Source organism: Pseudomonas sp. RP-B7 (assembly GCF_059803535.1).
The window spans coordinates 1-57,671 of the sequence record NZ_JAPFHC010000031.1 but is presented as its reverse complement, the minus strand read 5'-3'; the positions used below and the strand labels follow the sequence as shown (position 1 = coordinate 57,671).

The 57,671-nt window shown below is 63.2% G+C and carries 37 protein-coding genes (1 of these 37 running past the window's edge); 13 read left to right on the top strand and 24 right to left on the bottom strand.

All coding sequences use genetic code 11. The features are described 5' to 3' along the window. On the top strand, positions 1-76 hold the end of the coding sequence (locus OPU96_RS23235; RefSeq protein ID WP_498559769.1) for a cation diffusion facilitator family transporter. Its footprint begins 830 nt before the window's first position; only the last 76 of its 906 coding nucleotides appear in the window; the start codon falls outside the window, past its left edge; it ends in the stop codon at positions 74-76. Positions 77-196: 120 nt separating this feature from the next. Here the strand turns inward: OPU96_RS23235 and OPU96_RS23230 are convergent, their stop codons facing one another. The 5 genes from OPU96_RS23230 to ureE all read right to left on the bottom strand — a co-directional run bounded on the left by OPU96_RS23230 (position 197) and on the right by ureE (position 3,880). Next, the gene (locus OPU96_RS23230; protein ID WP_226455626.1) at positions 197-1,306 is read right to left on the bottom strand and encodes an AGE family epimerase/isomerase; all 1,110 of its coding nucleotides are present in this window, start codon (positions 1,304-1,306) and stop codon (positions 197-199) included. 181 nt (positions 1,307-1,487) lie between these two features. Continuing rightward, complete coding sequence (locus tag OPU96_RS23225; protein ID WP_498559768.1) at positions 1,488-2,060, bottom strand: HupE/UreJ family protein; 573 nt, start codon at positions 2,058-2,060, stop codon at positions 1,488-1,490. A 21-nt stretch (positions 2,061-2,081) separates the two neighbouring features. Further along, the gene (ureG, locus tag OPU96_RS23220) at positions 2,082-2,696 is read right to left on the bottom strand and encodes an urease accessory protein UreG (protein ID WP_017737493.1); all 615 of its coding nucleotides are present in this window, start codon (positions 2,694-2,696) and stop codon (positions 2,082-2,084) included. Between the two features lie 12 nt (positions 2,697-2,708). Next, a complete protein-coding gene (locus OPU96_RS23215) occupies positions 2,709-3,383 on the bottom strand; it encodes an urease accessory protein UreF (protein ID WP_498559767.1) in 675 nt (224 codons plus the stop codon). Further along, positions 3,380-3,880 carry an urease accessory protein UreE gene (gene ureE / locus OPU96_RS23210; protein WP_192300236.1) on the bottom strand — a complete coding sequence of 167 codons (501 nt, stop codon included), beginning with the start codon at positions 3,878-3,880 and terminating at the stop codon, positions 3,380-3,382. The genes OPU96_RS23215 and ureE overlap by 4 nt, the downstream gene beginning before the upstream one ends. Before the next feature lie 277 nt (positions 3,881-4,157). Here ureE and OPU96_RS23205 point away from each other — a divergent pair, with 277 nt between their 5' ends. Continuing rightward, positions 4,158-4,643 carry a C40 family peptidase gene (locus tag OPU96_RS23205; protein WP_226455629.1) on the top strand — a complete coding sequence of 162 codons (486 nt, stop codon included), beginning with the start codon at positions 4,158-4,160 and terminating at the stop codon, positions 4,641-4,643. 5 nt (positions 4,644-4,648) lie between these two features. On the opposite strand, the gene OPU96_RS23200 is transcribed toward OPU96_RS23205, so the two are convergent. Both OPU96_RS23200 and OPU96_RS23195 read right to left on the bottom strand, forming a co-directional pair. After that, entirely contained in the window at positions 4,649-5,281 is a 633-nt protein-coding gene (locus OPU96_RS23200; protein WP_192300234.1) for a TetR family transcriptional regulator, read from the bottom strand. Positions 5,282-5,430: 149 nt separating this feature from the next. Beyond that, entirely contained in the window at positions 5,431-5,811 is a 381-nt protein-coding gene (locus tag OPU96_RS23195; RefSeq protein ID WP_192300233.1) for a hypothetical protein, read from the bottom strand. A gap of 360 nt (positions 5,812-6,171) precedes the next feature. Here OPU96_RS23195 and OPU96_RS23190 point away from each other — a divergent pair, with 360 nt between their 5' ends. Then, positions 6,172-8,241 (top strand): AsmA family protein, encoded by a 2,070-nt coding sequence (locus tag OPU96_RS23190; protein WP_498559766.1) that lies wholly within the window; start codon positions 6,172-6,174, stop codon positions 8,239-8,241. 128 nt (positions 8,242-8,369) lie between these two features. On the opposite strand, the gene OPU96_RS23185 is transcribed toward OPU96_RS23190, so the two are convergent. Beyond that, positions 8,370-8,900 carry a ferritin-like domain-containing protein gene (locus OPU96_RS23185; protein WP_192300231.1) on the bottom strand — a complete coding sequence of 177 codons (531 nt, stop codon included), beginning with the start codon at positions 8,898-8,900 and terminating at the stop codon, positions 8,370-8,372. Between the two features lie 176 nt (positions 8,901-9,076). Between OPU96_RS23185 and OPU96_RS23180 the strand changes: the two genes are divergently transcribed. After that, complete coding sequence (locus OPU96_RS23180) at positions 9,077-9,967, top strand: esterase/lipase family protein (RefSeq protein WP_498559765.1); 891 nt, start codon at positions 9,077-9,079, stop codon at positions 9,965-9,967. 130 nt (positions 9,968-10,097) lie between these two features. Here the strand turns inward: OPU96_RS23180 and OPU96_RS23175 are convergent, their stop codons facing one another. Then, a complete protein-coding gene (locus tag OPU96_RS23175; RefSeq protein WP_498559764.1) occupies positions 10,098-10,973 on the bottom strand; it encodes a DMT family transporter in 876 nt (291 codons plus the stop codon). Positions 10,974-11,070: 97 nt separating this feature from the next. Here OPU96_RS23175 and OPU96_RS23170 point away from each other — a divergent pair, with 97 nt between their 5' ends. From OPU96_RS23170 to OPU96_RS23160, 3 genes are all read left to right on the top strand, one after another. Further along, the gene (locus OPU96_RS23170) at positions 11,071-11,859 is read left to right on the top strand and encodes an AraC family transcriptional regulator (protein ID WP_226455709.1); all 789 of its coding nucleotides are present in this window, start codon (positions 11,071-11,073) and stop codon (positions 11,857-11,859) included. Between the two features lie 71 nt (positions 11,860-11,930). Beyond that, positions 11,931-12,233, top strand: a complete 303-nt coding sequence (locus tag OPU96_RS23165) for a PsiF family protein (protein WP_226455633.1) — start codon at positions 11,931-11,933, stop codon at positions 12,231-12,233. Between the two features lie 195 nt (positions 12,234-12,428). Continuing rightward, complete coding sequence (locus OPU96_RS23160) at positions 12,429-13,442, top strand: AI-2E family transporter (protein WP_192300227.1); 1,014 nt, start codon at positions 12,429-12,431, stop codon at positions 13,440-13,442. 141 nt (positions 13,443-13,583) lie between these two features. Here OPU96_RS23160 and OPU96_RS23155 read toward each other — a convergent pair whose 3' ends face one another. After that, positions 13,584-14,852 (bottom strand): Hsp70 family protein, encoded by a 1,269-nt coding sequence (locus OPU96_RS23155; protein ID WP_226455634.1) that lies wholly within the window; start codon positions 14,850-14,852, stop codon positions 13,584-13,586. A 237-nt stretch (positions 14,853-15,089) separates the two neighbouring features. Between OPU96_RS23155 and OPU96_RS23150 the strand changes: the two genes are divergently transcribed. From OPU96_RS23150 to OPU96_RS23135, 4 genes are all read left to right on the top strand, one after another. Further along, complete coding sequence (locus OPU96_RS23150) at positions 15,090-16,028, top strand: DnaJ C-terminal domain-containing protein (RefSeq protein ID WP_498559763.1); 939 nt, start codon at positions 15,090-15,092, stop codon at positions 16,026-16,028. Between the two features lie 85 nt (positions 16,029-16,113). Beyond that, entirely contained in the window at positions 16,114-24,195 is an 8,082-nt protein-coding gene (locus tag OPU96_RS23145) for an NEL-type E3 ubiquitin ligase domain-containing protein (protein ID WP_498559762.1), read from the top strand. 85 nt (positions 24,196-24,280) lie between these two features. Then, positions 24,281-30,226 carry an NEL-type E3 ubiquitin ligase domain-containing protein gene (locus OPU96_RS23140; protein WP_498559761.1) on the top strand — a complete coding sequence of 1,982 codons (5,946 nt, stop codon included), beginning with the start codon at positions 24,281-24,283 and terminating at the stop codon, positions 30,224-30,226. A gap of 85 nt (positions 30,227-30,311) precedes the next feature. After that, entirely contained in the window at positions 30,312-35,309 is a 4,998-nt protein-coding gene (locus tag OPU96_RS23135; RefSeq protein ID WP_498559760.1) for a dermonecrotic toxin domain-containing protein, read from the top strand. Here the strand turns inward: OPU96_RS23135 and ureC are convergent. The 11 genes from ureC to urtA form a co-directional block, all read right to left on the bottom strand. Next, positions 35,294-36,994, bottom strand: coding sequence for an urease subunit alpha (gene ureC / locus OPU96_RS23130; protein WP_498559759.1), 1,701 nt, complete (start codon positions 36,992-36,994; stop codon positions 35,294-35,296). The two genes, OPU96_RS23135 and ureC, sit on opposite strands and share 16 nt — an antisense overlap. 129 nt (positions 36,995-37,123) lie before the next feature. After that, positions 37,124-37,429, bottom strand: coding sequence for an urease subunit beta (locus OPU96_RS23125; RefSeq protein WP_017737512.1), 306 nt, complete (start codon positions 37,427-37,429; stop codon positions 37,124-37,126). After that, entirely contained in the window at positions 37,426-37,959 is a 534-nt protein-coding gene (locus tag OPU96_RS23120) for a GNAT family N-acetyltransferase (protein WP_305391976.1), read from the bottom strand. Before OPU96_RS23120 ends, OPU96_RS23125 begins: the two co-directional genes overlap by 4 nt. Positions 37,960-37,964: 5 nt before the next feature. Further along, positions 37,965-38,477: a GNAT family N-acetyltransferase gene (locus OPU96_RS23115; protein ID WP_498559758.1), complete on the bottom strand. Its 513-nt coding sequence runs from the start codon at positions 38,475-38,477 to the stop codon at positions 37,965-37,967. A gap of 9 nt (positions 38,478-38,486) precedes the next feature. After that, complete coding sequence (locus OPU96_RS23110) at positions 38,487-38,789, bottom strand: urease subunit gamma (protein ID WP_010213535.1); 303 nt, start codon at positions 38,787-38,789, stop codon at positions 38,487-38,489. 177 nt (positions 38,790-38,966) lie between these two features. Continuing rightward, positions 38,967-39,800: an urease accessory protein UreD gene (locus OPU96_RS23105; RefSeq protein WP_305391978.1), complete on the bottom strand. Its 834-nt coding sequence runs from the start codon at positions 39,798-39,800 to the stop codon at positions 38,967-38,969. Between the two features lie 31 nt (positions 39,801-39,831). Next, entirely contained in the window at positions 39,832-40,530 is a 699-nt protein-coding gene (gene urtE / locus OPU96_RS23100; protein WP_226455643.1) for an urea ABC transporter ATP-binding subunit UrtE, read from the bottom strand. 133 nt (positions 40,531-40,663) lie between these two features. After that, positions 40,664-41,497 (bottom strand): urea ABC transporter ATP-binding protein UrtD, encoded by an 834-nt coding sequence (gene urtD, locus OPU96_RS23095; protein WP_226455644.1) that lies wholly within the window; start codon positions 41,495-41,497, stop codon positions 40,664-40,666. Further along, the gene (urtC, locus tag OPU96_RS23090) at positions 41,494-42,561 is read right to left on the bottom strand and encodes an urea ABC transporter permease subunit UrtC (RefSeq protein WP_226455645.1); all 1,068 of its coding nucleotides are present in this window, start codon (positions 42,559-42,561) and stop codon (positions 41,494-41,496) included. The genes urtD and urtC overlap by 4 nt, the downstream gene beginning before the upstream one ends. After that, positions 42,561-44,063 carry an urea ABC transporter permease subunit UrtB gene (gene urtB / locus OPU96_RS23085; RefSeq protein ID WP_498559757.1) on the bottom strand — a complete coding sequence of 501 codons (1,503 nt, stop codon included), beginning with the start codon at positions 44,061-44,063 and terminating at the stop codon, positions 42,561-42,563. The genes urtC and urtB overlap by 1 nt, the downstream gene beginning before the upstream one ends. A 158-nt stretch (positions 44,064-44,221) precedes the next feature. Beyond that, a complete protein-coding gene (gene urtA / locus OPU96_RS23080; RefSeq protein WP_305391980.1) occupies positions 44,222-45,487 on the bottom strand; it encodes an urea ABC transporter substrate-binding protein in 1,266 nt (421 codons plus the stop codon). A 266-nt stretch (positions 45,488-45,753) separates the two neighbouring features. On the opposite strand from urtA, the gene OPU96_RS23075 reads away from it, so the two are divergent. Then, the gene (locus OPU96_RS23075) at positions 45,754-50,211 is read left to right on the top strand and encodes a DUF4329 domain-containing protein (RefSeq protein ID WP_498559756.1); all 4,458 of its coding nucleotides are present in this window, start codon (positions 45,754-45,756) and stop codon (positions 50,209-50,211) included. 63 nt (positions 50,212-50,274) lie between these two features. Then, complete coding sequence (locus OPU96_RS23070; protein WP_498559755.1) at positions 50,275-54,828, top strand: hypothetical protein; 4,554 nt, start codon at positions 50,275-50,277, stop codon at positions 54,826-54,828. A gap of 11 nt (positions 54,829-54,839) precedes the next feature. Here the strand turns inward: OPU96_RS23070 and OPU96_RS23065 are convergent, their stop codons facing one another. From OPU96_RS23065 to OPU96_RS23055, 3 genes are read right to left on the bottom strand one after another with little or no spacing between them, the layout of a single operon-like run. Further along, the gene (locus OPU96_RS23065) at positions 54,840-55,850 is read right to left on the bottom strand and encodes a FecCD family ABC transporter permease (protein WP_498559754.1); all 1,011 of its coding nucleotides are present in this window, start codon (positions 55,848-55,850) and stop codon (positions 54,840-54,842) included. Further along, positions 55,847-56,794, bottom strand: coding sequence for an ABC transporter substrate-binding protein (locus OPU96_RS23060; RefSeq protein WP_498559753.1), 948 nt, complete (start codon positions 56,792-56,794; stop codon positions 55,847-55,849). Before OPU96_RS23060 ends, OPU96_RS23065 begins: the two co-directional genes overlap by 4 nt. Beyond that, entirely contained in the window at positions 56,791-57,573 is a 783-nt protein-coding gene (locus OPU96_RS23055) for an ABC transporter ATP-binding protein (RefSeq protein ID WP_305391985.1), read from the bottom strand. Before OPU96_RS23055 ends, OPU96_RS23060 begins: the two co-directional genes overlap by 4 nt. Between the last annotated feature and the right edge of the window lie 98 nt (positions 57,574-57,671).

Below are 57,671 nucleotides of genomic sequence, written 5' to 3'. Positions count from 1 at the left end.
CACAGGGCTCGGCAAACCGGATGCGGCGCGCTGGTTGACCATCAGTTTTACCGGGGATCGCAAGTGGATTGCGTGAGGGGCAGATAGACCGGGGTGAAGCTTTCGCGAGCAAGCCCGCTCTCACATTCGACTGCATTTCAACGCTAGAGCGCAGTTAAATGTGGGCGCGGGCTTGCTCGCGAAGAGGCCCTGAAGATCAGCCCAGATGCTGGATCAGGCCCTGATAGCAAGTCGCCAAGTGATACGGCGTAGTTGACGGCATATCCCACCGACTCACCACTCCCTGGGCATCCAGGCATTCATTCCAGCCTTTGCTATGTAAAAAGTGTTGTTGCAGCGCCAGCAGTTGCCGCTGCAACACTGCCTCGCTACCCGGCCGCAATGTCAGTGCCCGCAGGTATTCCGCCTGGGCCCAGATGCGCTGGGTCCCGTCACGTACGCTGCCATCGAGGGCCAGCATGCCGCTGACAGCACCACTCAAGTTATCCACACCCTTGAGCTCGGCGTAGGCAAATGCCCGCGTCAACGAGGCATGCAACGGCGTACCGCGCAGGATGTCCGACGATTCCAGCAAGAAGAACCACTCGAACTGGTGGCCCGGTTCAAACCAGTTATCCACAGCACCCAGCGGTTTCTCCAGCATCACGCCATGCTGGCGGTCGATGAAGCGCTGCTGCATGGCCGTCGCCAACCCCAGCAATGCGGCTTGCACGTCGGCGTCTTCACGCACCGCGAGGGTGGCGAGGAAACCTTCGGCCAGGTGCATCAATGGGTTTTGCAGCGGGCCGGATTTGAGGGATGACCAGTTGCGCTCCAGTACCGCTTCGTAGAGGCCGTCGCCGCTGGAAAAGCGCTGGGCGACCACTGCCAGGGCGGCGTTGAGCACCGATTCCACCAACGGCTCGCGCACCTTGGCCCAGTAGTGGGCGCAGGCAAAAATAATGAAGGCGTGGGTGTAGAGGTCTTTGCGCTTGTCCAGTGGCTGCCCGGCCGGGTCGATGCTGTAGAACCAGCCGCCATGCTCGGCGTCGTGAAAATGCCGTTGCAGAGAGCGGAACAACGCCGCCGCGCGCTCTTCGGCAAACGCTGCGCCGGGTTCGCCGATCAGGTTGGCAAACAGGTACAACTGCCGGGCGCACGCCATGGCACGGTAGCGCTGCGGGGGCAGCGGTTGGTGATCGGCGTCCAGCGCTTCATAGGGCAGCGCGAGGTCGGCATTCCAGCCTGGGCCTTGCCAGAGCGGCACGATCAAGGTGTGGAAGTGATTGAGCACGGCATTCAGGGCGGAGCTTGGAGCGGTGGGCATTGGCTGGCGTCGTCACGGCAGGGGTGTAGGCGCGCATGGTAGCAGGCTTGGGTTATCTGTTGTTTGTGCCGCTGCCTTCGCGAGCAAGCCCGCTCCCACATTCGAGCGTATTTCAAAGGTAGAACGCAGTTAAATGTGGGAGCGGGCTTGCTCGCGAAGAGGCCCGAATCAACGCCGCGAATCAGCCCACCAACAACCAGGCCCCCGTCGCCGCCGAAGCCGCCCCGGCAATCCGCACCAACGGCGCAGCCGCCGCCGGCAGGAAGCGCACCACGCAATACCCGGCCGCATGCAACACCGCTGTCGCCCCCACGAAACCTGCGGCATACGCCCACGGGCTGGACATGTCCGGCAGCTCCAAACCGTGCGCTACGCCATGAAACAAGGCGAACAAGGCTGTTGCACCGACGGCCATGAACAACGGCGGCCGCACCGCCAACGCTACCGCCAGGCCCAGGGCCAGCACCGAAGCGGCAATCCCGCTTTCCATCGCTGGCAATTGCATGCCTTCAAAGCCCAGCACGCCACCGAGCAACATGGTGCCGACAAAGGTGCATGGCAGTGCCCAGCGGGCCGCGCCTTGCTGTTGCGCGGCCCACAGACCGACCGCCAGCATCGCCAGCAAATGATCGAGGCCGCCCAGCGGGTGGCTGATCCCGGCGATCAAACCGTTGTCGCCATGCCCCGGATGGGCGAAGGCGAGGGCGGGGGCCAGCAGCAATGCGGCGGCGGTGAAGAGTTTTTTGAGGCTCATAAACAGGCTCCTTGTGGTTTATCAGGCAGCGGTCAGCAAGCCTTGGCGTTCGATGAAGGCGACGATTTCTTCCAGGCCCACACCGGTTTTCTGGTTGCTGAACACAAAGGGTTTGCCGTTGCGCATACGCGTGGTGTCGCTGTTCATCAACTCCAGCGACGCGCCGACCAGCGGCGCCAGGTCGATCTTGTTGATCACCAGCAGGTCGGACTTGCAAATACCCGGCCCACCCTTGCGCGGCAGCTTGTCGCCGGCGGACACATCGATCACGTAGATGGTCAGGTCCGACAGCTCCGGGCTGAAGGTGGCCGACAGGTTGTCGCCGCCGGACTCCACCAGGATCAGGTCCAGGCCGGGAAAGCGGCGGTTGAGTTGGTCCACCGCTTCGAGGTTGATCGATGCATCTTCGCGGATTGCGGTGTGCGGGCAGCCGCCGGTTTCCACGCCAATGATGCGCTCGGGCGCGAGGGCCTGGTTGCGCACCAGGAAATCGGCGTCTTCGCGGGTATAGATGTCGTTGGTGACCACGGCCAGGTTATAGCGATCGCGCAGCGCCAGGCACAGGGCGAGGGTCAGGGCGGTCTTGCCGGAACCTACCGGGCCGCCGATGCCGACGCGCAGAGGTTGTGTGTTCATGTAGTGCTTCTCCTAGGAACGGAACAGGCGGCTGTACTGGCGCTCGTGGGCCATGCACGCCAGGGACAGGCCGAACGCGGCGCTGCCGACATAGTTGGGGTCGATGTGGGTGGCGTCCTGCTGGGCTTGTTGCAGCAACGGCAGCAGTTCGCTGGTCAGGCGTTGGGCGGCTTGTTGACCCAGGGGGAGGGTCTTCATCAGCACGGCCAACTGGTTTTCCAGCCAGCTCCATAGCCAGGCGGCGAGGGCGTCGGCGGGGCTGATGGCCCAGGCGCGGGCGGCGAGGGCCCAGCCCAGGGCGAGATGGGGTTCGGCACGTTGTTCAAGGAAGGCGCGCGCGCTGTCGTCCAGTTCGGGCAAGCCGTTGAGCAGTTGTTGCAGCGAATAACCCATCTGCCGGCTTTCTTGATGCAACTCGCGGGTCTCACGGCTGGCGCGGTGCTCTTCACACAGGGTTGCCAGCACTGGCCAATTCTCCTGTGCCGCGGCGTGGCAATGGGCGAGCAGCAGCGGTGCTTCGAAGCGTGCCAGGTTGAGCAGCAACTGGTCACTGATCCAGCGCCTGGCGCTGCCCGCGTCATGCACCCGGCCGTTGTCCACGGCCATCTCCAGGCCCTGGGAGTAGCTGTAGCCACCAATCGGCAATTGCGGGCTGGCCAGACGCAGCAGCGCCCAGGCTGGGTTCATAGCCGCACGCCGAACTGGTGCAGCTTGGGCGGGTAGTTGAAATCTTCGTCGCCATGCCGTGAGTGGTGATGGCCGCCGCCATAGGCGCCATGTTCCGGTTGGAACGGCGCTTCGATGGTCGCGGTGCTGGCCCCCAGTTGTTCGAGCATGGCCTTGAGCACGTAGTCATCAAGCAAGCGCAACCAGCCATCGCCGACTTGCAGCGCCACATGGCGGTTGCCCAGGTGATAGGCGGCGCGGGTCAGTTCAAAGGCACTGCTGCAGGTGACATGCAGCAGTTGTTCAGGACGGGCGCAGACGCGTACGACGCGTCCGTCTTCAGCCTGTAGGAATTCGCCGTCGTGCAGCGGTGGCTGACCGCGCTCCAGAAAAAGGCCGACGTCTTCACCGTCGGCACTGAAACAGCGCAGGCGGCTTTTGCTGCGGGCTTCGAAATTCAGCAGCAACTCGGCGGCCCAGAGGGCTTGGGGGGCGATTCGGCGGTGGATCACCAGCATCAGAAGGCTTCCAGCAATGAGCGATGACAGTGCTAGAGCAAGGGGCTTGCCAACCCCGGGAGCGAGTAGGAATTGCCTGTAGGCAGGCACGATGGCGCCACGAAACAGGGCGTGGTGGGAATTTTGGTGTGCGCCGATGTGGTGCATTGATTGCTATAGCGCACTTGTTGCGGGCGTTTTGAGATTTTTCCTACATGGCTTGGGGATTCGCCGTTCAGGGTGTTGCAGGGTGATTGATTAGGCTTCGCGCCGTGTTTAATCCACTGCGACGTTCATCATGATCAAGTCATTTTTGTGTCTGGTTTTTATCAGCCTGTCTTTTTCCGTCTCTACCGCGTCAGCCAATTTCCAGCCCCGCCCTATGTTCAGCAAGGCGGACATCAACAATGTGGTCGACCGCGCCCACGCGCTGTTGGGAACGCCCTATAAATATGGCGGAAACTCAGTGACGCAGGGCTTCGACTGCAGCAGTTTCCTGGTCTACCTGTTCAAGACCGAAGCGAATATCCAGCTGCCGCGCACCACGGCGGCGATGCACCGTTCGACGGCCGCGACCATCCCGCGCAATGCCTTGAAACCCGGCGATGCGGTGTTCTTCAGCGGCAACGGGCGTGGCCAGGTCAGCCATGTGGGCCTGTATATCGGTGAGGGCAAGTTCATCCATTCGCCGCGCACCGGCAAGACCGTGCGCATCGACTCGCTGAGCAACAACTACTGGAACAGGAACTACACGACTGCCAAGCGTTTCCACTCGGCGGGGTGACCGCGTTACTCGGTGCTGCCCAGCCCTTGCCAATGCTTGAGGCCGATAAAGATAAAGCGCAGCTGTTGGGTGATTTTTGCCTGGGGCGTGAGGTGCGCAGGCAGGGCCTGGGCGGGCGGGTCGATGATGTCGGGGAGGGTGGCGAACACACTTTTGACGATCAGGTCGGCCATCACGTGCAAGCCTTCGCCGTCCAGGTGTTGCAGCTTGGGCATCAATGTCAGGTCGGCGGCCAGGTCGCGGGTGATGTCTTCACGCAAGGCGCCAATGGCCTGGCGCACGGCCAGGCAGCCGCCGTATTGCTCGCGGGCGAGAAACAAAAATTGCGAACGGTTGGCGGCGACCACATCCAGGAAGATGCGCACCGAAGCATCGATAATGCCGCCCATCACGAATTCGTTGTGGCGCACCAGGCGGATGGTGGCGCGAAAGGTCTGGCCGACTTCACTGACCAACACGAGTCCAAGCTGGTCCATGTCGGCAAAGTGGCGATAGAAACCTGTGGGGACGATGCCGGCGGTCTTGGCCACTTCACGCAGGCTCAGGCTGCCGAACCCACGGCCACACTCCATCAGATGGCGAGCAGCGTCCATCAGGGCGAGGCGGGTCTGTTGCTTCTGTTCGGCGCGGGGCAGCATGGCGGGCGGGCTTAGTCGGCAAGTACAGCGACGCACTCTAGCAAACCAGCTCTGTTGGCGTCGAACTTGGCGGGGTACTGCGTGATGCGGTCTACAGGAAAGCAAAAGCCCGATCGACAGATCGGGCTTTTTTCTCGGCCACCACGGGCTTAGCTCTGGGCTTCGTGCAGTTCTTTCAGGCGATCAGCACCACCTTCGGCAAGACCTTGGGCGTAAGCGCGATCGTTGGCTTGTTCAGCACCACCTTCAGCGACGCCTTGGGTGTAGGCACGGTCGTTGGCTTGTTCAGCACCACCTTCGGCAACACCTTGGGTGTAAGCACGGTCGTTGGCTTGTTCAGCGCCGCCTTCAGCAATGCCTTTGGCGTAGTCACGGTTTTCTTCTTCTTGCGAGCCGCTGCGAGCCAGGGTCTGGCTGGACTGGACGGCTTGTGCTTTGTTCTGTGGGATGGCCTGTTCGGCAGCTGGCAGGGCGAAAGCGCTGGAAGCCAGGACGGACAACAGGACGGTAGCGAGTACTTGGCGTTTCATGATGGGTTGCTCCTTGGGAGGGCGATAAAGTGGGTACAGGGCTAATGCTACTCTTGATAACTCGATATAAAAGTTCATAAACACAATGGTAATAATCAACAGAATTGATTGTTCCAAGAGATGGCTCTAGACCGCACCTCTCAAGCCCGCGGTTTTGCACCGGGGTGGGTATTTTCGACACGTGCACGGGTAACAATGGTGCGCCGACATAGGGGTAAATCTGTCGAGATGGTCAGAAAAACGCCTTTTTCCTGGCAAATGGCCGATCCGGTTAAACCCCCGCGCGGTTTGCCAGTCGTAGTCCTATAAGCTGTCTTAAACGGCTGTCACCCAGCCGGTCGTATTCAGGAGTCCTGTGCAATGACGCGCACGCGCAAAATCGTCGCTTGGAGCTGTACCAGCTTCGCTCTATTAATCGCCGTGGCGGTGTTGGTGCTGGTGTTCTTCGACTGGAACCGGCTCAAGCCGCAGATCAACGCCAAGGTCTCCGAAGAACTGCACCGCCCGTTCGCCATCAACGGCAACCTGGCAGTGGTGTGGGCGCGTGAACCCGATGAAGGCGGCTGGCGCGCCTGGGTGCCTTGGCCGCACGTGATCGCCGAAGACCTGAGCCTTGGCAACCCCGACTGGTCAAAAAAACCGCAGATGGTCAGCCTCAAAAAGGTCGAGCTGCGCATCTCGCCCCTGGCCTTGCTGGTGCAGCGCGTGGTGATCCCGCGTATCGATCTCACCGAGCCGAGCGCCGAGTTGCAGCGCCTGGCCGACGGCCGCGCCAACTGGACTTTCAAGTTCGACCCTAAAGACCCCAACGCCGAGCCCTCCAACTGGGTTGTAGACATCGGCGCCATCGGCTTCGACAAGGGCCATGTGACCCTCGACGACCAAACCCTCAAGACCCAACTCGACGTGATCATCGATCCCCTGGGCAAACCCATCCCCTTCGGCGAAATCGTCGGCGACGCCGATGCGAAGAAGGCCCTGGAAAAAGGCTCGGCGCCCCAGGACTATGCGTTCGCGCTCAAGGTCAAAGGCCAGTACCACGGCCAGAAACTCGACGGCACCGGCAAGATCGGCGGCCTGCTCGCCTTGCAGGACGCGGCCAAGCCGTTTCCGCTGCAAGCCCAAGTCAGGATTGCCGACACCAGCATCGCCCTGGCCGGCACCCTGACCGACCCTCTCAACCTCGGCGCCCTCGACCTGCGCCTGAAACTCGCCGGCGCCAGCCTCGGCAATCTGTACCCGCTGACCGGCGTGACCCTGCCGGACTCGCCAGCCTACTCCACCGACGGCCGCCTGATCGCCAGGCTGCACGAGGCCAGCGGCGCATCATTCAGCTACGACAACTTCAACGGCAAGATCGGCAACAGCGACATCCACGGCAACCTCGCCTATGTCGCCAGCCAGCCACGCCCCAAGCTGAGCGGCGCGCTGGTGTCCAACCAACTGCTGATGACCGACCTCGCACCGCTGATCGGCGCCGACTCCAACGCCAAGCAAAAGGCCCGTGGCGGCGAAAGCAAACAGCCCGCGACCAAAGTGCTGCCGGTGGAAGAGTTCCGCACCGAACGCTGGCGTGACATGGATGCTGACGTGGAATTCACCGGCAAACGCATCGTGCACAGCGCCGAATTGCCCTTCACCGACCTCTACACCCACGTGTTACTCAACGATGGCCAACTCAGCCTCGAACCCCTGCGCTTCGGCGTGGCTGGCGGCAAGCTCGACGCGCAGATCCGCCTGAACGGGCGCATCACGCCCATGGAAGGCCGCGCCAAACTCACGGCGCGCAACTTCAAGCTCAAGCAACTGTTCCCGACCTTCGAACCGATGAAAACCAGCTTCGGCGAACTCAACGGCGACGCCGATATCGCCGGGCGCGGCAACTCCGTAGCGGCGCTGCTGGGCAGTTCCAACGGTGACCTGAAGATGCTGATCAACGACGGCGCGATCAGCCGTGGCCTGATGGAAATCGCCGGGCTCAACGTCGGTAACTACGTGGTCGGCCGCCTGTTCGGCGACAAGGAAGTGAAGATCAACTGCGCCGCGGCGGACTTCGGCGTCAAGAACGGCCTGGCGACCACGCGCTTGTTTGTGTTCGATACCGAGAACGCGATCATCTACATCGATGGCACCGCCAACATGGCCACCGAGCAACTGGATCTGATCATCACCCCGGAATCCAAGGGCTTTCGCCTGTTCTCCCTGCGGTCACCGTTGTACGTCAACGGGCCGTTCATCAAGCCCAACGCTGGCGTGAAGGCGGTCCCACTGATGTTGCGCGGCGCGGGCATGGTGGCTTTGGGCGTGATCGTTGCCCCGGCGGCCGGCTTGCTGGCGCTGGTGGCACCCAGCGGCGATGTGCCGAACCAGTGCGCGCCGTTGTTGCAGCAGATGAAAGAGGGCAAGGCGCCGAAAACGGTGAAGGGCTAACGGCACAAACCGAAGCCAAAAATGTGGGAGCGGGCTTGCCCGCGAATGCGGTGTGTCAGCCACATGTAAGTTGACTGATACTCCGGATTCGCGCGCAAGCCCGCTCCCACACTGTTAGGTGTTGCCTGTTAGAGACCTTGCAGAATATCCGCCATGTCATCGGCGTGTTCTTCTTCCTGGGCCAGGATGTCTTCGAAGATCCGGCGTGTGGTCGGGTCTTTATCACCGATGTACTGGATGATCTCGCGGTAGCTGTCCACCGCAATCCGTTCTGCTACCAGATCTTCGTAGACCATTTCCTTCAGGTCCTTGCCGGCCACGTACTGCGCGTGGGAGTTCTTCGACAGCAGGTCCGGGTTGAACTCCGGCTCACCGCCCAACTGCACGATGCGCTCGGCGAGTTTGTCGGCGTGTTCGGCTTCCTGGGTGGCGTGTTCGAGGAACTCATCGGCGGCGACGGAGGCCTTGAGGCCGCTGGCCATGAAGTAATGACGCTTGTAGCGCAGCACGCAGACCAGCTCCGTGGCCAGTGACGCGTTGAGCAGGCGGATGATTTCTTCGCGGTCGGCGTCATACCCTTCGGTCACGGCGCCATTTTCGACGTTTTGGCGCGCGCGGCTGCGCAGGGTTGCAACGTCTGTCAGGTGTGCTTCAGTCATCTCAATCTCCTGGTGCTAATCCGGTTTTGCGCCACGCTCTGTCGGCGTGATCGCTCGAAGTTGTGAGTCCCGGACCAAGCAAAAAGTTTTATCGGATTTACCCCGGGCGTCATCAGCGCGACTTGAGGCTGGGTTAGGCTGGCGCTCAAGTGATCAGGTTCGAGGACGTTCGCACCATGCCGCAGTCGTTAGCCACGCGTTACCCCCTGGTCCTGGTGCCCGGCATGCTTGGGTTTGTGCGTTTGGGGTGGTTCCCGTACTGGTACGGTATCGTCCCGGCATTGCGCGCGGGTGGCGCGCAGGTGTTTGCGGTGCAAGTGGCGCCGCTGGACTCCAGCGAGGTGCGCGGCGAGCAGTTGCTGGTGCAGATCGAGCGTATTCGCCGGGAGACCGGCGCCGACAAGGTCAACCTGATCGGTCATAGCCAGGGCTCGTTGACCGCCCGTTATGCCGCGGCCCAGCGTCCGGAATGGGTGGCCTCGGTGACCTCGGTGGCCGGGCCGAACCATGGCTCGGAACTGGCCGACCATATCCAGGTTCATTACCCCATCGACGGCGTGAAAGGGCGGATCATCAGCGCCCTGTTTCATCTGGCGGCGTGGGTAATGGGTGTGCTGGAAACCGGCTATCGCGGGCCGCGCTTCAAGGCGGATTTACAGGCCTCCCACCATTCCCTGACTAGCGCCGGGGTGGCGCTGTTCAATCGTCAGTACCCGCAAGGATTGCCCGAGACCTGGGGCGGGCACGGCGATGAGGTGGTCAACGGGGTGCGTTATTACTCGTGGTCCGGCACCTTGCAGCCGGGCATCACCGACCGCGGCCGCAACCTGCTCGATGGCACGAACCGCAGCTGTCGCCTGTTCGCCCGCAGCTTTGTTCGTGAGAAGGGCCAGTGCGACGGCATGGTCGGGCGCTACAGTTCACACTTGGGGCTGGTGATCGGTGATGACTTTCCGTTGGACCACTTTGACATCGTCAACCAGTCCCTCGGCCTGGTGGGCAAGGGGGCCGAGCCGATCCGGTTGTTTACCGAACATGCCCAAAGGCTCAAGGCCGCCGGGGTCTAAACAGTTGACTCGGTCCAATTGTGGGCTTGCTCGCGAAAGCGGCGGGTCGGCAGCAAATCTGGCGACTGTTACACCGTATTCGCGAGCAAGCCCGCTCCCACACAAGCCCGCTCCCACATTTTGATCGCGTTCAGGCCGCTCTGACCGGCGTGGTCCAGCGCTCCGACAAAATCACCCCGCCCAGTGTCAGCAAGCCCCCCACCAAGTGATACAGCGCCAGCTCTTCCTTTAGCACCACCGCCGCAATCAGCGCCGTGATCAACGGCAGCAAATTGAAAAACAGCGTGGTTCGGCTTGGCCCCAGGGTCTTCACCGAGTGCATCCACGCCAGCGGCGCCAGCATCGAAGCCAGTAGGCAGGCGTACAACACCAGCGGAATATTCGCCCAGCCCAGCCCGGCCTTTTCCGAGAACACGAACAGCGGAAACAGCACCACCACCGCCACCAGCACCTGCAAGTACAGCAACACCAGTGGCGGCAGGCGCAGTTGCCATTTTTTCAGCAAGGTGCTGTAGACCGCGTAGGCCAGGGTGGCGACCAGCATCATCGCATCGCCCAGGTTGACCCCATGCTGCAGCAACGCACCAAGACTGCCGGACGACACCACCACGACCACCCCGGCAAACGACAGCACGGCCCCCGTGAGCGCGCCGTAGGTCAGGCGCTGGCCGAGGCTGATGATCGCCGCGGTGAGCGCCATCAGTGGCATCAGCGACAGGATGATGCCCATGTTGGTCGCCGTGGTCAGCGACGCGGCGTAGTACGCCAGGCTTTGGTACACCGCCATGCCCAGCACGCCAAGGATGCCGATCTTGCCCAGGTTCGGGCGGATCTGCGCCCAGTGGGCGAGCACCGGTTTGAGCATGAACGGGGTAAACAGCATTGCCGCCAGCAGCCAGCGGTAAAAGCCGATCTCCGAGGGGAAGATCGAACCCACGGCCAACTTGTTGACCACGGTGTTGCCGGCCCAAATGAAGATGGCCAGCAGGGGATACGCGTATTGCATTGAAAGAAACCAGGTGTGTTGATGAGGGGCGATTATCCCTTGTCTGGATCGCAGCCTATACTGCGATCCGGACAAATGACTGATGTATCCAGACAACATGGCCAAGCACAACGTACGCCTCCCGGATTTCCCCCAACTGCCGAGCCCGGTGTACTTCCGCTATTCGGATTTTGCCCCCGACACCGAATGCACCCCGCACCGGCACGGCTGGGGTTCGCTGGATTACTCCGCCAGCGGCGTGATGCGTATGGAAGTGGCCGGCAATCGCTTTATGTCGCCACCGCAGTACGCGGTGTGGGTGCCGCCGCACACCGAGCACAGTTCTTACAACGCCGAGGCGATTGTCTACCACTCGGTGGGGCTGGCTCCGGCGCTCTGCGCGCAACTGCCGCAGCAACCCTGCACCCTGGCGATCAGCGACATCCTCAAGGCGATCCTCAGCGACTTCGCCCGGCGCGACGTGAACATCCCGCAGAGCGAAGCCGACATCCGCCTGGCCCAGGTGCTGGTGGACCAACTCAAGCAGGCGCCGATCCACAATTGTTTCTTGCCCTACGCCCGCCACCCCGGCCTGCTCGGTGTGCTCGAAGGCATGCAGGCCGACCCCGGCGACAACCGCCCGCTGGCCCACTGGGCGGCGCACGTGCACGTCAGCGAACGCACCCTGGCGCGCCAGTTCGTGCGCGAGTTGGGCATGAGCTTTGGCGAATGGCGCCAGCGTCTGCGCTACCTTGCGGCTATCGAGGCGCTAAACAGCGAACACAGCGTGCAACACGTGGCCTTCGACCTGGGCTACAGCACTGCCTCGGCCTTTATTGCGATGTTCCAACGCCACGCCGGTTGCACCCCGGAGCAGTACCGGCGGACCACGATTCGTGGTGGGTGAAGATGTAACAGGGTTTGACTACACTGCAGGGTAGGCCGTGCCCCTCGGTACGGTAACAGGGAGAAAACTCCATGAAGATGCTGCGAATTCCGTTGTTGATGATGGGCCTGCTGCTGTGTTCCCAGGGCTTTGCCGCCACCGCCCAGCAAAACAAAATGACCACGTGCAACGCCGAAGCCACCACCAAGACCCTCAAGGGTGACGAACGCAAGGCGTTCATGAAAACCTGCCTGTCGGCCCCGGCGGCCAATGACGCCAAGACCCTGACGCCGCAGCAGCAGAAGATGAAAGACTGCAATGCCTCGGCGAAGACCAAGGCGCTGACTGGCGATGCGCGCAAGACCTTTATGAGCACTTGCCTCAAAGGCAACTGACAGCGCACATACCCTGTGGGAGCGGGCTTGCTCGCGAAAGCGGTGGGTCAGTCAACAAATCTGGCGACTGATACACCGCTTTCGCGAGCAAGCCCGCTCCCACATTGACGGTGTTCACAATTTTCAGAGCTCTCGCTTGATTCCCTCAAGGCTGGCAGACTGCCCATCCTTTAACGCCGTTTGTTTTGAGGCTGTATGCCAACGTTTTCTCAGCGTCCTGTGTTGTTGCTGGCCAGCTACATCATCATTTTCGGCGGTTTGCTGCTGGTGCTGCCGCTCAAGCTGCTGCCCAGCCTGTTGGCCGGCCTGTTGGTGTATGAACTGGTCAACATGCTCACCCCCCAACTGCAACGGCTGATCGAAGGCCGGCGTGCGCGCTGGTTGGCGGTGGCCTTGCTCGGCACTTTGATCGTCAGCGTGTTGACCCTGATTTTTGCCGGGGCCATCAGCTTCCTGCTTCACGAAGCGGAAAACCCCGGGGCCTCCCTCGACAAATTCATGGGTGTGGTCGACCGCGCGCGCGGCCAATTGCCGCCGTTTATCGACGCCTACCTGCCCGCCAGTGCCGCCGAATTCCGCGTGGCCATCGGCGACTGGATGAGCAAGCACCTGAGCGAACTGCAGCTTGTGGGTAAGGATGCCGCCCACATGTTCGTCACTCTGCTGATCGGTATGGTGCTCGGCGCGATCATCGCCCTACAGCGCGTGCCCGACCTGACCAAACGCAAACCCCTGGCCGCCGCGCTGTTCGACCGCCTGCACCTGTTGGTCCAGGCCTTTCGCAACATCGTCTTCGCGCAGATCAAGATCGCCGCGCTCAACACCGCCTTCACCGCCGTATTCCTCGCCGTGGTGTTGCCGTTGTGCGGGATTCACCTGCCGCTGACCAAGACCCTGATCGTGCTGACCTTCCTGCTCGGCCTGCTGCCGGTGATCGGCAACCTGATGTCCAACACGCTGATCACCATCGTCGCGCTGTCCCTGTCGATCTGGGTGGCGGTGGCGGCGCTGGGCTATTTGATCGTGATCCACAAGGTCGAGTACTTCCTCAACGCGCGGATCGTCGGCGGGCAGATCAGCGCCAAGTCGTGGGAGCTGTTGTTGGCGATGCTGGTGTTCGAGGCGGCGTTCGGCTTGCCGGGGGTGGTGGCGGGGCCGATTTATTATGCGTATCTCAAGAGTGAGTTGAAGCTTGGAGGGATGGTTTAAGGCTTGTGTCGCCTGGGCTGGCCTCTTCGCGAGCAAGCCCGCTCCCACGCTGACTGTGTTCACAAGTCTAAATGTGTAAACACCGTAAATGTGGGAGCGGGCTTGCTCGCGAAGGGCGCGCCGCAGTCTTTCAGCTAAAACTCAGTAGCCGTACCGCTTGCTCGCCTCAATCGCCAGACCACTGCCGATACTGCCAAAGATATTTCCTTCCACATGCCGCGCCTTCGGCAACATCGCCGAAATGCTGTGGCGCAGTGCCGGAATCCCGCTGGAACCGCCGGTAAAGAACACCGTGTCCACCTGCGCCACGCTCACCGAAGCGTCGTTGAGCAACTGCGTCACGCTACCGCGCACACGCTCCAGCAAGGTATCGATGGACGACTCGAACAGTGCGCGGCTCAGGTCTACGCTCAGGCCTGGTTCGATGCGGTCCAGCGCGACGTGGCGGCTGTCTTCGTGGGTCAGTTGGATCTTGGTTTCTTCCACTTCCATGGCCAACCAGTGCCCGGCGCGCTGTTCGATCAACTTGAACAGGCGGTCGATGCCGCCGGTGTCTTCGATGTCGTAGCGCATGCTGCCCAGGGCCAACTGGGATTTTTGCGAGTACACCGAGTTGATGGTGTGCCAGGTCGCCAGGTTCATGTGGTGGCTGGTGGGCATGTAGGCGCCACTCTTCATGCGGCTGCCGTAGCCGAACAGCGGCATCATGCCGTTCAGCGAGAGCTGTTTGTCGAAGTCGGTACCGCCGATGTGCACGCCGCCGGTGGCGAGGATGTCGCTCTGGCGGTTGTCGTTGTGGCGGCGGTCCGGCGACAGGCGCACGAGGGAAAAGTCAGACGTACCACCGCCGATATCGACGATCAGTACCAGCTCTTCCTTCTGGATGGTGGACTCGTAGTCGAACGCGGCCGCGATGGGCTCGTACTGGAACGAAATGTCCTTGAAGCCGATCTTGCGCGCCACGTCCACCAGGGTGTTCTCGGCTTCCTGGTCGGCCATCGGGTCGTCATCGACGAAAAATACCGGGCGGCCCAGCACCACTTCTTCAAACTCACGGCCCGCGTTGGCTTCGGCGCGGCTCTTGAGCTGGCCGATAAACAGCGCCAGCAGGTCGGTGAACGGCATCGCGGTGCCGAGCACGCTGGTGTCGTGCTTGATCAGCTTGGACCCCAACAGGCTCTTGAGCGAGCGCATCAGGCGGCCTTCGTAGTTTTCCAGGTACTCGTGCAGCGCCAGGCGACCGTACACCGGGCGGCGTTCCTCGAAGTTGAAGAACACCACCGACGGCAGGGTGATCTTGTCGTCCTCCAGCGCAATAAGCGTCTCCTCGCCGGGGCGGATCCAGCCGACGGTGGAGTTGGACGTGCCAAAGTCGATGCCGCAGGCACGGGCTGGGGATGGGTTGTTCATGTCTATCGGGTTCCGGTCGAAAAACGGCCGCGCAGTGTATGCCAGTCGGCGGCGGATGCGTAGGCCGGCTATCTGTAAATACGCCTTGAAAGTGCGGGATTCGCCCCCACATCTGCTGCATACGGTGAATGCCGATAACACTTTGACGCACCCCCTGGCCACAAGACTCAACAGGTGCAAAGCTGCGCACGTTGTGCCCCGGGCTGTGCGATCTCGATTAAGGATGGTGAACCGCCGATGGATTTCAAAGACTACTACAAGATATTGGGCGTAGAGCCGACGGCCGACGACAAGGAAATCAAGGCGGCCTACCGCAAGCTCGCGCGTAAATATCACCCCGACGTAAGCAAGGAAAAAGACGCCGAAGCCAAGTTCAAGGACGCGTCCGAAGCCTACGAAGCGCTCAAGAGCGCCGACAAGCGCGCCGAATACGACGAGCTGCGCAAATACGGCCAGCATGGCCAACCGTTCCAGGGGCCACCGGGCTGGCAGAGCCGTGGCGGCTTTGGCGGCGGTGGCGGCGGCGAGGACTTCTCGGACTTCTTCAGTTCGATCTTCGGTTCGCGCGGCGATGGTTTCGGCGGCGGTCAGCGCCGTCCTGCCGGGCGCAAGGGCCAGGACGTGGAGATGCAGCTGTCGGTGTTCCTGGAAGAGACACTCTCTACCGAGTCCAAGCAAATCAGCTTCCAGGTGCCGCAATACGACGCCTCGGGCCGTCATGTGAGCAACACCACCAAGAGCCTGAACGTGAAGATCCCCGCCGGCGTCGCCGACGGTGAGCGCATTCGGCTCAAGGGCCAGGGTGCCCCGGGCATTGGCGGTGGTGCCAACGGTGATCTGTACCTGATCATCAAGTTCGCGCCGCATCCGAAGTTCGAGGTCGATGGCGAAAACCTGATCATCAACCTGCCGCTGGCGCCGTGGGAGTTGGCGTTGGGTGCGGAAGTTGCGGTGCCGACCCTCACCGGCAAGATCAACCTCAAGGTGCCTGCCGGCAGCCAGAACGGCCAGCGCATGCGTGCCAAGGGCCATGGGTTGCTGAACAAGAGCGGGCAACGCGGTTATCTGTTTATCCAGCTCAAGGCCGTGATGCCTAAGACGGCCGACGACGAGACAATCTCCCTGTGGCAGGAACTGGCTAAAAAAGCCGCGTTCAACCCTCGCGAGAATTTCTGAGGCATCGAGCGCCGCGCTAACTATCTAGCGCGGGCTGCTCCGTCGGGCATGGTGTGCTGACGCTCCCAATCCAAGGAGCTAAGCCATGCCCGATATCACCTCTGCCGCGCCGGCCACGGCGCCGGCGCATCCGCCGATTTCCCGCAGCCTGCACGGCGACTTCATCGAACGGTCGATCCCCGATTGGCTGGTCGATGCCACACCCGAACGCCTGGCCGCCTTCAGGGACAGTCCCACCCAGCCCCCCCTTTGGTACCGACACGCCACGGCGGCGCAGCGCCAGGCCCTGCACACGCAAACTCGCGCTGCATTCACTACCCAGACGCGCCTGGATAAAGCCATGGCCGGCCTGCAAGGCATCGACCGCTTTGCCGAGCCGCTGCTGGTGCATGCCCTCAAGGAGAAATTCAACGTCACCCTCGACGTCAACACGACGTTTTTGCAGCTCAGGCAGGCTGTCGAAGTGGGTGTTCTCGGCATCGATATTGCCAGCTATGAGGTGTTGAAACTGCCGTTGTTGCAGGCCGCGTTGCACAACTTCGAAGCCGCGGAGTGCGAAAGCGGCGCTTTTCATGAGTCCTCCGGGTTTCTTGAGCAGGACACCGCCAGCACGTTCAAGGCCATCACAACAGGCATTAGCGTGAAGCAATTCACCAGCCTGTGCCGCAGCCTCGACATCGGTGCGCAGTACCAGGCCTACCTCAAGGATTACCTCTATTCCCAAGACGCAGTCACCCGCACTGTACTGCGCGAGAAGTTCACCACCGCACAGAAAGCGGCACTGCGCGCGGCCGCAGAAATGGCGCTGCTGAAAAAGGACATCGAACCCGACGACTACCGCATGCTGCTGGCGGTCGCCGACGGCGAGCGGTTTCCACGATTGGGCGGCAAACCGGTGTGGTTTTGCGACCTGAGCCTGATGAAGCACCGCATGACCGGCTGCGTGCTGTTCGTGATCAGTGACAAGTACAGGTACACCGACGAGTGGATCCTCTACGTGCCCCACGACCCCTACGCACCGCTCAAACGCTACAGCGCCTCGACCATGGACCGCGCGTTCAAGCAGCGCTTTACCGAGCGCGATGCCAAGGCCCCGGATGACGGCAGCCCGACGCCCTACCAACGCTTTTTCAGCCGTTTCGTCGCGTATGCCGACCTGCCTGATTACTTCAGGCAACTGACGAAAGCCGCGCCAGATCCGTCGTTCAGCCATAAAGTGGCGAGCTATGCACCGTTGCTCAATGAGATTGCCAAGGGCGTCAATCCGTTTGCCATTTTTACCGGGTTGCGCCATCTGCCGCCTGGCTCGCCACCGCCCAGGCAAGCGAACCCCGACCCGTTCCTGGCTCCCCGGGACATCCCACGCGCAGGCCATGGTCTCTGGGCTGACAACGTGGACCTGTGGGATTACCTGTTCGACCAGCATCGCGCCAAGCTGGTTGCCGACGCCCGTGCCCACGCTGTGCCGACGGCGGACGTAGATGCCAGGGTGCGCTCGGAAAAACTCGCGCGCCTGCTCAACATCGGCATGCTGCTGTTCACCGCCGTGTCGATGTTCGTGCCGGTGCTGGGCGAGTTGATGATGGGGGTGATGGCCGCACAACTGCTGTACGAAAGTTTCGCGGGCGCGATCGAATGGAGCGAAGGCGACCGCCAGGCGGCCAAGGCGCATTTGTTGGACGTGGCGCAAAACCTTGCCTTCCTCGCCGTCACGGCGGGGGTCGGTAAAGGCTTGGCCAAACTGGCGTCGGTCAAGGCGCAACCGGTGATCGAAAACCTTGAACCGGTGACCTTGCCCAGTGGCGAACAACGCTTGTGGAAACCGGACCTCAAGGGCTATGAACAGGCCGTCAGCCTGCCGGGCGACGCTGACGCGCAAGGTCAATTCCGGCTGAATGGCAAGACCTACATCCGTCTCGACGGCAAGGTCTACGAACAGGCGTGGGACGAAACGCAGCAGCGCTGGCGTATCCGCCACCCCAGCGATCCCGAGGCTTATCAGCCGCTGCTCAGCCACAATGGCGCCGGTGCCTGGCGCCTGGCCCTGGAGCGTCCGCAACACTGGGATCGTCTCACGTCGCTGCGGCGCATGGGCCCGGCGGTCGAGGGCTTGAGCGACGAAACGCTGCTCAGGGCCGCCGACATCAGCGGTGTCGATGAGGCTGCCCTGCGCAAAATGCACCTGGACAATGCCCTGCCGCCGCCCGCGTTGGTCGATGCGTTGCGTTTGTTCGAATCCGACCGCGGCGTCGAGGAGGTGATCGAGCAGTTGGAAGGCGCGCAGCCGATCAATGGCCGTTATTTCTACAGCCTGCCCCTGGTCACGCAAATGCCGCGCTGGCCATTGGGGCGGGTGCTGCAAGTGTTCGAAGGTCCCGAGTTGGCGGGGCCTTCGATCCAGTACGGGGTTGAGCGTCTGGTTGGCCTGCGCCAGCGCAAACCGGCGATCCGCGTGAGCCGCGCCGATGTGCTCAGTGGCGAGTTGCCCCAGCGCATCCTGGCCCAACTGGACGAAGCGGAAATCACCGGCATGCTGGGCGGTGAGCCAGCGCGCGTGGTGGCTGCCAGGCCCCAGGAGTTGCGCAAGCAGTTGGCCGATTTTGCCCGCACCCGTAAACCGGCGATCTTCGACAGCCTCTACAACGGCACCGAGCCGCACGCGCCGTGGGTCACCCGGCTGCAACGCGAGTGCCCCGGGCTCAGCGAGCCGGCGGCGCAAGCGGTGCTGGCCCAGGCCGATGGAGAGGAAATCGCGCGCATGCAGGCCAGCAATACAGTGCCGTTGCACCTGTTGCAGCAGGGCCGTTGGTACGCCCAGCAGGGACGACTGGCACGGGCCTTTGCCGGTCTGTCCGGAGAGAACATGGCCTCGGCCGACAGCCGTCACTTGGCGTTGCAAACCCTGGCCGACCTGCCCGGCTGGCCGTCAACCCTGCGCCTGGAGGTGCGTGAGGGCAACATGGCCGGGACCTTGCTCGACGGGATCGGCAGCGAGGCGGCCACCCAGCGCAAATACCTGGTCAAGCGCGGGCCCACCTACCAGGCGTTTGATGAAAGGGGCGAGGCCCTCAACAGCGTGCCGGCGTACGGTGACAATTTCTTCCCGTCGCTCATGCATGCCTTGCCGGATGATGCGCGCCAATCCCTCGGCGTTGCCCATGTGGGCGAGCACGCAAGGTTGCAGCGCCTGATCCGCGATCACGCGCTAGAGCACCGCCTGGCGTCCGCCCGGATCGTCACCGGGCGTCTTCACCAACAGCCCTGGTTCCGGCCACCGCAGCGCATCGCTGACAAACTGGTGGGGTACCCGGCCAGTGGACGGGGCGCAGGGGCGTCGCCGGACCTGACGACGAGGGTGCAGGCGGTGTACACGCGATTGACAAATGATCAGGCCAACGGGTTTATCCTCCGGCAAATGCTCAGTGGAAAATCGGAGCGGGACATCGTCCACCTGCTCAACAATCGCCAGCGCGAATGGCAGGCCCTGGAGTCGACATTGGACCAATGGACCGGCCCACAGCAGCCATCGCTCGCTGGCAGGAATCTCTGGGTATTGGGACGAGGCGGGGTGGCCGATGCGATCAAAGGCAGTTGGCAGCGAGCACCGTTGGCGGAGGATCCACAGTTCGCCCGGCTGGAGCTGTTTATCAATGAACCATTGCCGCCGCTGGAAGCTGATTTTTCCCACGTGCGACACTTGGTGGTGGGCGGTGCAGGGTTAACGGACGCTACCGTGGAGCCGTTGTTGGCGACGTTCTCCAACGTGCAGAACCTTGAGATCAGGATGACTAGCTCGGACCTGCGCAGAGTGCCCGATGCGCTGCTGAACCTGTCGGCGCTCACGGAGCTGAAAATCACCCGGGATATATCGACGCCGGCCTTCGTCGATACCCAGGTCGCCAAGCTGCAGCGGTTGACCCAACTGCGCTCGCTGACGCTGCAGAATGTGATGGAACTCAACCAGGAGATGGACTTCAGCGGCTTTACCCAATTGCGCTATCTGCGGGTGTCAGGGGGCTTCCTGTCCGAGCTTCCTGCAGAACTGCTGAGGCTGCCCCATCTTGAGCGAGTGGACTTCAAGCGTATGTCGGTGCGCAGCTTGCCGCCCGAGCTGCTCACGCCTGGGCATGAGCGTCTGTGGCGCGGTTTGTCGCTGGACTGGTCACGGCTTGATCCCGAACAATTCCGTGCTGCCTATGAGTACGTGCAGGCGCAGGCCGAGCACTGGATCGACCAGGAAGAAATGGTGCGAGAGTACTGTCAGGCTGAACTGACTCGGCTCGGCACACGGAACAACATGATGGTCGACTATTCACGCTCGCTGGCACGTTCAGCGGCACTGCAGGAAGCGTTTCTGGTCCGGTGGACAGGTGCTCGGTCCAGGTTCCAAGCCATCGAGGCGCTGAGTGCGGAACAGGCTGCCTTGAGCGCGGACCTGGCCACATGGCAAGGCCCGCAGACCTACTCGGCAGATCACCTGATGCGCATGCGGGCGGCGCAAGCCATCGACAATGCCTGGTACGACGGCTTGCTACAGCGCTACAACGCGCCGCACTACGCCACAACCCTCGAACTGCCCGCGTTGTCGGTGCTGGAGATGCCGCCGTTACCTGCACAAGGCTTCAGCCATGTACAAACCCTGAACCTGCGTGGGTTGCGCGCGCCCCTAGAGTCGTTGCGCGGGTTTATCCGTGGGTTCGGCCAACTGCGCAACCTCGACCTGAGCGACTGCGCCTTGGGCGAACTGCCGCTGGCCGCCGCTGACCAGTCGCTGCTGGAAACCCTGGACCTGGGCAAGAACCCGTTGACCCGTCTGGATGTCAGCGCCATGGATCGGCTTCAAGCATTGAACCTCGGTGGCAGCGCCCTGCAAGCCTTGCCCACGGGGGTCGAGCAGCTTGCCCAGTTGAGCTGGCTGGACCTGCGCGATTCTGCAGTGACCTCGCTGGCCCCGGCGGCGCTGGCCCGGGACGAGCTGGTGCTCAGCCTCAACCTGCTGGGGGCGCCGTTGGATGAAACCGCGCAGACTGCGCTGACCCAAGCCCTGCAGCGCGTCGAACGCAACCGTGGCCTGCCCGAGGGGGCGTTGGCGCGATTTGCCGCGCAAGCAGAGTCGTCTACCGAGTTTGCGCCACAGGAAACCGCTACGTCGGTTGCCCGCCACCTGCTGCCCTTGGCCCCGGCGCTACCGGACGGCGAAGGCCCGCTGTGGCGCACACAAAGTCTGCAACGGCTATGCCCGGACTTCTCGGCGGATCAACTGCGCCAAGGTCTCGAACAGCTGGAGCGCCAGGGGCTGTCGCAGGCCGTGATGGAGGCAAGGCTGCGCCAATGGAACCAGACGCTCGACGCGCTGACCGTCGAGCTCAACGGCTGGGTATTTGTACGCCAAACGGCGGGCGAAGGCTGGCAGATCTCCTCACAGGGGCGCGCCTTGGCGGCGACGCGGATCGTCGAATGCTGGCGCCAAGGCGTGCCTGGCGGGTACGTGCGACCATTCGCCAGCCTGGATTTCAGCGGCCTGCAACTGGGTGACCTGCCAGGGTTGCCGGGTGATTTCTCCCATGTGCAGCACTTGGACCTGACGGGCGTGCGCATCACCGCCCAAGGCTCCAACGATTTTCTACAGGCGTTTACCGAGCTGCGCAGGCTCACGCTTAACGGCCAGTACCTGCCCGAGCTACCCCGGGCCGTGTCGGGCATGCCGCGCCTGGAGCAACTCGACCTGGCGACCCTGGACCTGACCGACCCCGAACCGTTGTACCCCACACTGCGACAATTGGCGCACCTGCGCTCGTTGGACCTGGGCTACAACAACCTGCCAGCCTTCAGCGTCGAGCAATTGGATAACCTGGAGGCCCTCGACCTCAGCCATAACCTGCTGCAGGCCTGGCCCGCCGGAGTGTTGCAGGCGCCGCGCCTGCGCACCCTGGACCTGAGCGGTAACGAGATCACCTCGATCCCGGCCCAGGCCCTGGACGGCCAACATGACACCTTGATGGAGGGCACCGACCTCAGCATGAACCCCGACTTGTCCCGCGAGAGTCTGGAGCGACTCAGGGCATACGCCGAGCGCCGGGGCCGTGACACTGCGCTGGGCTATGCCCGGGATGAAATGGGCGAGCACAGTGACGATGATGGGTCGGATATCGAACAGCCAATCGCGCCTGATGAAGTGATCGAGCCAGAGACCGTCGAGGCGATTCCCGGACAACTGGCGCCCTGGCTGGCCCCCGTCCCCACCACGGACGTCGCCGACTATCGCGCGTTGTGGCAGCGGCTGGCCAACGAGCCGGATAACGTGCACTTCTTCCACCTGCTCCAGACCCTGCAGGACACCCAGGAATTCCGCCTGTTTCGCGCCGACCTCACGCGTCGTGTGTGGAGTGTGCTGGAAGCCGCCGAGCGCGATACCGAACTGCGTGAAACCTTGTTCAGCATGTCGCGTACCCACGGCACCTGTGCGGACGGGCGCACGCTGGCCTTCAGCGAGCTGGAGGTGAAAGTCTTCGAGTACAACGCCTTGCGCGATGTGCCGCCGGGCCTGGAGCACCGCGGGCGGGCGCTGCTGCGTCTGTCACGCCAGTTGTTCCGCCTGGACCAGGTGGAGCGCCTGGCGCATGAACGTGCAAGGACCAGCCACGACCCCGCCGAGGTGCGCCTGAGCTACCGCATCGGCCTGACCCATGGATGGCGCGACGGTCTGCCGTTGCCCGGCCAGCCCCACTATATGCGTTACAGTACGCCCATCGATGGCGAAGCCCGCTCCCAGGCTTTGCGTGAAGTGGAGCGACGGGAAACGACCGAGGCGTTTTATGACGACCTGATTGCCCGCGACTATTGGGTGCGCTACCTCGAAGACCTCTACCCCGATCAACTTAGCGCGCTGCAGCAGCGCGCCGCGCAGAAGCAGAACCAGATCGAGGATGAGCATCCGGACATTTCCACGGAGGCTTACGCCCAAGCCCTGCAGGCGTTGGAGGTGGAGCGGGCGATTGAGCGCAACCAGAAACTGCTGGAGCTGTCGCGCCAGGAGGTGGCGGCGTTGTCTGCGCCGGTGAGTGCGTCCGGTATGGAAGCGCTGCCTGGCTCCAGCCATGGCATCGGTTACCGCATGCCGCGTGCGGAGGGCCGGGCGATCTCATTCAACGGCAAGACCTATTTCGTGGCGAGCATGCCGGATGCCGGGGATGGCTTGCACTATGTGTTGCGGGTAGCGGCACCGAATGATCCGCAAGCGCTGGTCAGCAGTGGGATTCTCGCCAAACCCGACATCAACGGCGTGTGGCGGCGCCGGGGATCGCTCGGCGGGGGCCTGACGACGCCGTCCGATGATGAATTTGCATCGGCCTCGGATCGCTCCGACGATGAGTTCGAGGTGGCCTCGGAATCCATGCCGGCCGCCCCCTACACCGCCGAGGAACGCGCTGCGATGCGCCGCGCTGACCATTTCGCGACCACGCGCAATCTGCCGGGCACCTACAACCGCGTCAACAACGGTAAATACCCGCTGCGCGATTTCCAGGGCCGAGCGATGCGCATCACCCAGCTGGAGAAGGTCGTCGAAATCGGCGGGGTCAAGTACAGCTCCGATCAGATCAAGCCTTACATCCGGTTCGGCGGTTACGAGGACGTGGCCAGGCTGTATGACGAGCAACTGCAAGTGCGCACGTTCACCCCGGCGGATATGAAGGCGCCGGGGGAGCAGGCACTGGTGGGGCAAATCACGGTGGTGGCCAACCGGCGTATCGCCAAAGGCGAAATCGTCGGGGTCTACGGCGGTACTGTACTGCCCGCGGGAGTCGAGGGTACTGAGGGGCACACGTTCGCCATGACCGTGGGCAGTCGCCGGGTGGTTGAGGGCGGTGCGCTCGTCACCAAGCCGATCGTTCAGACGGGGGACAACATCCTCTCAAGGATCAATACGCTGTTTGAGTATGACGCCCAGGGCAAACCGGTGCGCCAGGCGAGCGAGGGGTACAACCTCAAGAACATACCCTTTGCCGTGGAGGTCGAGATGCTGCTGGGTATGGGGCCGAATGCCCGCACGGTGACCAAGGACCTGCTGCTCAATACGCTGTGGGCGTCGCAAGATATCCCCGCGGGAGCCGAGCTGCGCCTGAATTACCGCTACACCGAAAACATGGTCAAGGCCTTGTTCCCGTGAAGCGAGCACGGGGTACATAGTCAGGCTTTTTCGGCGCACAGGCTCAGTAGGCTGAGGGTCTTTTCACACCTAATGGATGACCCTCATGCCTGACCTGCAACCTCCGCCCGCCGAAGGCGGCACCCTCAATGCCGACCTGCGCGGCGTTCATTACGACGTGCTCAAGGAGCGTGTGCCGGCCTGGTTTTCCCAGGCCCCGGCATCGCGCCAGGCCGAGTTGGGCAACTACGAACTGCATCTGCCGTCCTGGTATCGCCGGGCGACGCCGCAGCAGCACGCTGCGTTGTCGAGCGCACACCGTCATTTTCGCCAGGCGTTGAACCAACTGGAAAACCGCCTGGGCAACCTTAACGACATTTTCGAGTTCGCCGAACAGCCGCTCAAGGACGCGATCAAGAGCCGCTTCGGTCTTGATGTGGATGTGCGCAATGTCTATTTCGCGCGCAAGTATGCGTTCAAGGATCGCGATGACCTGTGGGGCTTCCTGGTGCTGGACCGCACCAACGACCCGTCGCTGAACCATGAATACCGTGGCATTTCCTTGTTGGAAGCGGCCTTGGCCAACTTCGAACCCGCCGAGCAAAAGCCGCCGCGTTGCAGCGATTGCCAGGTCATCACCCGATGGGGCAGCTACGACGGCGATATTATCGTGCGCTATCCCACGGTCAGCGCCGAAGCCGTCGCCATCGCCCCCCATCTGTTCGCCACGCTCTGCCGTAACCTCGACCTGGGCACGCGCTACCAACAACACATCAATGACATCCTGCAACCGGCCGACCCCGGCGAGCGCGAGGCGTTGGAGGGGCAACTGGAAGAGCACCAGCGCCAGCATCTGGCGGTGAGTACCGAAATCGCGCACCTGCAATATGCGCATAAACCGAACAGTACCCAAGTGGCGTCCGGCATCAGCGCGCCGGTCTATGACATGCTCAAACAGCTGCTGGCCGATGCTCCGGCCATCACCCTGGATGGCCGGCCGGTGGTCGTCCAGGCGCTCAAGGTATTCGGTATTGTGCTGGTGGGCCCGCTGCTGATCGGGCCGAGCCGGTCCGGCGCCGGCACGCCCCAGCGCCTGGTGGTGTACCTGCCCAACGATCCGCAACAACCGTTACGCGAGTATGAGCACAGCGCCGCGTTCATGGCGGACCTGAGGATGCGCCTGCACAGCGTCGCCTACCGGCGATTCTTCAGCCGCTTTATTCCGGTGCGCCAGCAAGGTGAGTTCTTTCGCAAGTTCAACCGGCTGTACCAGCCCACGGACAGGGACGCGCAAGGCGATTTCCCATTGCGGTCGAACCCCGCCCAGCTGCCGTTGGGCGACGTCACCCTCAGGGGCAACCTGTGGCCGCAATTGCGCCGGGCGATGGTCGAGAAAATTCGCGCCGACGCTCGCGCCGTAGCCGTGCCTACCGGCGATGAAGACAGCAAGGCGCGCAAGGAGCGGTTACAGAGCTATCTGGATGCGGTGGTCAGCGTGTTCAACCTGGCCGCCTTCGTGGTGCCCGGCCTGGGGCCGATCATGCTGGCGGTGGGAGCGGTGCAGATGTGCCACGAGGTGTATGAAGGCATCGAGGCTTTTGAAAATGACGACATCCGCGCGATGTGGGCGCACTTTTCCAGCGTGGCGTTGAACGTGGGGTTTATCGGCGCCGGCGCGTACGTGCTGCCGCGCATTCAGGTGTCGCGTGTGGCCGAGCAACTCAAGCCGGTCACTTTAGCGAACGGTGAACAGCGCTTATGGAAACCGGACCTGGCGCCCTACAAGGTCGACCTCGAACTGGCACCGGACGCCCAGCCTGATGCCCTGGGCCTGTTCGAGCACCAGGGGCAAAAAGTGCTGGCCCTGGATGGCGATTTTTACCGCGTCAGGCAGGATGTCGACAGCGGCGATTACCGCGTACAACACCCCACCCGGCCGCACGCCTACGAGCCCTTGCTGGAACACAACCAGCAGGGTGCCTGGAGCCACGAGGCCGAAGAACCGCTGACCTGGGACGCCACAACCGTGCTCAGGCGCCTAGGCCATGATGTGCAGTCCCTCAATAGCGAGGCGCGCCAGCAGGCGCAACTGGCCAGCGGCATAGACACCGACACCCTGCGCACCGTGCACGCCGATCAGCAACCCACGCCACTGCTGCTGGCCGACTCCCTCCAGCGCTTTCGCCTGCACCAGGAGCTGACTACCTTCATCGAACAGTTGGGCAGTGCCGACCCGGCCACCTACGCGCAGGCCGACCTGGCCGCGCAACTGGACCTGATGCTGCGCCGTGGCTTGCTCGGCAACCAGCCGCTGCGGGTGTTGGGCAGTACCGGCGAGGTGCTCTGGGACGATCCGGCACCGGCCGCTACCCCGCGTACGCAAGTGGTGCTCAATCACGTGCAGGATGCCAATGGCGCAGGGCTGACCGAGGTGCTGCGCACCCTGCAAGACCAAGACCCCGAACTCAAGGACATCCCCGGCACTGCCGCCGATAGCATCGACCAGCGTGCGACCCTGCTGCGCCGATACCTGGCGCAGCAGGCCGCGGACCTCAAGCACACGCTGCTTGAGGAGCGCTACCGGGCGCTGTACCCGGACGCCGATCCGGCAGTCCAGCAGCTCTTGACCCAATACCCGAAACTGCCGGTGCCGGTTGCCCGGTCACTGCTCGACTGCACCAGCACGCTCGAGCGCCAGGCCCTGGGCAATGGCGGCCGGCTGCCCGAGACGCTGGATGAGCGGGCGCGTTGGGCGGAGCAGGAAACCCGTGTCGCCCGCGCCTATGAAGGGCTGTTCCTCGATGAATCGGCGGGCCTCGACACCCAGCGCCTGGCCCTGCGCACGCTGGAAACCTTGCCGGGCTGGCAGCGCGGTTCGCGAATCGAGCTGCGCCAGTTTTCGGCCGACGGTGAGCTGCTCGATGCCATCGGCTCCCCGGACGCGGGCGCCCGGCGCAGCCTGATCCTGACTGCGGATGGCCAATTCGACAGCCCGGGCGGGCGCGACTTCCACTCGGCCTTGTGGCACCTGTTGAGCAGCGCCGAGCGCCAGGCCCTGGGCGTGAATAACGTGGCCGAGCTCAAATCGGCCATCGCGCAAACGCCGTTGCCACGGGCGCCATTGCGCACGGTGCTGCTGGAACACCCCATCGTCAAACCCGCCTATGACCCGGCGATGCGCCTGCTCGGTGGCGGTCGCGGGTTGCCGCAATTACTGGCGAGTACCGCCAATGCCCTGCGTACACCCCAAGTGCGTGTGCGCCGGCTGTTTCGTACGTTCAGCGACGAGCAAGTCACAGGCTTTATCGAGTCATTGGGCCCCAACGTACGCGGTGAGTTGACGCGGCTGGAAACCGAGTACGCCGACCTCAAGCAGCACCTCAAAGCCTGGGTCCACAGCACTCGTCATGCCTCGCCGCTCTCGCAGAGCAATGCGCGCTATGTCGCCCAGCAAATCAAACGCTGCTGGCGACGCGAGACAGGCAGCGAATTGCGCCTGACCCCGGCCCAACCCCATGGTTTACCTGCGCTCACCGCCGGCTTCGGGCATGTTCAGACGGTGGTCATACGCGCGATGAGCTGGTCGCCCGAGGCGGACACCTTTCTGAGTAACTTCACTGGCCTCAAGGTGCTCACGCTCGACCGCAGTGGCGTGCAGCAATTGCCCGAGGCCATCGGTGCCATGCGCGAGCTGACCTACCTGTCGATGCAGAACAATGGCTTGCGACTGACGGCGCACAGCGCGGCCCGCCTGGCGGCGCTGGAACGCCTGGAGTACGTGGACCTGTCCCACAACAACCTGGGGATTGCGCCGGACTTCAGCGGCATGCCCCAGCTCAAATACGTGGACTTGAAATACGCCGGGATCGAGCAGTGGCCAGCCGGGGTGCGCGATCAGCTCAACCTGCAGCGTTTCGATTTGCAGTTCAATCGGCTGCGCGCAATCCCTAGGGAAAACCTGGAGCCGGCCCCCGAGGATTTCCAGCAGAGGGTGCGCATCAACGGCGTGACCCTGATCGCGGGCAATCCGTTTCCACCCGAGGTGGCTCGCCAAGTGGACGACTACTGGCTGCGCCTCTCCCGGCAGCACCCCGAATTGCTCACCAGTAGTATCACCGACGCCTTCAGCGTCGAATCGCCAATGATCCGGCAAGTGCTGCACATGCACCCCGACATGACGTACATGCGTGCCAGGGAGCTGATTTGGAGCTTGGGGGAGGACGCCGAGGCCCATTTGACGCTCCAGGTGCAGGAATTCGATCGACTTTACGAACAGCTCAATGCCTGGGCTTTTTCTGGAGGGGGGGCGCATCAGCGTTATATCCGTGGCGATCGTTTGCAGCGCAACGTCCCGACCCGCGATGCACGCTTCACTGCCCGGGAGCTGATCGTCAAATGCTGGCTGCGTGACGCGCCGACGCGAAACGCACGTGACGGCACGCCCATCGGCTTCGCGCTCGACCTCAGCGGTCTGCCACTGCCCAGCCTGCCGAGCCTGGAGGCGGATTTCAGCCATGTGGGCTCGCTCAACTTGAGCAACATGGGGCTGGAGACTTCCCCGGAGAGCTTCCTGATGAACTTTCGCGGTGTGCGCTGGCTGGACCTGTCCAACAACCGACTGCGCGAGCTGCCCCCCGCGCTGGAGCATATGCAAGGCTTGACCCGCTTGAGCCTGCAAAACAACCGGCTTCGCCTGACGCCGCAGACCCGGCAGATCCTGGCCGGGCGCGTGACCCTGCGTGCGCTGCTGTTGGACAATAACCCGCTGGGCATGTCGCCGGACTTCAGCAACATTGGCGATATGCGGTCATTGAGCCTGCACAGTGCCGGGCTCGACACCTGGCCCACGGGGCTGTGGGAGCAACCGTTGCTGGACCGTATCGACCTGAGTGACAACCGACTGACCGACATTCCGGCAGCACTGATCAACCCGCCCCCTGAAGACCTGGCGCACAGTGCGCGGATCAGCGGCGTGACCCTTCTCGCGGACAACCCGCTGTCCGACGCCACGCTGCAGCAAGTCAACGCGTATGCCGGCCGGTTGCGTGAGGCCGGGCTGCTCACTGCGCAGCGGTCCAATGCCTTGGTGAGCACGGCCGGCAGGCGCAGCGCTCTTCTTGATGCAGACTTTGTGTCCGTCCCGTTCCAGCGTTGGACCCAAGGTCTCGACGCTGCTCAGGTGGTTGCCCGTAGAGCCCAGTGGCGAGGTTTGCGCGGGCAGGCGGGCTCGGACGGCTTTTTCCAGATGTTGAACGACCTGCAGGAGGCCGGGGTCGGCCACGCGGAGTTGCAGCGACGGGTGTGGGAGGTGATCGATAGCGTCACCGAGCACACGGCCGAGTCCGAAGCCTTGCGCGAGCGCATGTTCGACTGGGCCGGACGCGCCGCCTGCTGCGACCGCGCCGCGCTGTCGTTCAGCAATGTGGAAGTCATGACCCTGGTGGAGCGGGCGCGAGCGCAGGCCACTGACCTGGCCCAGGGGCCGGCGTTGATGAAACTGTCCCGCGGGTTGTTTCGCCTGGATCAGGTCGAGAGCATCGCCTTGAACGATATCGCCACGCGCACTGCGGCGATCAACCAGGACCCGAGCCTGTCGACGGCGCAAAAACAGCAACGCATCGCCCAGCTTGAAGAAGTGGAAATCCGGCTGGCCTACCGCGTGGGGCTCAAGGGGCCGCAGCGCCTGGACCTACCGGGGCAGCCCGACCAGACGCGGTTTACCGTACTGGGCCGGGTCACCCCGGCCATGCTCGACGCGGCCGAGGCCCAGGTGCTCAGGCTCAACGGGTCGCCGCAGGAGTTCCAGGCGTTGATGGCCAGGGAGTTTTGGCAGGATTTCATCACCAGTAAATACCGCCCGCAGTTCGACACCCTCAGCAAGCCCTACCACGAACGCCTGGCGGTCTTGCATGACCAGGCTGAAGCGGGCTCGCTCAGCCGCGCGACCTATGAAGCCCAAGCCAAGGATTTGCAGGCACAACTGGCAGTGGAAGAGTCGGCCCTGATCGAAAGCCTGACGCGTCAGGAACTGCTTGAACACCCCCTGGACTGAACGGCGGCGGATAGATAGTTAGCGCCGCGCGCCAAACCGGGCGGCCTAGGATGGCCTTCTTTCACTCCTGAAAGTTGGTTATGCCATGCCTGATTCCCCAACCCTACGACCTGGCGAGCAAGGTCGGCATTATGCGTTCATTCGCCAGGCGGTCTCGTCCTGCCTGGTGCAATCCTCCCCCGAGCGTCGGCAGGCGCTCAAGCACACGTCGCCACAGGTGCCGGCATGGTACGCGGCGAGCAGCGAGTCCCAGCAGGCACAGCTCAAGGCTCTGCTGGACGCGCGTTGCGAATCGCTCAATGCGCTGGAGAAAACCCTGGGCAAGCTGCAGTCGGTGCAGACCTTCGGCCAACCCTTGTTGGAGGCGGCGCTCAAAGACGCGGGTTTCCCACTGGATGTGAACCGCACCTGGCTGCGCCTGTACAGCCCCGCCGAGGATGCGTTCGGGGTGGCCACGGCGGGGTTTCAGGTCAAGACCCTGTCCCTGTTGCAGGCGGCGCTGAACAATTTCGAAGCGCGGGAGGCCGCCGCCGGTTATTTCAACGTCGCCTCGGGGTTTATCACCGCGCCGGACGCCCGCGGGCACTTCGAGCGCGACACCACTGCCATGCCCCTGGACACGTTCGTCCAGTTGTGCCGGCAACTCGACTTGGGCGCGCGTTACCAGGCCCACCTCAACGCCTTGCTCTACCCGTCGGACACTGTGGCCGAAGGTGTCCTGCGCGAACGTTACCTGCGCTACCAGAAAGACGCGCTGTTGGCCGCGGCATTCCTCGCGCTGCTCAAGGGTGATATCGGCGCCGACGACCATGCGCTGCTGCTCAGGGTCGCCGCCGGCGAGCGCCCGATCATGCTCGGCGACAAGCAGGTGTGGTACCGCACGCCGTGTCTGATGAACCTGCACCTGCACGATTGCCTGATCATCGAGCCTTGCGTCAAATACGGGTACTCGGATTGGTTTATCGCCTATTTGCCCGATGACCCCGATCACCCCATCAAGCGCTATGCCTCCTTTAGCGAGTTCCAGAATGACCTGAGCCGGCGCCTCAAGACCCGCAATGGCCGCCAGGACGACTACCAGCGCTTTATCAGCCGGTTCATTGCCTACAAGGATCGGCCGCATTATTTCCGTCGTCTCACCGAACTGGTGGTGGACGCGCCGCCGCAACCGTTCGCCGCGCAGTGGCTGCGTTCGGAGTGGGGCAAACTGGCCGCGAAGATCATCGCGCCGTCGCTGGCACCGCTCAACTCCCTGCCCGGCGCGGCGCAACCGCAGGTGCGCGTACCGATCGCCGACCCTGAGTTCAATATCAATGCTGACGCCATCGGCGGCATGTGGGGCGAGTTCGACCTGTGGCCGCAGCGCTTCGACGCGATGCGTCGGCGTGTGCTCGATGACGGCCGCGCCCAGGCCATTCCCACCGCCGACGCCGACAAGGCCGCCGGCGCCCTGCGCCTGCAGCATTACCTGAATATCGGCCTGTTCGCGGTCAACCTGCTGGCCATTGCCGTACCGCCATTGGGCGCGGTGATGTCGGTGGTGATGGTCGGGCAGATGCTCTATGAAGTGCTCGACGGTGTGATCGAACTCAGCCAGGGCGACCGCGAGGCGGGTTGGGCGCATATCAGCGACGTGCTGGAAAACCTGGCGCAGTTGGCGGCGGGTGCGGCGGTGTTTCACTTCACGGTGTCGCCGTTTATCGAACACCTGCAGTCGGTGCAATTGCCCAGCGGCAAGACGCGCCTGTGGAACCCCGACCTGTCTGCCTACGAGCACACGAGCCCTTTGCCCGGTGAGCCGGTTCGCGATGAACGCGGGCTGCACAAGGTCGGTGATCGTCATTTTCTGACCCTGGAGGGCAAGCGCTACAGCGTGCGCCAGGACCCGCTGAGCGAGGGTTACTACATCGAGCATCCCAGTCGCCCCGATGCCTATCGACCGCAACTGGTGGAAAACGGCAACGGCGCCTGGAACCACGAGTTGGAGCAGCCCCTGAGTTGGCAAGGGGTGACGTTGATGCGTCGTCTGGGGCCGGTGGTGGAGGGGTTCAGCGATCTGCAACTGGAACAGATCCGCCGTGTCAGTGGCGTAGAAGAAGACGTGCTGCGCCGCCTGCATGTGGACGGCGAACCGGTGCCGGCGGCGCTGTTGGATACGATTCGCGAGTTCCGTGCCTACGACGCTGCGATGGAAGTGGCCCGTGGGATCGGTGCGGGCCTATTGCCCGCCGATCTGTGCGGCTATGCGGCGTCGCTGGTCGTCGAGCTGCCTGGCTGGCCGCCGGGCAAGGCGATCGAAGCACTGGCGGACGCTGGCCTGGACGAGGCCTCGGTCAGGTACGGCGACGCCCTGGCGAGCGCGGCGGACACCCTGACGGTCAGCCGCCGCGAGCTGATGACCGGGCAATTACCCCGGCGCATCGTTGAATTCCTCGACGAAGCCGAGCTCGATACCCTCGTGGGCCGCCAAACGCGGCGCGACGTGCCGTCGCGGACCGCCGCTTTGCGCCAGCAGTTGCAGGCCCGGGCGCACTACTGCCGCTCCCGCCTGATGCGCAGCGTGTACACCTCTGCCGAACCGATGACCGACGCGGCGGTGAAGTTGGTGCAGCGTGACTTCAAGGGGCTACCGAGCTTGATGGTGCGCGAGATGCTGGCCGACGCCACACCGGCAGAGCAGGCGGCCTTGGCGCGCGGAGTGCGGGTGCCGTTGCGGTTGGCGGAACAAGCGCGACGGCTGCAGCAACGGGTGCGGCTGATACATGCATACGAAGGGCTCTACCTCGAAGCCCTGGCCAACAAAGACACCGAAGCCCTGGTGCTCAACAGCCTGGCCAACCTTCCCGGTTGGCACGATGGCCTGCGCCTGGAGGTGCTCGAAGGCAGCCTGGGGGGCCAATTGCGTGCCAGTTTCGGTGCGGCGGATGCCGCGCAGTACAAGGCGCTGGTGCGGGTCGCTGAGGGGCAGTATCAGGCGTTCGACGCCCAGGGTCAGGAGTTGCATGGAGTGAACGGTCTGTACGGGGCCCTGCAACATGCATTGACCGACGCCCACCGCAACGCGATCGGCTTGCCCCATGTCGGGCAGGGCGAACAGCTGAAAAACCTGCTGATCGCCAAGGCCCTGCCCCGCGAGCGGCTGCGCCAGGTGCTCGGTATGCAGTCGGTACGCAAACCCTGGTTCAGGTGGCCGCAACGCCTGTCCGACAACCGTTTGGGCTATCCCCTCAGCGGGCGTGGGCGCGGCACTTGGCGCGGGATCATCGAAGAGCGCGTGAGGAACCTCTACCGCACCATCAACCCCGCGCAGATGGAGGAGTACCTGCGCGGCCGCAACCTGGAAGATGACAGCTGGCTCAAGGCGCTGGAAGCCGAGTTCAAGCTACTGGACAGCGTCTTGAGCCGCTGGTTGGTGGACGGCCCCAGGGACAGGGCGACCCTCAGGCTCCGCCGCAGGCTGTATGACACCCTTAAAGCGGTCTGGGCCAAAAGCGGTGAGTGGGATGTCGATGTGCAGGGCAACTACCGTGGGCAGCGGATACGTCTGAATGACACGGCGATGGGCGCACAAATCGCAACCCTGCCGCCATTGCCGGGTAACTTCGATCATGTCACCAGCATTCACTTGCCCGGGTGCGGGTTGACCGACCAGGGGGCGGGATTTCTATCGGCTTTTCGTCGCTTACGCATCCTCAACCTGGAGGGCAACCAACTGACGCGCTTGCCCGAAGTGTGTGCGGACATGCGGTACATCGAAGGCCTGGACCTGTCCGACAACGCAGTGGTGCTCACACAGGAGGCTGCGTTGCAGATCCGCGCCATGCATCGCATGGAATGGCTGGCGCTGCAGGGCAACCCGTTGTCCAGGCCAGTGGACATCAGCCGTATGCCACGGCTGCGATGGCTGTATCTGTCGGGTTGCGATTTGCAGGCGTGGCCCGTCGGAATATTTGCCTTCCCACGGCCACGGGAGTTTCTGTTGGAACTGACCGGTAACCGCCTCACGGCCATCCCGGACGTTGCCCCCGGTTCCGAGCGGGCAAGGGTCCTGGCCAGGACGGCGGTGACCCGGGATTGGCTGGCCCCCGAGGTACTCGTCAAGCTCAAGTTGTACCTCGAATCCGTCGGCCTGGACCCGGATCGACGGTTGCCGCCACGCGGCGCCCAGGACAGCGCGCACTGGATGAGTGGGCTGACCCAGGAGCAGTGGCTGAGTAAGCAAATGGACTGGAATGACCTGGAAGAGGCGGTGGACAGCGAGCCGTTTTTCGATGAAATCCGCAAGCTCGGCGAACACCTGGATCAACGACCGCAGGCGTACAAGATCGACTTGACCGCCAAGGTCTGGCGCATGCTGGAGGCGATGGCGGGTAGTGCCGACCTGCGCGAGCGCTTGTTCCAGATGGCCGCGGCGCCCACCACCTGTGTCGATGCAGGGGCGCAGTTGTTCAATGCCATGGGGGTCGAGGTACTGCTGCATGAGGCGTTGTTGCTGCCCAATCCTGACTTGAAGCGGTTGGAACTGTTGGACCTGGCCAGGGGCAAGGCACGGCTCGATGAGCTGGGACGCATCGCCCATGCCCGGGTGAGTGAGCTGGTCGACCAGGGGCGCCCGTTCCCCCAATACGACAGCGAGGGCGGCCTGATTCAGCAGGTCGACGCCCAGGGCCGCCCGGTGCCCAGTATCGATGAGGTGGAAATTCATTTGGCCTATGTCACGCGGCTGGCCGATCGGCTGGACCTGCCGTGGCAGACGGGCATGTTGTACCGGGAACCGGACGTCACCGACGCGATGATCGAAGACGCCTACACGCGCGTCGTCGCGCTGGAGCGTGGCGAGCTGTTACGCGAGGGCATCATCGACCAACCGTTCTGGGTCGACTATGTACAGGCGGAGTTTCCCGCTGAGTTCGAGGCTGTCAACGCCAGGAGCGAGGTATTGATTAACCGGTATGCGGTCCTGCAGGACATCCGCGACGACGAGTATTTTGCCGAGATGGCCAAGCTCGGCGAGGAACGCAAAAACGTCCTGCGCCGGCTGACTGACCGCTTGATGGGGCGTACGCCTCAGAATAGGAAGTAACGCTGGGCCATCGGCAGCACCTCGGCCGGTTCGCACCACAGCAACACGCCGTCAGCCTTGACCTGGTAGGTCTGGGGGTCTACCTCGATGTCCGGCAGGTAATCGTTGTGGATCAGGTCGGTTTTCTGCACGTCGCGGCAGCCTTTGACCACCGCGATCTGCTTCTTCAAGCCCAGGGCTGCGGGCAACCCGGCGTCCTGGGCAGCCTGGCTGATAAAGGTCAGGCTGGTGGCGTGCAGCGAGGCGCCGAAGCTGGCGAACATCGGGCGGTAGTGCACGGGTTGCGGCGTGGGGATTGAAGCGTTGGCGTCGCCCATCAGGCTGGAGGCAATCGCACCGCCCTTGAGGATGAGGGTCGGTTTGATGCCAAAAAACGCCGGGCGCCACAGCACCAGGTCGGCCCACTTGCCGACTTCGATGGAGCCGACAATGTGGCTCACGCCATGGGTGATCGCCGGGTTGATGGTGTACTTGGCGATGTAGCGCTTGGCGCGGAAGTTGTCGTTGCCGGGGCCGTCGCCGGGCAGCGGGCCGCGTTGTTTTTTCATCTTGTCGGCGGTCTGCCAAGTGCGCGTGATCACCTCGCCGACGCGGCCCATGGCCTGGCTGTCGGAACTGATCATGGAGAACGCGCCGAGGTCGTGCAGGATGTCTTCGGCGGCGATGGTTTCGCGGCGGATGCGGCTTTCGGCGAAGGCCACGTCTTCGGCAATGCTCGGGTCCAGGTGATGGCAGACCATCAGCATGTCGAGGTGTTCGTCGATGGTGTTGCGGGTGAACGGGCGTGTCGGGTTGGTCGAGCTGGGCAGCACATTGGCGAAGCCGCAGGCCTTGATGATGTCTGGCGCGTGGCCGCCACCGGCACCTTCGGTGTGATAGGTGTGGATGGTGCGGCCCTTGAGGGCGGCTAGGGTGGTTTCGACGAAGCCCGACTCGTTGAGGGTGTCGCTGTGGATCGCCACCTGTACGTCGTAGTCGTCGGCCACGCTCAGGCAGTTGTCGATGCTTGCCGGGGTGGTGCCCCAGTCTTCATGCAGCTTCAAACCGATGGCGCCGGCCTTGACCTGTTCGATCAATGGCTCCGGCAGGCTGGCGTTGCCCTTGCCGGTGAAGCCGATGTTCATCGGGAACGAATCACTGGCCTGGAGCATGCGCGCCAGGTGCCACGGGCCCGAGGTGCAGGTGGTCGCATTGGTGCCGGTGGCCGGGCCGGTGCCGCCGCCGATCATGGTGGTGACGCCGCTGGTCAGCGCTTCTTCGATCTGCTGCGGGCAGATGAAATGCACATGGCTGTCGATGCCGCCGGCGGTGAGGATCATGCCTTCGCCGGCGATCACCTCGGTGCTGGCGCCGATGGCCATGGTCACGCCGGGCTGGATGTCCGGGTTGCCGGCCTTGCCGATCGCATGGATGCGCCCGTTCTTGAGGCCGACGTCAGCCTTGACGATGCCCCAGTGGTCGATGATCAGCGCGTTGGTGATCAGGGTGTCGACCACTTCACTGGCGAGCAATTGGCTCTGGCCCTGGCCGTCGCGGATGACCTTGCCACCGCCGAATTTGACTTCTTCGCCGTAGACGGTGAAGTCCTGTTCGACTTCGACGAACAGTTCGGTGTCGGCCAGGCGGACCTTGTCACCGACGGTGGGGCCGTACATGTCGGCGTAGGCTTGGCGGCTGATTTTCATGTGGTTGCCCTGAAATATTTGTGTTGAATGTGAGACTGCTTTCGCGAGCAAGCCCGCTCCCACATGGGGTCGGTGTTGTTCAAGCGAACGCGGTCAAAATGTGGGAGCGGGCTTGCTCGCGAAGAGGCCCTAAAGATCACCCATGACCCGCCCGGCAAACCCAAACACCCGCCGGCCCCCACTCAAATCCACCAACTCCACCTCGCGACTCTGCCCCGGCTCAAACCGCACCGCCGTCCCCGCCGGAATGTTCAAGCGCATGCCACGGCTCGCCGCGCGGTCAAACGTCAGCGCGTCATTGGTCTCGAAAAAATGGTAATGCGAACCCACCTGGATCGGCCGGTCGCCACTGTTGGCCACGCTCAGGCTGATCGTACGGCGGCCGACGTTGAGTTCGATGTCGCCAGGCTGGATCTGATATTCACCAGGAATCATGAGGGTTGCCCCAGGGTCTTGAAGTAGATGGCGGTCGGGCTGTAGCGCCCGTCCGGGCTTTGGCAGTAGTCGGGCAACTCACCGATCTTGGTGTAGCGCAACGACTGGTAGAACGCTTCGGCCGGTGAGCCGGCCTCGGTGTCCAGGTACAGCAGGCCGCGCTTGTACTGGCGTGCGGCGAGTTCCAGGGTGTTCATCAACTGTTGGCCGAGGCCGTGGCGCCGTGCGCTGCTGTGCACCAGCAGTTTTTGCACCTCGGCGCGGTTCAACCCGTTGGCCTTCTGGCACAGCGCCAATTGCACGCTGGCGATCACGTGTTCATCGCGTACCACCACCCACAGCAACAGGCTGGCGTCTTCGATGCTCGCCTGCACGCCGCTCAAATAGCTGCGGGCCTGAGCCTCGTCGAAGTCGGCCATGAACCCGACCGACGCGCCGTGCCTGACCGCGTCCAGCAACAGCTCGATCAAGCCCAGGCGGTAGTGGGCAAAACTTTCAGCATTGACTCGACGCAGTTGTGTAGCGCTCATCGATCTCACTCCTTGGGCGGCTCGGCACCCGGGTTCAACGCCAGTTGCATGAAGGTCAGGTCCAGCCAGCGGCCGAACTTGATGCCCACTTGCGGCATCTGCCCGGTGGTGACGAAGCTCAGGCGCTCGTGCAGGCGGATCGAGGCCTGGTTGCCGCTTTCGATGGCGGCGACCATCACGTGTTTGCCAGCGCTGCGCGCGCGCGCGATCAGCGCTTGCATCAGCAGCGGGCCAAGGCCCTTGCCGCGCTGGTCGTTGCGCACGTACACCGAGTGCTCGACGCTGTAGCGGAAGCCTTCGAAGGGCCGCCAGTCACCGAACGAGGCGTAGCCGGTGACTTCACCGTTTTCCACCGACACCAGGATCGGATAGCGCTGCGCCTGGCGTGCGTTGAACCAGGCTTGGCGGTTAGCCAGGTCCACGGGGTGCTCGTTCCAGATCGCCGTCGTATTCAGCACCGCATCGTTGTAGATGTCGCGGATCGCCGGCAGGTCGCTTTCAAGTGCATCACGAATCATGGCCGTGCCTCACGCGATGGGCTGGTGGACGGTGACGAGCTTGGTGCCGTCGGGAAAGGTGGCTTCCACCTGGATGTCCGGGATCATTTCCGGGATGCCTTCCATCACTTGTTCGCGGCTGAGCAGGGTGGTGCCGAAGTGCATCAGGTCGGCCACCGTGCGGCCATCGCGGGCGCCTTCCATCAGCGCGGCGGAGATGTAGGCGATGGTCTCCGGGTAGTTGAGCTTCACGCCACGTGCGAGGCGACGCTCGGCGACCAGGCCGGCGGTGAAGATCAGCAATTTGTCTTTTTCCCGTGGGGTCAGGTCCATGGTTCAAGATCCTTCATCAATACATTCTCAAATACACCCGAGATCAAATGTTGAGTGAGCTTGTGTGGGAGCGGGCTTGCTCGCGAATGCGGTGGATCAGCAACAGATGCATTGACTGACACACTGCATTCGCGAGCAAGCCCGCTCCCACGCAAACCGATTCCCACATTTGGATCGTCATGTGCTCCAGATTCTCGGTGCAACTGCTTCTCGGCCCAGTACGGCTGGGCGTAACAGTTTCCATAAGTCAATCAACCATGCCCTTGCCAACAGCGCCTCAGCGGCCAGGCAGCGGGCCACCAGCAAGCCGGGCAATTGCGTCAGGTCGCCGCGTACCGCATGGGGCAGGGTGCGGCAGGTTTCCAGCAGGTCGGGGTCGATGTCACCCGTGAGCAGCAACGTGGCAAACACCGGTTGCCCGTCCAGCCCGATCGGCGAGTCGAGCAAAGCGTCGGCGCCGACAATGCGCTGGCGCTCATGCCAAAGCAACTGGCCGTCGCGGCGGATGTCCAGGTGCGATTGAAAGTGACCAAGGTCAAAACGCTCGCCGCTGGCCGGGCGGCCGAGGGCGATCACGTCCCAGTAAAACAGGCGTGCATCGCCCTGCAGCGCGATGCGCGTGGTGAGTTCGGCCTGGGCCGCGCTGAATACGATGGTTTCCTGGGGCAACCATTCCAGGGTCGCGCCGGCTTCAACCGTGAGCTCGAGTTGTTGAAACGCCGGGCCGCTGGCGCGATACCACTTGGCCGCGCCGGGGCTGGTCAATTGCGCCCAGGCGCCGCTGCCGACGTGGGCGCTGATGTCCAGGCGGTCACCGCCGGCAATCCCGCCGGGCGGGTGCACGATGATGTGCTGGCACACCTCGGGGCCTTCGGCGTACAGGTGTTTTTGCACGCGCAGCGGGCCGAGGTGGCGGCGCATCACCGGGCGCGTGGTGTCGCCGAAGCGGGCGTAGCCGAGGTTCAGCTCGGCGTGCCAGCTGGGGGTGAACAGGGCAGAGGGCAGGTTCATGTCGTTGTGCTTATCGTTAGGACGCTACAGATTAGATCGTAACCAGGCCGCGTACACCTTCGCTTTCCATATTTTCGCCACGGCCCTGCTGCACGATTTCGCCACGGGACATCACCAGGTACTGGTCGGCCAGTTCGGCGGCAAAGTCGTAGAACTGCTCCACCAGCAGGATCGCCATGTCGCCACGCTCGGCGAGTTTCTTGATCACCGCGCCGATCTCCTTGATCACCGAGGGCTGGATGCCTTCGGTGGGTTCATCGAGGATCAGCAGGCGTGGACGGCTGGCCAGCGCGCGGCCGATGGCCAACTGTTGCTGCTGGCCGCCGGACAGGTCGCCGCCACGCCGGTGTTTCATTTGCAGCAGCACCGGGAACAGCTCGTAGATGAAGGCCGGGACTTCCTTGGCTTCGGCACCGGGGAAGCGCGCCAGGCCCATCAGCAGGTTTTCTTCCACCGTCAGCCGCCCGAAAATCTCGCGGCCCTGGGGCACGTAGGCGATCCCGGCATACACGCGCTGGTGCGGCTTGAACGTGGTGATGGCCTTGCCTTCCCAGTTCACCACGCCTTCCTTGGAAGGCAGCAGGCCCATCAGGCATTTGAGCAAGGTGGTCTTGCCCACGCCGTTACGGCCGAGCAGGCAGGTGACTTCACCGACTTTCACATCAAATGAAAGCCCGCGCAGGATGTGGCTACCGCCGTAGTACTGGTGCAATTTTTCGACTTGCAACATCTTCCAATTCTCCTCAAATCCCTTGTGGGAGCGGGCTTGCCCGCGAATGCGGTGGGTCAGTGAAAGGTGTAGTGACTGATACACCGCATTCGCGAGCAAGCCCGCTCCCACATAAAGCAAGTGCTTGTCTGGGTTAGCGACCGAGGTACACCTCAATGACGCGCTCGTTTTCCTGCACCTGCTCCAACGACCCCTCAGCCAGCACACTGCCCTGGTGCAACACGGTGACGTGGTCGGCAATCGAGCCGACAAACCCCATGTCGTGTTCCACCACCATCAGCGAATGCTTGCCCGCCAGGCGCTTGAACAGTTCGGCGGTGAACTCGGTTTCGGCGTCGGTCATGCCCGCCACAGGTTCGTCGAGCAGCAACAGTTGCGGGTCCTGCATCAGCAGCATGCCGATTTCCAGGAACTGCTTTTGCCCGTGGGACAACAGCCCCGCCGGGCGCTGTGCCGAGGCGGTCAGGCGGATGGTGTCGAGCACCTCATCGATGCGCTCTTTCTGCTCGCCGCTCAGGCGTGCACGCAGGCTGGCCCATACGGATTTGTCGGTCTTCTGCGCCAGCTCCAGGTTTTCGAACACGCTCAAGGCTTCGAACACCGTGGGTTTCTGGAACTTACGGCCGATACCGGCCTGGGCGATCTGCACTTCGCTCATGCCGGTGAGGTCGAGGTTTTCGCCGAACCAGGCGGTGCCGTGGCTGGGCCGGGTCTTGCCGGTGATCACGTCCATCAGCGTGGTCTTGCCCGCGCCGTTGGGGCCGATGATGCAGCGCAATTCGCCGACGCCGATGTACAGGTTCAGGTTGTTGAGCGCCTTGAAACCATCAAAGCTGACGCTGATGTCTTCCAGGGTCAGGATGGTGCCGTGGCGGGTGTTAAGGCCCTTGCCCGCGACCTGGCCAAGGCCGATGGCCTCACGGCCGCTGCCTGCGTCGAAAATAGGTTCCAGCATGACGTTCCTCATTTCTTCAGCAGGCCGATAACGCCCTTGGGCAGGTACAGGGTGACGATGATGAACAGCGCCCCGAGGAAGAACAGCCAATATTCCGGGAACGCCACGGTGAACCAGCTCTTCATGCCGTTCACCACACCGGCGCCGAGCAGCGGGCCGATCAGCGTGCCGCGCCCACCGAGGGCGACCCACACGGCGGCTTCGATGGAGTTGGTCGGTGACATTTCGCTGGGGTTGATGATGCCCACCTGCGGCACATACAGCGCCCCGGCCAGCCCACACAACACCGCGCTCAACACCCACACGAACAATTTGAACCCCCGCGGGTCGTAGCCGCAGAACATCAGGCGGTTCTCGGCGTCACGCAGCGCGGTCAGCACCCGGCCGAACTTGCTCTGCGCCAGGCGCCAGCCGATGTACAGGCTTGTCACGAGCAGCAGCACCGTGGCCACGAACAACACCGCCCGCGTGCCCGGTTCGGTAATGCCGAAACCGAGGATGCTGCGGAAATTGGTGAAGCCGTTGTTGCCGCCAAACCCGGTCTCGTTGCGAAAGAACAGCAGCATCCCGGCGAAGGTCAGCGCCTGGGTCATGATCGAGAAATACACGCCCTTGATCCGTGAGCGGAAGGCGAAGAAACCGAACACCAGCGCCAGTAAACCGGGGGCCAGCACCACCAGGCACAGGGCCCAGAGGAAGTGGTCGGTGCCAGCCCAGTACCACGGCAATTCAGTCCACGACAAAAACGTCATGAACGCCGGCAATTCATCGCCGGACGCCTGGCGCATCAGGTACATGCCCATTGCGTAGCCGCCCAGGGCAAAGAACAAACCGTGGCCGAGGGACAGCATGCCGGCGTAACCCCACACCAGGTCCAGGGCGAGGGCGACGATGGCGTAGCAGAGGATCTTGCCCACCAGCGTCAGGGTGTAGGCCGACACATGAAAGGCACTGTCGGCTGGCAGCAGTGAGAGCAACGGCAGCGCCAGCAGCAGCGCGAGGATCACGGCGCCGACGGCAATCGTCACCTTGGGGCCGGCCTTTTGCGTGGCCGTGAGCATCAATGGTTGGTTCATCAGTCGATCACCCGTCCTTTCAGTGCGAAGAGTCCCTGCGGGCGTTTCTGGATAAACAGAATGATCAGCGCGAGGATCAGGATCTTGCCGAGCACGGCACCGATCTGCGGTTCGAGAATCTTGTTGGCGATCCCCAGGCCAAACGCGGCCATCACGCTACCGGCCAACTGGCCGACGCCGCCCAATACCACCACCAGGAACGAATCGATGATGTAGCTCTGGCCCAGGTCCGGGCCGACGTTGCCGATCTGGCTCAGCGCCACGCCGCCCAGGCCGGCAATGCCGGAACCGAGGCCGAACGCGAGCATGTCCACACGCCCGGTGGGCACGCCGCAGCACGCCGCCATGTTGCGGTTCTGGGTGACGGCGCGCACGTTGAGGCCCAGGCGCGTCTTGTTCAGCAGCAGCCAGGTCAGCACCACCACACACAGGGCGAAGGCAATGATCACGATGCGGTTGTATGGCAGCACCAGGTTGGGCAGCACCTGGATGCCACCGGACAACCACACGGGGTTGGACACTTCGACGTTCTGCGCACCGAACACCAGGCGCACCAACTGGATCAGCATCAGGCTGATGCCCCAGGTGGCGAGCAGGGTTTCCAGGGGGCGGCCGTACAGGTGACGAATCACCGTGCGCTCCAGCGCCATGCCGATGGCGGCGGTGACGAAAAATGCCACGGGCAGCGCGATCAGCGGGTAGAACTCGATGGCCTGCGGCAGGTAGCGCTGCATCAGCATTTGCACCACGTAGGTCGAGTAGGCGCCGAGCATCAGCATCTCGCCGTGGGCCATGTTGATCACGCCGAGCAGGCCGAAGGTGATCGCCAGGCCGAGGGCGGCGAGCAGCAGGATCGAACCGAGGGACATGCCGCTGAAGGCCTGGCCGAGGATCTCGCCAAACATCAGCTTGCGTTTGACCTGGGCCAGGCTGGTCTCGGCGGCGGTGTGCACGGCGGCATCGGTTTCCACGCCGGGGGCGAGCAGCGCTTCAAGGCGCGTGCGCGCCAGCGGATCGCCGGTGCTGCCCAGCAGGCGCACGGCGGCGAGGCGCACCACCGGGTCGGTGTCGACCAGTTGCAGGTTGGCCAACGCGAGGCTCAGCGCGGTGTGCACGTCTTCGTCGGTTTCGGCGGCGACCCGCTGGTCGAGGAATTTGAGCTGCGCAGGTTGCGCGCTTTTTTGCAGGGTCTGGGCCGCGGCCAGGCGCACCTTGGGGTCGGCGGCGAGCAGTTGCTGGCTGGCTTGCACGTTGTCGATCAAGCCGCGCAGGCGGTTGTTCAGGCGTACGGTTTTGGTTTCGCCGTTGAGGTTGAGTTGGCCTTGTTCAAGGGCGTCGACCAATTCGATGCGCGCCGGGTCGGGCTGGGCGGCCCAGTCCTGGAGGAGCTTGGCTTGCTGGGCCGGGTTGGCGTTGATGAAATCTTCGGCGTCGCTGGCGTGTGCGGCCAGAGGCAGCAACAGCAGCGCCGTGATAATGAAACGGTACAGGGCAGTAGGCATAACAAAGTGTCCTGATCATGCGCGGACTGGCTTTATGTGGGAGCGGGCTTGCTCGCGAATGCGGTGTATCAGTATCAGGTGTACTGGATGACACTCCCTCTTCGCGAGCAAGCCCGCTCCCACACAAGCTCCTTCCCACAGTTGAACCGAGGTAGGGCTTAGTTGCTTTTCACCGCATAGTCCGGCTTTTTGTCGTTGCCCGGGATGTACGGGCTCCACGGCTGGGCACGAATCGGTTCCTGGGTCTGCCACACCACCGAGAACTGCCCGTCGGCCTGGATCTCGCCGATCATCACTGGCTTGTGCAGGTGGTGGTTGGTCTTGTCCATGGTCAGGGTGAAGCCCGACGGTGCGGCAAACGTCTGCCCGCCGAGGGCTTCACGCACTTTGTCGACGTCGGTGGACTTGGCTTTCTCCGCCGCCTGCGCCCACATGTGAATGCCCACGTAGGTGGCTTCCATCGGGTCGTTGGTCACGGCTTTGTCGGCGCCCGGCAGGTTGTGTTTCTTCGCGTAGGCTTTCCAGTCGGCGACGAACTTTTTGTTTACCGGGTTTTCCACCGACTGGAAGTAGTTCCACGCCGCGAGGTTACCCACCAGCGGCTTGGTGTCGATGCCGCGCAGTTCTTCTTCGCCCACCGAGAACGCCACCACGGGTACGTCGGTGGCCTTCAGGCCCTGGTTGGCCAGCTCTTTGTAGAACGGCACGTTGGAGTCGCCGTTCACGGTGGAGATCACCGCAGTCTTGCCGCCGGCGGAGAACTTCTTGATGTTGGCGACGATGGTCTGGTAGTCGGCGTGGCCGAACGGGGTGTAGACCTCTTCGATGTCTTTGTCTGCCACGCCTTTGGAATGCAGGAACGAACGCAGGATCTTGTTGGTAGTGCGCGGGTACACGTAGTCGGTGCCCAGCAGGAAGAAGCGCTTGGCGCTGCCGCCTTCTTCGCTCATCAGGTATTCCACCGCCGGGATCGCCTGCTGGTTCGGCGCTGCGCCGGTGTAGAACACGTTCGGCGACATCTCTTCGCCTTCGTATTGCACCGGGTAGAACAGCAGGCCGTTGAGTTCTTCAAACACCGGCAATACGGATTTGCGCGACACCGAGGTCCAGCAGCCGAACACCACGGCGACCTTGTCCTGGGTCAGCAACTGCCGGCCTTTTTCAGCGAACAGCGGCCAGTTGGAGGCGGGGTCCACGACGACGGGTTCGAGCATCTTGCCGTTCACGCCGCCCTTGGCGTTGATCTCGTCGATCGTCATCAGCGCCATGTCTTTAAGCGACGTTTCGGAGATGGCCATGGTGCCGGACAACGAGTGCAGGATGCCGACCTTGATGGTCTCGGCGGCCTGGAGGGTCCAGGTCATGCCCATGGCGGCGATGGATGCCGAAAGAGTGAAAGCCTTGATCAAGCTGCGACGCTTCATGGTGCGATCTCCGAGAACCCAAGTGTTGTTGTTGGACAGATACAGGGGCGATTGCAAAGGCTGTGCCTGCTTTCGAAAAGGGCGTGGCTGGGGCCTGCGGGCAGATGGCGGTACGCGGCTCGCGCACTGAATAGGCGCCGGACGGCGGCGTTGGTGCGCGATGGGCACCGTCATGGTGCGTGCACGATTTAACTATGTAGCGCCAGCGTCGCAGACACGGGATCAGGATGGTGGGCACCTTTCATTTTCAGGTTTCAGGTGCATTCATGGACGAAAAACTCCTCCCCAAGCCGGGCCGACTGAGCCCCGCGTTTCTCAGCAGCGATGATGCTGCGCGCTGGGCCCACCAGCGCATTGGTGCGCGGCGTAGCGTTGAATACGCAAGCGTCATCCTGCAGCGCCTGTCGGATCGATGGTTTGTCGCCAGCGAGCCGGCGATGGGCAAGGCGACGTCTTTCGACTGGAACCGGCTGCTGGACCGCGACCGTGCGTCCGGGGAGTTTATCCACCCGGTCGGCTATCGCATTGTCGCCAGCCTGCACTCCCATCCCGATACGTTGGCGACGACCCAGCACCAGAACCCGCGTTGGACGCAGCAACAGGCCAGGGCGTTCATGAGCTTCTATTCGGTCCCGGACATCAGCTTCAACTATCAGGACCGTGCACGCTTTGCCGCGGCGTACCTGTCCGGGCCGGATGGCGCGTTGCTCAAGTACCAGCCCAGCGGCTCGGCGGCCGAGGCCGGGTTTGTGCATTGGCTCGACACCAATGGCCCGTGGGAGTCGGTGCACGCTCACGATGGAACATTGGAGGGGGTCTACAAAAAGCTCGCGTCGGTGGGGCAACTGACCTTTGTGCTCTCCAGCGCTGCCTGGGGTGGTTCGATCGGTGCGGTGCCGGCCGACTGGCAGCCTTACCGGGCGTTCAGTGCGGCCGCGCTGCCAGTCGCCTGCGGCCCGGTGTTCAACGACAAGCTTGAGGTGTTCTCCTATGCCTGGTCGCTGATCCAGCGCACACCTGCGGCGCGACAACAGGTGTTTATCCTGCAACAGACGGCGGGCGAAGGTTACGTGGCCAGCGAGCCGCAGACGCCCGATGCACTGCCATTGCTGCCGGCGGGCTGGCACCTGCACGGCATCTACGTCCATTCCCGGCCTTTGCCTGGGCACTACCCGGCGCTGGAGGGCTGGCTCTACAAGAACTTTGTCAGCCCGCCCGAGTTGGCCGGCCACATCGCACGATTTCGTCAGTACAGTCAGGGCGGGCAGCCCACGTTGGGCGCCTCGCTGTACCTGCGCATGCGCGATGAGGCCGTATTGCGCTACCGTTTTTCAGGCTCGGCGGCCGAATCCGAGTTATTCACCAGGGATGAGCACGGTGAGGTCATCGACCACGGCATCCAGGCGGCCTTGTCGAGTGGGCAACGGCTGACCCGTGACTATGTGCGGCAAGTCGCTGCAGCGGGTGAGCTGAGCGTGGAAAAAACCAGTGCCCTGTGGGACCGCCCCGGAGTGGTCGACCCGCAGTGGCAACCCTATGCGGATTTTTCGTTGCCGGCCCTCAGTGGTGCGTTCCTGACGGCCGACGATGCCGCACGCCATGCCCACGAACGCATCGATGCACTGCGTGGGCGCGCGTATGGCGGCTTGGTGCTCAAGCGGCAGGACGGCCGTTTCGTGATCACCGCGCCAGTGTCCGTCGGTACCCACCCGTTTACCGAGGGCGGGCCCTATCCCAAGGACCGCCAGGGCCAACCGATCGTGTTGCACGCCGGTCACCAGCGGCATGCCGTGTATGGCTCGCGCCCGGCGATTTCGGTGTTTGAGCCCAGCGCCTTGGCGCAACCCGCCTGGCGGCGCGAGGATACGCAGGTGGATGCGCAGATGTTCCACGACCAGGATATCGAAGCGTTGTTGCACCATCGGCTCATGGCGTATCTCTCTTGCGCCCAGGAGGGGTTGCTGGCCTATCAATTGGGCGAGTCCACGGCACAGTGGCGGGCGCAATGGATAACCGACTCGAAGACCGGTGACAGCCCGATCGCACGCAACCTTGCCCACGGCTCGCTCAAACCGGTGGATGTGGTGCGCAAGCTGACCGAAGGCGGCACGCTGCGGGTACTGCAGGGCAACGCGCTGTGGGGGCCGGCTGGCACGCTTGACGCGGATTGGGCGCCATTCACCCAGGTGCTCGACTATCAACGACCGCAGCCAGTGAGCCACGGCGCGCTGTTCGCGAGTGCCGACGGCGCTGCCCTCGACCTGCTAGAGCGCGACGTGCAGGGCTTTGGTGAACAGCACGTCAGCCGCTATTTCGCCTTCATTCTCAAGGCCGATCACAAGGATGAGTACCTGGCCAGCGAGCCGATCCCCGTTACCCGCAAGTCACCGCTGTTGTCACTGTCGGGCCTGTACGGCGACACCTTGCCGGCGGGTTTCAGCTGTCATGGCCTGTTCTACACCCAGCCGTGGGCAAGCAGTACGTCGACAACATGGCTGGAGCGTTTTTTCATCGGCCTGCAAGACTTGAAAACGGCCATCGCCCAGGCCCGGCTCAATGCACCGCTGCCGCCCCATGGCGCGTTGGTGTACATCGCCACGCCGGAAGGCGCCTTGCTGCGTTACCAGTCGCCGTCTGCGCGTGGCCTGTTCGAGGCGCAAAGCGAGGGGGATTCGGCCGAGGTGATGCAGGCCAAGCTGAATGCCGGGACCTTGCTGCCGGTGCAGGTGGTGCGGCGTTTCGCGATGTCCGGGGCGTTACGGGTGATCCGCACAAGCCCGTGCTGGGATCGCGAGGGGCCGGTCTCCGGGTTATGGAGCCCCTACCGGTTTCTTGAGCGGCGTCGCCTGAGCCCGGCCTTTGTGTCGATGGACGACGCGGCTCGGTATGTGCGGCAACGGGTGCCCACCGACTTGGCGCTGCACTACGGTGGCGTGATCCTGCGCCGCGACGATGGCTGGTTTGTCGCCACCGAACCGCTGCAAGTGCGGGATGAAGTGTTCGACATCGCGTGGGTGTTTCCGGATGAGCTGGTGACTCGCGGGCTGTACCCGGTACGCACCTCGGTGGTGGCGCGCTACGTATCTCGGCCTGCAAGGGTGGTGCCGCTGTTTCTGTCGCCGGTCCAGGCCAAGGTGTACGGCACGATGTTTTCCACTCGGCAACTGGCCCAGGCGATAGAGGACGCGTCCGCCAGGCAGTATCACTATTTGCTGGCCAGTGACGGTGCACTCTTGCGCCTGCTCGGCGCGCCCCAGGTGGACAACCCGCTGATCAGCGCGGCTCAGCTCAAGCTCAAGCCTCGCCACCGTCATGACTGGCTGGACAGCCCGCTGGAGCGCCAACTGCGCAACGCCGAACTGATGCCGATTGATTACGTCAACCGCGTGGCCGACAGCTTTGATTTACAGGTGGTGATCGGCAGCCCGTTATGGGGCCCGCAGGGCGTGGTGGCGGGGTGGCACCCGCTGGTGTCGGAGGTGGCGACGGCGCGTGGTTACCCCATGGCGCGCCATGATCCGGCGTGCACCCCGCTGTTCAGCCAGGCCGACGACGCTGCGCGGCACGTGCATGGCCTGCCGATGGAGCGTACCGAATTACGCTTTGGCTACGTGCTCAAGGCTCGGCACAACGGCCAATACACTGCGACCCTGCCGGTCAGCGATGCGGGTTCCAGGCTGGCGCGCCGCCGTGTATTCAGCGATGCTGGTTATCCCTATGGCTACCAGTTGGCGGGTCTGTATCTGTGCGTTTCGCGGCCGGCGGGGTTTTATCCCGAGGGCCGTGAGCAAAGCAGCGACGGGATTTATCAGGGGTTGTTTTCACCCACCGACCTGATCGAGGCGATGTTTCAAGTACACGCCACGAGTACGCGCCAGAGCCTGCCGTTGTACCTGTCCTGCGCAGACGGCGCACTGCTGCGGTTTGTGGTGCGAGACCCCCGGTTTGTCGGCTACGGCGATGAGTTGAAACTGCGTTTGCGGTTACTCCGTCCGTCCGACTTTATCCAGCGCATGCGGGCGGCCGGCGTGTTGACGGTGTTGGTGTCCAGCGTGAACTGGCCGCAGGGTGGGGCGACGCAAGGGGGCTTGGGGCCGATCCATGCGCATGCGGATGACGCGGTGGGCTACGTGCATGGGCGCATCGGACGCTTCAGCGGTACGCAATACCTGGGGGCGCTGCTGGAAAATCCTGCGGCGAGCAGTTGGGTTGCGGTGATGCCGGTGGTGGATGCGGGCTTTCCTTCCACGATGGCGCCACGGGTGTTTACCGGGGCGCAATGGCCCAAGGGCTATCGGTTGTGTGCGGCGCACCTGGTGTTTCATGCCGGCCTCGACCAGCCACCCGCCGTGGCTGAGGACCTGTACCGCGAGTACTTCGTGGCATGGCGCGAACTGGCGTACTACATCCATCAACTGACCCGCGATGGCCTGTCCATCAACGCGTTCTACCTGAGTTCCCGCGACGGTGCGCTGCTGCGCTACACCCCGCGTTTCAGCGACGCGGAATACAACCTGCTGGCCACCACCGGCAAGTGGTCCGAGGAGCATGGGTACACACAGTTTGCGCCCGAACCTTCCTGGGTGATCGCTGAATTGGCACGCATCGGCGAGTTGCGGGTTGTGCACGCAGGCAGCTTTTGGGCAAGACGCGGTGCACTGGGGCAGGAGGGGCTGCCTCAAAACGGCGTGACGCCGGGTGCGCCCGAAAAAGATGAGCTTTGAACTGAGTTGCCGGGTGTACACGGACCTCAAACACGCGCAAAAAAACGTCAAGGATAAAAGGTAATGGACAACCTCAAGACAATCACCGCACAGCGGTTATTGCATACATTAAGCCCGGCTTTTGCGGCTTGCGATGACGCGGCGCGTTATGCGCTCGCCCAGGTCGATCGGCAGGCAGCCTATTCTCAGGGCGGCTACATTCTCAATGCGGATGATGGCCGTTGCTATGCCTCGGCACCTCTTCGTGGTTCGCTCGATGAGTTGTTGTTCGAAGACGCGATCAGCATGGAGAGCAGCAGGGACCGTCGGTTGCCCGCAGGGTATCGGTATGTGGGCTATTACTTTTTCGACATTGATCGGCACGCGCAAATCGCCAGGCTGCGCCCAGCGTGGTCAGCGGACAGCATCGCTTTGCAGCAGAGTGTTGCGCCGGCCAAGGCGGTAGTGTCGTGTATCCAGCTTGGCGTGGTGTTCTACCGGATTGGGCCTGAGGGCTCACTTGTGAGGTTCGGGCTGATCGACCGACCCGGTGTGGCGGATTACTTCCACAGGCTGAACGCGCGGATACACGCAGAACCCGAACCGGTGCTGGAGGCATCGGCCGAGGAATATGTGCGCCGTCTGAGGGACTTTGGTCAGCTCAAGGTCATCGTGACGTCTGCCATTTGGGCGGGATGGCGCGGCACATTGACGCCGAAATGGAAAGCGTATGTGCCCGACCCGGTCCCTGCGACCCCTGATCCGTGGGTGAGCCCGATCTTTCCGGATGCGGCGTCGGCCCTGGCTTTTGCACACCCGTTGATGATGCGCCATCCGACAGTGCTCCAGATTGGCTTTTTGCTAAAGCACCAACACGTTGAGAACTACATGGTCACCGAGCCCGTTGCGGTGAGCGCGAACCCGTTTGATCCGGCCGCGGTATTTCCGACAACCCCTGATGGTCGCCTTATCTACTCGTGCCAATGCGATATCGTCGGCGTCTACAGCTTTGCCCCGGACAGGCCTGCCCCTGAGACGGCCAAGGAACCCTGGCTGTACGAACGCTTTTTTTCACCACGGATGCTGGCTGAAGCCCTGTGGTTGGCCCATGGCCTGAAAAAGAAGGGTTTTACGTATTACCTGAGTACCTTCGACGGTGCGCAGTTGCGCTACACCGTGGCGGACCCTCAGGCCCCAATGCCATTTTTCAACCCGCTCCATTCGTCCACCCAACCGATTGACAATGGCTTGCAAGCCGACCTGGATAAAGGCGCGCTGACCCCCAGCGACTTTGTGCGACAGCTCCGTAGCACAGGCCAGTTGCATGTGCTCAAGACCAGCAGCCTGTGGGACGTCGCCGCCAGGGTCGGGCGTGACTGGCAGCCTTACGCGGGTCTGCATCGGCCTGTGTTGAGCCCGGCTTTTGTGCAGGCGGATGATGCAGCCCGGCATGCCCACGAACGGATTGGCAGCCGTCGCGAGCGCGGTTATCTCGGCTTGATTTTGAAGCGTGACGACCAGCGCTTTGTTGCTACCGAACCCATGGCATTCAAAGGTGAACGCTTTGACTTCAACCGGTATTTCCCGACCGACCGGTCGGGATTGCCGGTTGTCCTGACGTCGGGACAGGTGCTGCATGGGGTGTACAGCTCGCGTTGGCTGGATGATTACCACGGCCATTGGGAGGGTGATGAGGCGCGGGTGGGGGCGCAGATGTTCATGGACACCGACATCCAGCGCATCCTGGCAATGCCTGGCCTGCCGGTGGCTTACCTGTCAGGTTCGGCGGACTGCCTGCTGGCTTATCGACCCTACCTGCCGGATATGACGCATCGCTTGCTGGAGCGTGCACAACCCGGTGAGGGCGGCAGCCGCCTGTTCCAGGCGTTGAACGACGGCACGCTGGTGCCCAGCGACGTGGTCAGCGAAATGACCTTGTCCGGCTTACTGAGCGTGGTGGTCGGCAATCGCATATGGGGCCCGCCCGGGCCGCTCGACAGCCGTTGGGTCCCGGCCGGCGCCGCAGACCTGGCCGAGGTGCCCGGCCAGCCGCAGCTCGGCCCGGTCCACACCTCGGCCCGCGCAGCCGTGGAGGCCGCTTGCACCCATTGGCGCAGCCGCTATGGCCTGGACCATTGTGGCCTGGGGCTGGTACTCAAACACCAGGCGCGTGATGAGTTCGTGGCCACGCAGACGGTTGGTGGCCCACGCCTGGACAGGCTGTACCACGCCAGTCGTTTTGGCGCGACGGCACTCACCGCAACGTTCCAGGTGCATGCCGTGTATTACTCGGCACGTGGGTTGCCCCACGGGGTGATGGGACAAGAGGCCTGGCTGGCTCGACACTTTATCGGTGCGCTGGACTTTTATGCTGCGCTGTACGACCAACAAGGTGTTCGCCGTGGTGTCGGGCTTGCACCGTTGCCGTTGTACCTGTCGACACTCGATGGTGCGCTGCTGGAGTACCGCACGCAGCAGGATCCGCATCCGTTGTTCAAGAATGAGTCGGGCCAGGTGGATGAACAGGTGCTGGCGAAAAAACTCGCCTTGACCCTGACGCCCCATAGCCTGGTGCAGCAGGTCGCCCAGAGTGGGCAGTTGTCGGTGCTGGTCACCAGTGACTATTGGGATGTGTCAGGGCCGGTCGGCGCTCTTTGGGCACCGTTTGCGCAGGTGGCCCGGCGCCTGTTGGGGCCAGTGTTTATTTCCCAGGACGACGCCGCGCGGCATGCGCTGTTTACGCTGGGCAGCCGACGTGACCGTGTCTATGGTGGGTTGATCCTGCGCCGCAGCGATGGCTTGTTCACGGCCACAGAGCCGCTGCCGGTGGGTGTGGAAGACTTTGCGCCGAGCTGGATTCGCCTGGACGAGCTGGTCAACCAGGCCCGGTTTCTGGCGGCCAGTACCGCCGTGGCGCGCTACCATTCGGCCGTCGCGTGTGAGCCGCCCTTCGGTCTTGCCGACGTGCAGCGCGCGGTGTACCTGGACATGTTCGCCAGCGATTTTCTCGGCGCAGTGCTGCGGCCTTCGACTGTCCCCCTCAAACACACCCTTGGCTGCGAATACCGGTTCTGCACCGACGGTGCCATTCTCTGTTACACCGTCAGGGGCGGTGCGCTGGAGCATTCACTGGCCAGCCAAGTGGCCAGTGCTTCACGCAATCATCCCAAGGACAACCGACTGGAACAGGCCCTGCGTGATTGCCAACTGACGCCGGTGGAATACGTCAACCGCGTCGCGCGTGCCGGTATGCTTCGCGTGGTGCAAGGCAGCGCCGTGTGGGGACGCCCCCGCCAGATCAGACAGTGGGAGCCCGGTACGGCGCAGGACCTATTGGAACCGGTGATGATGGACACGGGCACCAGTGCAGTGTTTGTGCAGTTGCCGGACTTGTTGCATTACCTGCATCGCCAGGCCGCCCAGCGCCGGCACCTGGTCTTCGGGTTGATCTTGAAAGCGCGCAAGGCCGCGCATTACCTGGGGAGTTTTCCCCTGGTGGCCGCCGACGCGGCGTTGACGCTCGATCGTGTGTTCGTCGATGGGTTGGCGCCCCAGGGGTATGACGTACAGGGCCTTTACCTTTGCCCTCCTGTGCAGCCTGACATACTCGCCAGCGATCCGATCTATCCCCATTTCGTCAGCCCACGGGACCTGGCGCGCGTGGTGAATCTCAAGGGGCCGAACGGCCAGGGCTACTTGCCGATTTACCTGGGCTGCACCGATGGTGCCTGGCTCACGTTCGAGCGGCGCGACCCCCAAGCGTTCGTGCCGCAGGTGGCTACCGCGTGGTCGCGCTTGCAGGCCGGCACACTCAAGCCCCAGGCATACGTCCGACAAGTGGCGGCAGCCTGGCCAATGACAGTGTTAGTCACCAGCGGCCTTTGGCACACGCCGGGTGCCGTCAGCCCGCAATGGCGAATGAATTCGCCTGCGCCGGTTGTGTCCCGCGCTGCGGCGCTGAGATTCGGTCCGTTGTTTTGCCATCCTGACGATGCCGCACGGCATGCCCGTCATCGCGCCGGTCGTTTCGAGCGTCATGCGTTCGTAGGCCTGGTGTTGGTCGATGAAAGGCAAACCCTGTATGTCGCCGCTGAGCCCCTCAAGGATGAGGGGATTGAGTCGCCGGTACCGCAGCGTCTGTTTTTGTATGCGGACACCCTGCTCGGGCCTTCGCCGCCGAAGCCGGCGTATCCGGCAGGTTTTCAGTTGCTGGCGGCGCATGTGTTTTACAAAACGATGGGGGCACGTCGCGATTGGGCCCCCGCAGACCAGCAGCTCGGCGAGCATTTTGTTGCTCGGGACGAGCTGGGCTTCTATCGAAACCTGTTGAAGGTCGGCGGGGTGAAAGGTGCTTTTTGTTATCTGTCCACACGCCAAGGCGCACTGCTCAAATATGTGCCCGGGTTCTACCCGCAAGAGGAGGACCTGTTCACCGGGCAGTTGTTCTTCGGCCCGGACGATTACGCGCCGACGGCATGGGTCGCTCGATTAGCGACCGATGGTGTGCTCGATGTACTCGATACAGATGACTACTGGACACGCAAAGGTGTGGTGAAGGTGAACTGGACGCTCAGTGTCGACGAGCAGCCGCCACCGATCCAGGTGCAGCCGACGCACCCTGAAAAAGACGAATTCTGAACACCCGGGGTTCAGCGTTTGCGCATCAAGCCAATAAAAAACACCCCGCCAATCGCCGCCGTGGCTACGCCGATGGGCAGGTCTTCGGGGGCGATCAGGGTGCGTGCCGCCACATCGACCCACACCAGGAACAGGCTGCCAAGCAGGGCGCAGGCTGGCAATAAGCGACGATGCTCGGCACCCACCAGGCGCCTTGCGATATGCGGCACCATCAGCCCGACAAAGCCGATGGAGCCACTGATGGACACCAGCACGCCGGTCATCAGCGAGGCTACGAGGAACACCTTCAAGCGCACCGTGCGGGCGTTCAGGCCCAGGGTCACGGCGGTCTGTTCGCCGGCCATCAATGCGTTCAGCGGGCGGGCCATGCCCAGCAATACCAGCAGGCCCAGCAGCACCGTGGCGCACGGGATCGCCAGCAGTTCCCAACGCGCCAGGCCGAGGCCGCCGAGCATCCAGAACATCACCGCCGAGGCCGCGCGGTGGTCGCCCATGAACAACAACAGGTTGGCTGCCGCCATCATCACGAACGACACCGCCACCCCGCACAGCAGCAGGCGATCACTCTCCAGCCGCCCATTGCGGCTGGCCACCGCCAGCACCACCAGCATGCTCAGCATGGCGCCGATAAACGCGGCGATGGGCAGGGTCAGCAGGCCGATGATTTCGCCCACATGCAGTACCACGATCACCGCGCCCAACGTCGCGCCGGAGGTCACACCGAGCAGGTGTGGGTCGGCCAGCGGGTTGCGCGTAACCGCCTGCAACACCGCGCCGATCAACGCCAGACCGGCGCCGACCAACGCACCCAGCAGCATGCGCGGTACGCGGATCAGCCAGACGATATGTTCCTGCCCCGCCGGCCAATTCACCTCGCCGATGCCCAAAGCCTTGTACAGCATGATCCGCCACACCACGTCCACCGGCACCCGCGCCGGACCAAAGCCCAGGGAGATCACGCACGAGACCAGCAACAGCGCCGCGAGGGCGACCAGCAGCAAGGCGTAGCGACGGGAGGTCATTCGCCGTGGAACCCCTTGGCCAGGGTTTCCACCGCCAGCACGTTGTCGATACCCGGCGTGGCCTGCACGTACGGGATCACGATAAAGCGCTGGTTCTTGATCGCATCCACCGCTTGCAGCGCCGGGTTGTCCAGCAGGAACTGCTGCTTCTGCGCGGCGGTGGTTTCGCTGTAGTCGACGATCACGATCACCTGCGGGTTGCGTTCCACCACGGTCTCCCAGTTGACGCGGGTCCAGCTGGCGTCGACGTCATCGAGGATGTTGCGCCCGCCGGCCGCGTCGATCAGCGCCTGGGGCATGCCCAGGCGCCCGGAGGTCATGGCACGGTCTTCGCCGCTGTCGTAGAGGAACACCCGCGGCTTGTCTTCGGGCAGGTCTTGTTGCACCTCATCGACCTGGGCCTGCATCTGCGCGATCAGGGTGTTGGCGCGGTCCTGCACGTCGAAGATCCGGCCCAGGTTGCGCAGGTCGTTATAGGTGTCGTCGAGGGTCGCGGCCGGGCGCTTCATCACGAAGGCGCAGGATTCGGTCAGTTCGTACACGTTGATGCCCAGGGGTTGCAGGCTGCTCGGCGTGAGGTCGCCGCCCACGCGCATGCCGTAGTCCCAGCCGGCGAAGAAGAAGTCCACGTTGGCGTTGAGCAGGGTTTCCACCGACGGGTATTTGCTCGCCAGCTCTGGCAGGCCGTCGAGGAGCGAGGCCATTTCGGGGGTGACCGACTTCCAGCCGGTCACTCCGCTGTAGCCGGCCATGCGCGGCTTGAGGCCGAGGGCGAGCATCATCTGGGTCATGTTGATGTCATGGCTGACGGCGTGCTTGGGGGCTTGCTGGAAGGTCACGTCGCGGTTGCAGCTTTTCACGGTGACCGGGTAGTGGGTGGCGTCGGCGAACGCGGGGGCTGCCGCGAGAGACAAGGCGAAGGCTAGGAGCGCGCGCAGGATCATGGTTGGGTTATCCAGGTGATTCGGGGGTAGCCGGACAGGGGGTGGGTGTCGATCAGTGCTTCGACGCCGAACACTTCGCGCAGCAGTTCGGCGGTCAGCACTTCATGGGGCGTGCCGCTGGCGACGATGCGGCCGTGGTTGATCACGTACAGGCGATCACAGAACGCGGCGGCCAGGTTGAGGTCGTGGATGCTCGCCAGGGTGCCGATGTTCAAGCGCTTGACCCGACGCAGCAACTCCAGCTGATAGCGTGGGTCGAGGTGGTTGGTGGGCTCGTCGAGGATCAGCAGTTGCGGCTGCTGGGCCAGGGCGCGGGCCAGGATCACACGTTGTTTTTCGCCGCCGGAGAGGGTGGCGAACCCGTGGTCTTCGAAGCCGAGCATGCCCACTGACTCCAGCGCGCTGCGAACAAGTTGCCGGTCGTGCAACGTGTCGCCATCGAACAGGCCTTTGTGGGGCGTGCGGCCCATGGCGACCACTTCATCCACGCGCAAGCCGAAGGCGTCGGGGAACTCCTGCAGCACCACGGCGATGCGCTGGGCGCACCATTTGGCGCTTTGCTTCCACACGTTCTGGTGGTCGAGCAGCACGTCGCCGCGTGCGGGCCTGGTGAAACGATAGGCGCAGCGCAACAGGCTGGTCTTGCCGCTGCCGTTGGGGCCGATCAGGCCGACGAACTCCCCCGCACCGACCTGCAGGCTGGCGTCACGCAGGTGGAACTGGTGATGGCAGTGGCCTGCGGGGGACCAGGTAAGGTCGGTGAGGCTGAGTGAAGTCATCAAGTCTCTCAAGTTAAAACCGGTCCAAATGTGGGAGCGGGCTTGCTCGCGAATGCGGTGTGTCAGTCAATACATCTGTTACTGACCCACCGCATTCG

Coding starts and splice junctions, on each gene's coding strand:
- OPU96_RS23230 (WP_226455626.1), bottom strand. CDS start 1,306: ATGCCCACCGCTCCAAGCTCCGCCCTGAATGCCGTGCTCAATCACTTC.
- OPU96_RS23225 (WP_498559768.1), bottom strand. CDS start 2,060: ATGAGCCTCAAAAAACTCTTCACCGCCGCCGCATTGCTGCTGGCCCCC.
- ureG (WP_017737493.1), bottom strand. CDS start 2,696: ATGAACACACAACCTCTGCGCGTCGGCATCGGCGGCCCGGTAGGTTCC.
- OPU96_RS23215 (WP_498559767.1), bottom strand. CDS start 3,383: ATGAACCCAGCCTGGGCGCTGCTGCGTCTGGCCAGCCCGCAATTGCCG.
- ureE (WP_192300236.1), bottom strand. CDS start 3,880: ATGCTGGTGATCCACCGCCGAATCGCCCCCCAAGCCCTCTGGGCCGCC.
- OPU96_RS23205 (WP_226455629.1), top strand. CDS start 4,158: ATGATCAAGTCATTTTTGTGTCTGGTTTTTATCAGCCTGTCTTTTTCC.
- OPU96_RS23200 (WP_192300234.1), bottom strand. CDS start 5,281: ATGCTGCCCCGCGCCGAACAGAAGCAACAGACCCGCCTCGCCCTGATG.
- OPU96_RS23195 (WP_192300233.1), bottom strand. CDS start 5,811: ATGAAACGCCAAGTACTCGCTACCGTCCTGTTGTCCGTCCTGGCTTCC.
- OPU96_RS23190 (WP_498559766.1), top strand. CDS start 6,172: ATGACGCGCACGCGCAAAATCGTCGCTTGGAGCTGTACCAGCTTCGCT.
- OPU96_RS23185 (WP_192300231.1), bottom strand. CDS start 8,900: ATGACTGAAGCACACCTGACAGACGTTGCAACCCTGCGCAGCCGCGCG.
- OPU96_RS23180 (WP_498559765.1), top strand. CDS start 9,077: ATGCCGCAGTCGTTAGCCACGCGTTACCCCCTGGTCCTGGTGCCCGGC.
- OPU96_RS23175 (WP_498559764.1), bottom strand. CDS start 10,973: ATGCAATACGCGTATCCCCTGCTGGCCATCTTCATTTGGGCCGGCAAC.
- OPU96_RS23170 (WP_226455709.1), top strand. CDS start 11,071: ATGGCCAAGCACAACGTACGCCTCCCGGATTTCCCCCAACTGCCGAGC.
- OPU96_RS23165 (WP_226455633.1), top strand. CDS start 11,931: ATGAAGATGCTGCGAATTCCGTTGTTGATGATGGGCCTGCTGCTGTGT.
- OPU96_RS23160 (WP_192300227.1), top strand. CDS start 12,429: ATGCCAACGTTTTCTCAGCGTCCTGTGTTGTTGCTGGCCAGCTACATC.
- OPU96_RS23155 (WP_226455634.1), bottom strand. CDS start 14,852: ATGAACAACCCATCCCCAGCCCGTGCCTGCGGCATCGACTTTGGCACG.
- OPU96_RS23150 (WP_498559763.1), top strand. CDS start 15,090: ATGGATTTCAAAGACTACTACAAGATATTGGGCGTAGAGCCGACGGCC.
- OPU96_RS23145 (WP_498559762.1), top strand. CDS start 16,114: ATGCCCGATATCACCTCTGCCGCGCCGGCCACGGCGCCGGCGCATCCG.
- OPU96_RS23140 (WP_498559761.1), top strand. CDS start 24,281: ATGCCTGACCTGCAACCTCCGCCCGCCGAAGGCGGCACCCTCAATGCC.
- OPU96_RS23135 (WP_498559760.1), top strand. CDS start 30,312: ATGCCTGATTCCCCAACCCTACGACCTGGCGAGCAAGGTCGGCATTAT.
- ureC (WP_498559759.1), bottom strand. CDS start 36,994: ATGAAAATCAGCCGCCAAGCCTACGCCGACATGTACGGCCCCACCGTC.
- OPU96_RS23125 (WP_017737512.1), bottom strand. CDS start 37,429: ATGATTCCTGGTGAATATCAGATCCAGCCTGGCGACATCGAACTCAAC.
- OPU96_RS23120 (WP_305391976.1), bottom strand. CDS start 37,959: ATGAGCGCTACACAACTGCGTCGAGTCAATGCTGAAAGTTTTGCCCAC.
- OPU96_RS23115 (WP_498559758.1), bottom strand. CDS start 38,477: ATGATTCGTGATGCACTTGAAAGCGACCTGCCGGCGATCCGCGACATC.
- OPU96_RS23110 (WP_010213535.1), bottom strand. CDS start 38,789: ATGGACCTGACCCCACGGGAAAAAGACAAATTGCTGATCTTCACCGCC.
- OPU96_RS23105 (WP_305391978.1), bottom strand. CDS start 39,800: ATGAACCTGCCCTCTGCCCTGTTCACCCCCAGCTGGCACGCCGAGCTG.
- urtE (WP_226455643.1), bottom strand. CDS start 40,530: ATGTTGCAAGTCGAAAAATTGCACCAGTACTACGGCGGTAGCCACATC.
- urtD (WP_226455644.1), bottom strand. CDS start 41,497: ATGAGGAACGTCATGCTGGAACCTATTTTCGACGCAGGCAGCGGCCGT.
- urtC (WP_226455645.1), bottom strand. CDS start 42,561: ATGAACCAACCATTGATGCTCACGGCCACGCAAAAGGCCGGCCCCAAG.
- urtB (WP_498559757.1), bottom strand. CDS start 44,063: ATGCCTACTGCCCTGTACCGTTTCATTATCACGGCGCTGCTGTTGCTG.
- urtA (WP_305391980.1), bottom strand. CDS start 45,487: ATGAAGCGTCGCAGCTTGATCAAGGCTTTCACTCTTTCGGCATCCATC.
- OPU96_RS23075 (WP_498559756.1), top strand. CDS start 45,754: ATGGACGAAAAACTCCTCCCCAAGCCGGGCCGACTGAGCCCCGCGTTT.
- OPU96_RS23070 (WP_498559755.1), top strand. CDS start 50,275: ATGGACAACCTCAAGACAATCACCGCACAGCGGTTATTGCATACATTA.
- OPU96_RS23065 (WP_498559754.1), bottom strand. CDS start 55,850: ATGACCTCCCGTCGCTACGCCTTGCTGCTGGTCGCCCTCGCGGCGCTG.
- OPU96_RS23060 (WP_498559753.1), bottom strand. CDS start 56,794: ATGATCCTGCGCGCGCTCCTAGCCTTCGCCTTGTCTCTCGCGGCAGCC.
- OPU96_RS23055 (WP_305391985.1), bottom strand. CDS start 57,573: ATGACTTCACTCAGCCTCACCGACCTTACCTGGTCCCCCGCAGGCCAC.